Consider the following 42,296-nt stretch of genomic DNA (forward strand, 5'->3'; position numbering starts at 1 on the left):
TGACCTGTCTCAACGAAGCTGACGTGGATCTCATCTAAGTTGCACCAAATCAACTTCGTCTCAGCGAATCTGCACGTCGCGGTGATACGTCTCAGTGAATCTGCATCTAGCGTCCGCTTTGGGTGACGCAGCCCGTGAGTACGTCACCTACCTTGATGTCGGGACGCACAAAAGATTGCAGTGGGCGTGTCTCTGACCTGGGCGCTGAAATCATTTGTGCGGTGACTTGAGTCACACCCGACGCACGAATGATTTCAGTGCGCTACACGCCCTCTGGGCGCAACCCGCGCCGGGGCCACTCTCCGTAGTCCTACGCTGAGTGGCCGCTGGGCTGTCGTCACAAGGGGTCCCGGTAGCTCCCGCCGGAAGAGCAACGCTAGGGAGTGGTCCGCAGGTCAGGGCGCGGGTTCCATCGCGGCCATCTGCTCGTTGTGCTCGCGGAGTATCCGCATGGCCGGTCGCGGGCGGCAGGTCCTGACCCTTCTTCGCGCCCTTGGTGATGACGAGCCGGGCGGCGATGTCGCGCAGACTCATCTCCTGCTCACGCAGGTGGAGGCCACAGAGAGCATGTGGTCTTCGGTAAGGCCCGCGCCCCCGATGGTCTTGCCGCGCTTGCGAGCAGGTGGCCTTCCAGGGCGCGGTCGCGGACGGGTACGCAGGCCATTGCTTCCGCATGGAAGTCGCCGTGGCACCACGCTTGCCTGGCGGCCACGAGAGGCCTCCGGGGCTGAGCGACCCACCCGTACGTGGGACATCCTTGTTCGAATTTGGGCCGCTAGCATTCCATCCACGCCGGGCCATGAAATTGCATCACGGGATTTCATGGGGCTTTCACCTGTGCAGTCTCGTGGCCGCGAGGAGGAAGGTAGAAAAAATGGGATTATCGAACAGAGAGGGTGCCTCTTCGATGCAGAACTTCACGAACGGTATGGCCGCTGACCTCATCCCGGGGCAATGGGTCAAGAGCCGCATGTCCGAAGCGAACGGCATGTGCATCGAGCTCGCCGAGCTCCCCCAGGGCCGCATCGCGATCCGTAACTCGACCGATCCCGCCGGGGCAGCGCTGATCGTCTCCAGCGCGGAGATGGAAGCGTTCATCGATGGCGCCAAGAAGGGCGAGTTCGACGCCCTCTGCACCCTCAACTAGGCATCGGCGTACATAAGTTCGGCCGCCACCTTCAGCTCGGGCGTGTCATCATGTGAATACGACTGCCCGTTGAAGGAGAAGGCGTGTCCCCGGATCCGATTCCGATCATCCGTCTGGCCCGGCGCACTGCCGGGCCAGACGCAACAAAGACAGCGGCCCACATCATGCTTGGACTTGCCGTCAAGGATTTGCGTGATAAGGCCGGCCTCACGCAGACAGCCCTGGCGAAAGCGATCCTCGTTTCGAACTCAACAATCAGCCGCCTGGAGAATGCGGAAACCACGCCCGAGCGGCGGACGGTCGAAGCGGTGATGAATCAACTGAAGCTCGACAGCCCGGCGCGGGACGAGCTGACGATGCTGCTCTCCCGCGCCGAGGAGCCGGAGTGGTTTCAGAGCAGGTTCGGTGACTTCACAGCCGAGTACCTGCGCCGGCTCCTCGGCCTTGAGTCCATGGCCATCGTGCTCACCACATATGACGTGCGCCTGGTGTCGGGCCTGTTGCAGACACCGGAGTACGCGAACTGCATCATCCGCACCGGCTTGCACATCAGCGAGTGGGACAGCCCGGAGATGGCAATGCGCGTCGCTCTGCGCCGGGAGCGCCAAGAGCGGGTTTTCGGCCAGGCCGACCCGCCACGCTGCGTATTCCTGATGGACGAGTCCGTCCTGCTCCGACGGGTCGGCCCCAACGAGGTGATGCTCGAGCAGATGCTCCACTTGCTTGAGATAGCTGACCTCCCTCACCTCACCCTCCGGTTCGTGCTCCTCGACCGCATGATCGCGGGCAACGAGGCATCGATGGCGGGCGGCATGGCCCACCTCCAGTTCGGCCGCGGCGGACTGCCCGACCTCGTCTACGTCGAGGGCTACGGCAAGGCCGACTACTACAACAAGCCCGCACGGAGCGCCGAGGAACGCACGAAGCCGTGGCCGACCAAGGACAACGAGTTCGAGCGGCACCTTCAGTTGCTCCTGCGCATCCAGGGTGAGGCGTGCGCTTCACCGGCGGACAGCCGGCGCATGCTGGAGGCAGCCGTCAAGCGGTACTCCTAGCCGGCGCCCCCGGGCCTACTCCCGGACGGCACCTTCCCCAGCCCGCCGAACTCCGTCCACTCGACGCTGCGTTGGCGCTGCTGGATCTCGGAGTCAGGTCGCCAGTCGGTCACATCGACGAGACCTGGCTCCTCTACGAGGAGCTTCTCGAAGATCTCCTCCACGTCCGCCTTCTCGCGAACCCTTCCCCAGTTGCCCCCGGTCTGGGTCCGCATGAGTTCGGTGACCTCGTCGCGGACCTTCGGGTCGTCGCTCACCAGCTGACACACAACGACGAAACTGCCCGGGACGAGCCTGTCGGCCACCCGCTCCACCAGAGCCTTGGGACCGGCACTGTCAGGCAGGCAGTGCAGCACGGAGACGAACAGGGCGGCCACCGGCTGGGTGAAGTCGATGAGCCGCGTGAAGTCCGGGTGACCGAAGATAGTGTCGGTGTCCGTCATGTCGACCGGCAGTAGCGCGGTGTTGTCGTTCTCATCCAGCAGAGACTGGCCCAGCGCCAGGACGACCGGATCGGTGTCGATATAGACGACCCGTGACTCGCGGTGGGCCTCCTGCGCGATCTGATGCACGTTCCGCTGGGTCGGGAGGCCGGAACCGAAGTCGATGAACTGCTTGATCCCGTGCTCCTCGGCCAGCACCCGGACCACACGCTGAAGGAACCACCGGTTGTTCAGAGCGATCTCACGCGACGTGGGCGCCACCTCCAGCAATAACTGGCAGGCAACCCGGTCTACTTCGAAATTATTGCTGCCACCCAGCAGCCAGTCGTACATCCGCGCCGCACTCGGCACCGACAAATCGACATGCTTTCTCTCCACCAACGGCCCGTCCCCTAACCGATTCCGCCCCGATCGGAGTGAAGTTGCCCATCCTAGAAGGGCAGCACGCAACTGCACCACCGCCGGTACGGGTGAAGGGTGGCACAAGCTGGCAGAAAGTGGCGCATCCGAGCGAGCGTGGCCAGAGAGCGAATATGCCGGAGGAATTCACAGGTGAGTCAGAGGCGCCTCCCCTCGACGAGATACGGCAGCGCGCGCTGCGCGACAGTGAGGGCCGCTTCGATCGTGGGCGATTCGGCACCCATCAGCTCGGCCGCCTCGTCGACGTCAAAGCCAAGTCGGCAGCACAGCACCACGCTGTCGGCGCACCCGTCCGGAAGCTGTCCGTACAACGCGGTCAGGGCCGGATCGTGCGGCGCGGTGCGGTCGGCCTGCCAGCCCACCCGAAGGCGAAGTTCCTGCCAGACCTCGGCCGCGGGGCAGGGCTGGCTCAACAACCAGCCCCAGCGCTCCCGGGCGGATATCAGCGTGGTGCTTACAACGGCCGAAGAACCCACCTCAGCAGGCAGGCGAGCTCCGGCGTAGCGCATGTAGCGCGGCCGGTTCCGTTCGACGAAGGCCGCGAACCCCAGGTCCGCGGCCACCGCAGCAACCGTCGTCGGCACGGGGTAGCGAATGGGGAGACCGCTCTGCGGCACAGCGGAACGAGGGGAGAAGAGAATGAGGGCTCCTCAAGGGCGCGGGACCGCTGCGCCGGCCCCTGTGCTCAATGCCGCATGTACAGGCGGCAAAGGGAATGGGCCTCGCGCTCAATGGGAACGCGAGGCCGAAATGCCCAGGGCTACTCGCCCAGGCCCCAGCTGAAGTGGACACCGGCATGCCAGGCGAAGCCGAGCATGGTGACGATGAAGGCGGACTGGACCGTGTCAACTGCGGTGCCGGAGACCACGGTCCACGTGAGGACGAAGGCGGCGAGAACAGCACTCAGCCGCACCGCTACATGGCCTCCCGGGTCGGCGTGAATCCCCACGGGGACAATATTGAAACTGGTACCGTTAAATTGCCCGGAGGGCAGCTGCAGGCGCCCTCGGCGAATCGGTTCGATCATTTGTTTGTTTCCTTGTCGATCTGTTCGTCCCCGGGGACGTGGATGCACACTTCCCGGGCGGGCCCTCGAGCGGGCCTGAAAGGAAACTACCGCGCCGAACAGGGGGGCTGGCCCCTCAAGCCCCTCTATGCAAAGTCATTTTTGCGCACATAGCATTGCGATCATCAGGGGTCGATTTCCGTCATGCTTCGATCCTCACTGGCGGCGAAGAGACAATTCAATGCATCCTCGATCACATTCGATCAGCGCGCCGTCGGGGTATTTCGTACCGCTTCCCGAGCTGCCGAGCCCCGTCGCCTCCCGGGTGAGCCCGGGAGGCGCGTCGGCCCGCTTCCGGTCGGCCTTCAGGTAGAGGCTCATTCTTCGGCGGCACAGGGTGTGGATCTAGGGTGCGTTTTGAAAGTGCTGGTCACAGCCACTCGTTGATGGCTGCGATCGGCACGGTCGCTTCGTAGCGGACGGCGAGCTTGTCGTATCTCGTGGCGACCGCGCGGTGGCGTTTGAGGCGATTGATTCCGCATTCCACCGCGTGGCGCTCCTTGTAGTCGGCCTTGTCGAACGTGGGTGGCCGGCCACCCTGGGAGCCGCGTTTCTTGCGGTTGGCGATCTGGTCGCGCTTCTCCGGGATGGTGCATCGGATACCGCGCTTGCGCAGGTAGGCGCGGTTCGCGCGGGACCCGTACGCCTTGTCGGCGCGGACCTTGTCCGGCCGGGTGCGCGGGCGGCCCGGCCCGAGCCTGGGCACCCGGATACGCCCCAGGACCACCTCGAACTGCGGGGAGTCGCCGCGATGTCCGGCCGTGATGACCAGCGACATCGGTTTCTGGGCCTGCTCGACCGCCAGGTGGAGCTTGGTGGTCAGCCCGCCCCGGGAGCGTCCGAGCCCGTGGTCCTCGGGCTCGGTGAAGACACCACCCGGCGGCTCGATCTGCAGATTGCGAGCACCAGCCGCATGCTGGTGGGCGCGGGCGATGGTCGAGTCCACCGAGACGTCCCAGGTGATCAGTCCTTCGGCGTCGGCCTGAGCCTGCAGTTGCTCGAAGATACGGTGCCAGGTGCCATCCCGCTGCCAGCGCCGGAACAGGCCGTAGACCGTTTCCCACGGGCCGTACCGCTCGGGCACGTCCCGCCAGGGAGCACCGGCGCGGGTGCGCCAGCGTATGCCGTCTATCAACTGCCGCTTGGTGTGCACCGGCGGCCGGCCAGGCTTCTTGCCGACCGGGAGCAAGGGCTCCAGCTTCGTCCACTGCGCATTCGTCAGATCGTGCCGCCCCATGAAGTGGATCTTGACACATCAAGATCCACTTCTGAAACGCACCCTAGTACTGCAACGGTCTTTGCTCTGATGGTTTGTTGGCTTCTGGTGGTGTGTGGCCGCGTCGTTTGTAGTGGCTGATGCGGGCTTGGTGTTGTCGTCTGCGGCGCCAGTGTGACCAGTGCAGGACGTGGTCGGTGCTTGGGCGGGGTCGAGTGAGGCGGGTGATCAGGCGTCTGAGTTCGGGGAGGGTCAGGGGTATGAGCTGGGAGGATCCGTTTCTGCTTTCCCGGTGTCGAGTTCACGGGCCCGCAGGACGGTGAGGCAGGCGTGTGCGGCCATGGCCAGGGTGATGTGGCGGTGCCAGCCGTCGTAGCGGCGGACCTGGTAGTCGTCCAGGCCGCACTCCTGCTTCGCGGTCTGGAAGCACTCCTCGACCGCCCACCGGCTGCCCGCGATGCGGATCAGCTCGTCGAGTGTGGTGTCGGCCGGGCAGTAGGCGATGTAGTAGGAGATCTCCTCGGGCCGGCGGACACTTCGGCGGGCGATCACCCAGTGACGACGGTCCTCGCGGTGCCAGGGACGGACCTCGACCCTCGCCCAGTCGTAGACCCTCGGGCCGTGGGCGCCGTTGCCGCAGGAACGGCGCTTCCACTTCTGCCGGGACAGCCCGGGAAACAGATCGTGAACGGGGTGGTCCATGGCCCAGCGGGTGACGACGGTGTCATGCCGGGTGGTGGCCATCACGTGGAAGACATCCGCCCGCTCCAGCTCAGAACGCCAGCCCTTGGAGAAGCCGTAGGCGGCGTCGGCGGTCACCCACCGGAACGGGATCCGGTCCGTGATCGCCCGGCGGACCATGGCCTTGGCCATCACCACTTTCGTCTCGAAGGCGACCGTGTCGTCGATGCCCGCGGCCCGGCACCGGTCGCGGTCATCGGTCCATGAGGTGGGCAGATAGAGGCGGCGGTCGATCAATGTGCGGCCGCGTCCGCCGGCATAGGCGAGGAAGACCCCGATCTGGGAGTTCTCCGTCCGGCCGGCGGTTCCGGAGTATTGGCGCTGGACCCCGGCCGAGCGGATGCCCTTCTTCAGGAACCCGGTGTCGTCCACGATCAGCACCGCATCCGGATCGCCGAGGTGCTCGACGACGTAGTCCCGCACGTCGTCCAGGACTTCGTCCGCGCTCCAGTCGATCCGGTTCAGCAGCCGGTGGATCCGGTCCGGGCCGCCATGCCCGGCCTCCTCGGCAAGCGTCCAGCCGTTCTTCCGCTCCAGCGGAGCTATCAGCCCCCGCATATAGGCGAGAGCCGACTCCCGCGGCTCCGACCTGGAGAAACGGTGCACGAACCGCTCGTGCAAGGCCTTCAGTTCACCGGCCCACGACCGGGCATCAGCAAGTTCCCCACCCATGACCTGATAAACGACCGACCTGCCCAACCGTCACGGCAAGCACCGTTGCAGTACTAGGGCCTGTATCTGGTTGTGATCAGAGGGTGGTTCGCGTGAGGTCCTTGATCCAGATCATGGAGGCACGAAGATGCAGGCCGGCGAGGTAGCTTTCGGGCCTCTTGTCGTAGCGGGTCGCGATGCCCCGCCAGGCTTTCAGCTTGTTGATCAGGCGCTCGACGGTGTTCCTCTCCTTGTAGAGGTCGATGTCGTGGCCGACGGGCCGACCACCCCGGCTGCCCTTCTTCTCCGGGATGACCGCCTTGATCTGGCGTCTTCGCAGGTAGGCGCGGTTGCCGCGGGACGAGTACGCCTTGTCCCCGGCCACCGCGTCGCGCCGGGTGCGGGGACGACCGACGGGTCCGCGGACCCTTACCTTCTTCAGGACGGGGATGAACTGCGGGCTGTCGGCGGCCTGTCCAGCGGTCAGGATGAGCGCGAGCGGACGGCACTTGCGGTCGGAAGCGAGGTGGACCTTGCTGGTCTGTCCGCCGCGCGAGCGCCCGAGCAGAGCGGCCCTCAGCCGGAGTCGGTGTCGCCTTCGCAGGCGGCGTCGCTCCTCCCGGGCGGGGTCACTGTCGGCGGATCGCCCGTCTTGTCCTTGCTCATCGCCCCCTTTGACTGGGTCTTCTCCTCCTCGGCGGCCTTCTCCAGGGCGGTGAGCACCTCCTCGTCGAGCTGCACCCCGGCGGCGTCGTGGTGGGCGCGGGTAGTGGTGGAGTCCACGCTGACCAGCGACAAGTCCACCTCGCCGCGCTTGGCGGCCTCGGCTGTCAGACCCTCCAGCAGGGCCTCGAAGACACCGGCGTCCCGCCACTGCCTGAAGCGGTTGTGCACGGTGGACCAGGCGCCGAACTCGGTCGGCATCTCCCGCCACTGCCCGCCCGTCTTGAAGCGCCAGATCACGCCCTCGAACTGCTGCCGCAGCCGCTCGGGATACGGGCCAAACCTGCCGATCGGCAAGTACGGCTCGATGAACTCCCATGCTTCGTCGGTGAGTTGCGCCCGCGTCATGCACGACGATCTACCAGATCGCGGCACAGGACGCAGGCGTCCCCACAGATTGATCACAACCAGATACAGGCCCTAGCTGGCTTCGGCTTGCCCGTCTTCTTCGTCGGGGTTCTGGGTGTCGCCAGGAGGTGGCGGGGTGGGGTCGGTGTGACCCCAGTCGGTCTCGTAGGTGCTCTGGGCGTGCTCGTTGATCGTGATGCTGGCCAGGAGGTTCCGGTCGATGCGCTCGGCTCCGGTCAGGACCGCGTCGGCTGCCGCTTCGCGGATGAGTTCCGCGAGAGAGCTGATGTTGCCTCCGGTGCGGCGGTACAGGTACTCCCACTGGCCGACGAGGGTGCCGGGCCGGTGTTTGTACAGGACGAGGGCGTCTTCCATCGCGGTGATGACGGAGACCCAGTCGGCCTTCTCGTCCCTGGTCCCGATGCGGTAGGGGGTCATGTGGAGCAGGGTGTTGCGGCCAGCGGTCTGGGTGACGCGCGCGTCGCCGGTGCCTTCGAGGAAGAGGCCCGAGTACTTCAGGTCGACACCGGTGTAGATAAAGGTGGCGGCGGTGTGGTTTGCGATGAACTTCAGGTGGTCGTTGACGACCTTCCCCTCCTTGAGGGAGAGGTCCATGAAGTGCGCGTCGTCGATGATCACGAGCTCGACGCCCGTGCGGCGCATGTTGTCCAGGACGAGGCGGGTGATGTCGCTCTTGGTGGCGCCGGACCGGTAGGGCTGGGCGAGGTACTGCGCCAGTGCGACCGACAGGTCCTTCGGGGTGGCCTGGGAGGGGATGTTGATGTAGACGACGGGCGTGTAGTCGATCAGCCGCCCGTCGACGATGTACCGCTTCTCGAAGCGTTCGGGGTGGTTGCGCCGCAGTTCGTGCTCGAAGTCGTACGCGAACGTCTTGACCAAGGTGGATTTGCCGAGGGTGGCGGGACCGTCGAGGACGATGCTGCGCCGTGCCCCGGCGGGCTGGAAGGCGTTGGTCATCATCCGGCGGCGGATCTGGTGGTGGATGGTCTTCATCTGGCTGGTGCGGACGATGACCAGGGCACTGTGGTGGGCGAAGCGGGCCATGTTGTGCCGGTGCCGTTCCTCGGCGTCAAGCTGCTCGTAGTCCGCGAGGGGCAGCAGGACCGGCTGCAGGGGGAGGATGTAGTCGAGGTATTCGCGCCATTCCTCCTTGGTGCGCGGCTCGGACAGGCCGGGGTGCCTGAAGTCGCCCGGCCCGTACGGCTCTTCGGGCAGGTCGTCGGAGGGGAAGGGGGTGGGCACTGCGGTCAGCCTTCCTGACTGGTGTGGGGGTTCCAGACCTCGGCGGGCTGGACGGCGAACGGGTCGAAGTCGTCCTCGCCGGGCAAGTCGGGGACGGCGTGGAGCGCGGGGACGGTCGGCTCGACGACTTCCGGCACCGGCGGCGGGACGGTGGCGGGGACCGCGGGGGTGGAGCGTGCTTCGTCCTGGGCCTGGGCTTCACCGCGGTGCCGGTCGCGGGTGTGACGCGTGCGGTCGGTCTTGGTCCACATCTCGGGGGCGTCGGTGCGGTTCTGCAGGTCCCACAGGGCCTTGGCGATCTGCTCCTGGAAGTCCTTGTCCTTCGGGTCGCCGCCGCGCTGTTCCACCAGACGCCTGGCCTCGCGCAGGGTGATGTCGGTGAAGGGCTGCAGGTCGCTGAGCGCCTTGGTCCAGCGCAGCGTGTACCAGGTGTCGTTGCGGGGGTTGTGGAAGTAGGTGTGCAGCAGGTTGCGGGGGTCGTAGCGGATGGGCCAGCGTCCGTTGTCGTAGGGGGACTTGGCACGGCGGAACTTGTAGAGGACGTCCTCGTTGTAGACCAGGTAGTCGAGCTCGACGCCGTAGGAGTTGATAGCGCGGCCGCCATCCGCGATGGGCAGCAGTTCGTAGTACATCTTGGGGTCGCGGGGGCAGTCGACGTAGCCGGCCGCTCCGAGCGCCATGGCGTACGCCTCGTTGGGCGAGACGTTCAGGTCGGGAAAGCCCTGCAGGGTCAGGCCTCGGTGGTGCTGGTTCTGGTAGACCGCGATGACGTACTCGGCGAAGAACTCGGCGATCTCGTCCAGGGTCCAGCGGGCCTGTTCTTCGACGTGCTTGCCGCGGTGGGCGACGTTGAAGCCCTTGTAACCGGCGATGTGCATGGAGAACTGTTCCCGGATTGTCCCGAACAGGCGTTCCACGTGGGGTTTGTCGGTGGGCTTCAGCTTGCGGGCGTCCTGCAGGTCGATCCTCCATTTGCGGCAGGCGCGCTTGACGACGTCGGACTTGTAGGGCTTGCCGTGGTCGTAGAGCAGGGTCTCGGGGTAGACGACGGGCCTCGCTGCGGCTTCGGCGAGGCGTTCGTCGACGCTGAGGTGACGCTCGAAGGGGACGCGCAGCATCTGGTAGCGCAGGGCGTCGGCCCACTCGGGGCGCATCGGCTCGGGCGTCATGACGTCCGCCAGCAGCAGGCCGATGTCGATGGCCTTGGTGCCCAGCGGGGTGAGGCGCCAGGCGAGGATGGAGCGGGTGGTGACGTCGATGGCGACGGTGAGTTCGACGTTGTAGGTGTCGTTCATCGCGGGGTCGTAGGCCAGGACGTCGAGCGGGGTGGTGTCGAGCATGACGACCTGGCCGGGCCGGTGGGCGATGACGTTGCCGAAGGTGCGGTCGGGCTGGTTGGCGTCCGAGATCCGCTGGTAGGCGGGGTCGGAGGGACTACGGTGGAGGAGGAGTTTGACCACCCGGCGGAAGGTGTCCGGCTTGGGCAGTTCGACGGTCCCGGGGCCGTAGTCCGCGTCGAGCCGGTTCTGGGTGCGGCGCCGGAAGCGGGTGGAGACGCTGGAGGAACTGTCGCGTTGTTCGGCGGCGGCCTGCTCGCGGATCGCGGTGATCACCCGCTCGTCGATGTTGCGCAGCGGGTTCTTCAACCGGGCTTTGCGGCCGTCGACCAGCGCCCACAGGCCCTTCTCTTCCCACTCCTCGAGCAGCTGCCAGATGCGGCGCTCGGTCAGTCCAAGCTCGGCCGCCTTGGTCACGACTCGCTCGGAGAGCAGGAGGTCGGGGTGGTACTGGGGGCGGGGCTCGCCGGGCTCCTTGTCGAAGGAGGAGCCGGAGCGGAAGCCGGTGGTGGCCTCGTACAGGTGGGCTTCGAGTTCCAGGGCGTCGTCGCGGGCCTGCTTGTTCGTCAGCGATGCCAGAACGCCGCCGGGGTCCAGGCCCGCGGTGCCGTTGTCGGAGGTGGCCGGCGGCGCGGTCAGGGTGCGGAAGGTGGGGTCGGTCAGCAGGATGCTGAGCATGATCGTCTGGTGGCGTCCGGAGATCGAGCGCAGGCGGACCAGGGCGCCGGTGATGCCGGTGACCTGGTGCTGTTCTTCCTCGAAATCGATCCAGTCTTCGACGGCGATGCGGTGGCGCTGGTCCATCAGGTGTGCTCCGGTTCGGGTGCGGCCCACACCTGGGTGTGGTCGCGCAGCGGGCGGGTGAGGTCGAACAGCAGGCGGTCGTGCCACATGAGGTGGTAGGTGACGGCCCGTTCGATATCCGGATCAGGCCAGATGGAGAGCAGCTCGGCGATGGTGACCGGGTGCTGGGCGCGGAAGAGCAGGATGTCCACGAGGGGGGCGGCGGCGTTCAGCGGTCTGCGGTAGCCGGCGAGCCATTCGACGGTGGCCCACAGCTGCTCGTCCGGTTCGCCGACCATCTGGTAGTCCCAGCCGAGTTGTTGGCATGCGGTGGCGCTACGGCGGGCCTGGAGCTGGACTTTGGACTTGTCGAGCTGTTCGGGGTTCTTGACGTCCAGCAGCAGCACGGAGCCGTCACTGCGGCGGACGAACAGGTCCGGGTAGTGGGTCCAGGAGCCGTCGGCGTCGATGCCCTCGAAGATGAAGGGCTGGGCCGCGAAGCAGGCGATCTTCGCGTCGAAGTCGAGGAGCTTCATCCAGCGGGCTTCCAGGAAGCTCTCGTAGTCCAGGACCGTGTCGCTGCTGGCCGCCCAGTAGGAGCCGGGGGTGTGTTCCTGTCCTTCGTAGGTGGGAAAGTCGCGGGCCGGCATGCAGGTCTCGAAGCGCACCTCGCGGGCCTGGTCGGCGGGCAGGAGCCGTTCGGTGCAGTCGGCGTCGTAGTAGTGGATGTACAGGGGGTGGGCCGCGCTGCGTACGGGCCGCAGTGTGTTGGGTCGTTTCGGACTCATGCCCCTCGCTTTCCTTCGGTGGCGCCGTCGAGGAGCGCCTGTCCGTGTGCGGTGAGTTCACAGGCGACGGATGCGGGGAGCCAGGCTGCGAAGCGCCTGGCGCCTTCGCGGACGGAAGTCATGCCGGTCGGGGCCCACAGGTGGGGGGCGTATGCGGGGGCGTCGCGGACGTCTCCGCCGGTGAAGTGCTGCCAGATCCAGGCGGCGGCGTGGCGGCGGCGCTGCTCGGTGACGTCGTACCCCAGGGGGTGGCACACCGCGAACAGCACCAGGTGCGGAACCTCAGTCAGGCCGGACAGGGCCCAGCGCCGGGCGGCATAGTCGATCAGGCCGTGCTCGACGAGGCGGGCGCCGAGGCGTTCGATGTCCTGCCAGAACGCGCCCGCGTCGCCGATCCGCTGCACCAGCGTGTTCGCTGCGCGGGCGGCTTTGAGGGGGTCCATGGCCAGCGCGGCCGCGGCCCGCTGCCAGCTGGTGGCGCCTGCGAGGCGGGCCAGCGCCATAGCGGCCAGGCGCCGGCCGCTGATCTCGGCGGTGCCGGGCAGATGCCGGGCGATCAGTTCGCGGTAGTCGCCCGGATCCGCGAGGTGGCACACGTGGTGGGCGGTGAACGGCGCCTGGCTCTGGGAGCGGCTGGCCAGCACGCCAGCGACGCGGGATGCGGGCCGGATAGCGGCGCGCACCAACGGCTCCAGAGCGGCAGGCCGCGGTATCGGGCGCAGCGGATCGCTCTTGCCGGGCCTGCGGCGCAGCGCGACGGCCCGGTCCATCCAGGCCGCCAGGGCGCCCTGGCAGGCGGCGCGGTCCTCGGCGAAGAGCACCGGGGCGCTCAGTGCGAGGACAGCGGCGGCGTGCGCGGCACTGGGCGGGCTGGCCTGGAGCTGGCTGCGCCCGCCGCCCAGGCTGGCGAGCTGCCGCTGATGCAGGTCGGCGGTGAACGCCTCGACTGCCGCACCGGGCAGCGCGCTGCAGGCGCTGATCTCCTCGGCGGTGGTGACCAGCCGGACCACGGCCGCGGTGAACCGCACCACGGCGAAGAACTCCGCCCCGGTCACCTCGCTGCCTGCCACCTGCGCGGGGCCGCCGTCGGCGACATCAAGGAGGCGCTGCTGCAGGTCGGCGAGTTCGGCCGGGACCGGCACGGTGGGGTGTGTGGCCAGCCTCCGGCTGCACAACCCGGCCTTGCGCCTCCTGCTCGCAGAACGCCGGTTGTTGCAAAGATCCAGGTCGAGCATCTGGCGGCGGGTGGTCAAGCCGCGGGGGTGGCCGGCGTATCCGGAACCGAGACGCGCATCGCACTGCCGGCAGGTATCCACCAGCAGGACACGATGCTCAGGGCACACGGCGGCCATGCCCAGACGCCACCACAGCGGCCACACCGGAGCGGAGGCCAGGCATTTCGGGCACGCGCGGCTGGATGTGAACAGCGCCCACTCGCGGTTGCGGAGCCTGGCCAGGCTCTCCTCCTGCTGTGCCGGCTGGTCGGGCCCGGTGAAGTCCAGCACGGTATCCGCATACCGCGACAGCTGCATCGCCTGAATCACCGGCGCGTCCAGGCCGGTGGCCGCCCTGATGCCCTGAAGGCTTCGCTGTGTGAGCGCGGTGCCGAACCACAAAGGCCTCACCCCCGAGTAGCTCGGGTGGCATGCCAGGCCCAGCACCTGCGCGGCCTGGCCCGGGGCGATCTGCCAGTCGGCCGCCGCGCGGCTGAGCCAGGACGGGAACGACTCACCGTCGACGGGAACCGGTACCGACGGAAGCCGACGCGGCAGTCCTCGGTGGTCCACCGGCTCCTCCTCCCGATTCGATCTTGTAGGAGATCTCCTACAATCGTGGGACCGTACTACGGTTCCGTCTGTGGCGAACAGTGATTCCGGTGCGGGCGTCCCGGCTCAGCGGCTGGTCTTCGGGCGGCGTCTGCGGGCTCTGCGTACGCGTGCGGGGATGACCCAGACCGCGGTGGCGGCCGCTGCGGGGATGGACCGGTCCTTCTACGCGGAGGTCGAGGCCTCCGTCCACAGCATCTCCGTCGACCGCATCCCGGCCCTGGCAAAGGCCCTGGGCGTGACGCCCTCCGAGCTGTTCCAGGACATGGGTGCGGACCACCAGTAACGGCCCGTGTTCATGCTGGATCCAGGCGTCTGCCCGCCTGCCCCACAGGTCGGGGTGCCGCGTCGGCTGCCGGCTGTTCCCCTGCCCGGTGCACGGGAGTCACTGCCCAGCTGGATCAACCGGATCGGTCTCCTCTACGGGATCCACCAGCCGGACATCCTCGCCTGTCTGGGGCTCGCGGTCCGAGGGGAGATGCGCCCGACGACGGCGGGCCTGGCTCTTGCGCCCTCGTCCCTGGACACACTCTCCGCGGCGACGGGCGTACCCGCTGAAACGATCGGCGGCATGCTGCTGTCGCGGTTCGCCGCCACCGCCTTGCCCAACCTCCCGTCCCCACCCTTTCAGCATCGAGGGGACCTGACCGCGTGGGTTGTCGGAGCGTGGGTTCTTCGGCGCCACTCCAACTTCTGCCCCAAGTGCCTCGCCCGGGACGGACAGTGGCGGCTGGAGTGGAAGCTGCCGTGGAGCTTCGTCTGCCTGGATCACCGGGTGTATCTGCGCAACTGCTGCCCGCGGTGCAAGCGAGTACAGAGCGGGCTGTCCTGGGGCTGGGACAGCCGCGTGTGCCGGCTGCGGTGGCGAGCCTCCGCCCCCTCGCTCACCAGCCGCATCCCGCATCCCGCATCCGGAAGGTGACAATGCCACCGTGTGCCGTGGGCGCCTGGACCAGGGCGCGACGGTCCCGCTCGCCGACAGACACGCCTTTGAGGGGCAGAAGCGGCTGCTGCGCTGGCTGTACGGAACACCGGAAGAGTCCCGCCCGGGAGACGGAGTTCGCCTCGCTGACCGCCATCGCCGCCCAGCGCCTCGCCCCCGACATGCTGTCCAGGGCCCAGGCGGAACTCCGGCCTGTGCTCCATTTCACCGACACCGATACCGGCTGGCCCCAGGGCGAGCCGGAGCTGTCGCCGCTGTGGGCTGACCCGCTGCGGATGGCCGGCGCCGCACACGTAGCCCAGCGGCTGTCGACGCATGAGTTCCGCCCGCAACGGTCGGTGCAGTGGCTGAAGCTCAAACAGCCGCGCTTCGGAGATCCGTTCACTCATCTCATGGACCACGGGCACCAGTTGTACGGAACCTCCCTGGTGTTCGGGCCGTTCCACCACGACACCGCGCACATGCGCGAGGCCCTGCGAGTCGACCTGGTGTCCTTGCCCTACCAGGGCCCCGCCTACATCAACTCCCGGTCCCCGTACCGCCTGCACCCCACTGCCGGGAGCGTAGACAGGCCGAACTCCCAAGGGCAGTCCCGATGAAGCCGGACAGCCTCGACACCGAGGTGGACAGCATCGTCCCGCCCAGCGAAGCAACGGAGCGCCTCCGGCGAGGACTTCAAGATACTCGGACCGGGCCTGACGAGCACCAGTCGCGCCGCTTGCCGGTCGTGCCGCTGCCACAACCTGGCGAATCCCTGTTCAGCTGGGTCGACCACCTCGCCTCCTGCTACGAGGTGGACCGTACGCAGATCATGGACCGGCTCGGTCTGGAGCCGCCACCCGCGCACGCCGCCCGGCTCGCCCGCCACACCGCCGAACTCCCGCTTCCTTCAGCCAGGTCGCTGCTTGCTGCAACAGGCCTGGACCCGACACAGCTACGCGACATGACCTTGTTCGGCGTCGTCGAGGAGAGCAGCGGCAGGCTGGACCGGCACGATGAGTTCCGCTGGGCTCCCGAAGAAACCTGGGCGTTCTGTCCGCAGTGCCTGAGACCTCCCGCGCGCTGGCCGCTGTGGTGGTACCGGTCCTGGGCGGTGATGTGCCCGAAGCACGGCTGCTACACCGCCTCCTTCTGCCCGGACTGCGGCTCGCCCTTCTCCCCGTCCATCCTGCGCGGAGACGCGGCCGGGCGATGCCCCGGCTTCCTCTCCCGCCCCGACGATCGGCTCCCCGAATCTCCTGACAGGCGTCGGTCCAAGCGCAAGCGGTGCGGCCTCCCGCTGTGGGAGATCGTCACTGCGCCCGTCGCCGATACGGTGGTACGCGAAGTGCACCAGAACCTGATCGCACACCTCGCCGCGGTCCGCTCCGGCCGGCCGGCCTCCACGCAGCAGTGGTTCGACGACTTCCGGACGCTCCGCATCCTTCTCAGGGATCCCGAACCGCTCCATGTCCAGGCCTTCACCAGCCCCGACCCGGCGTTGAAGGAGCGCTACACCGACCAACCGGCTGACGACGGCTGGGGGATTGACGGCGACGTCATCCAGTGGCAGCCGTCCGAGTCCGGTTTCCTCCACCCGTGGCGGCACGGCGCGTTCGGATCGCGCAGCAAGGAACGTGACCCGGTCACCACGGCCGCCGAGTTCAGCGTCATCGGGCGCATCCTCGGCAGCGGCGACATGGCCGCCGCCGCCCGGGAAACCTTCGATGTCCCCCACCGCGCCGATCTCAGATCATTCGGCGACCAGCTGCCGTCCTACCTGTCCCGGACCAGCCCCCAGCTCCACGGGCTTCTCCGCCAGGCCCTGGACACGGTAGCCGTCGACCAGGTCCTCGGCCCCGCCCGTTGAGGTGACGTCCGGGTGCGGTGCGGCAGCCCTCAGAGGGTCATCACGCCGCCGCTGTTGTCGTGGACGATGGCCTGCCACTCCAGCACCGGGCAGGCCGCGACCAACAACGTGTCCAGCCCGTCCACGCCGCCTGCGGCGACGCGGCTCATCGCCTACGGCGAGTGGAAGAACGCGCACCCGGACCGCGGCCCTCTGCCGGAACCACCATCCTGCACAAGGACCTCGACCTCGCTGCCGGACGCCTGACCGTCCGGCGCGGGAGCCGGCCAGCCGACGAATCACCGGCCCACACCCGACACGTGTGTCTGCCCGCTAGGCACACCGGCCCCTGGCTCCTATTCGCTCCGTTGTGGTCTTTTCGTAAACGACCTGCCAGTGATACCTCTAGTGGGTCCATCGGCGGGAAGTGGCGGCGGCATTCAGGGGGAGATGTTGGATCCGAGTCAGGTCCCGCAGGGGGCAGGAAGCCGGGCAGGTGCTCCGTCGCTCATCCTTAACTATCCAACGGCCATGCAGTTCCCGGCTATGCCGTCGCCTGAGAAGATCGTCTTCACCTACGATCCAGGGCCCCGGCGTTTGCCCGGCTCGTCCGGTTTGATCATGTGATGCCGTAGAGAGCGAGGACGCGGGGGCGGTCGGTGTGAGCTCGGCGTCCGGCGGTGGTGTTGACGTAGCCGGCGAGCTTGAGTGCGCTGCGGATCAGGTCACGGAGGGCAGCGAGGACGGCGGGCGCGTTGTGGGTTCTGACCTGGGACTTATCCTCTCCGAAGGCCACATCTCGGACCCAGTGGACGGTGTTTTCCACCGTCCAGTGCCCGCGGGCCCAAGACGCGATCTCGGCCGCGCTCGCTTCTTCGGCGGTCAGGTCGGTGATGGCATAGACGGTCTCGCTGGACCATTTCTTGGCTCCGTAGAGGCGGCGTCGGCGCTGGATCCTCAGGGCCTGGGCCGCGTAGGGAAAGAGAAGGCCCGCGACGGTGACGACCTGGACGATCCGTTGCTCGTGGCGGCCGTGCCCTCGCGCGTCGTCGCGGTGGATCACGGGGATGTCCTTCCAGGGCAGGGCATGGAGTTGGCGGGCCTGGCCCCGCTGGTTGTTCTTGATGGTCAGCAGGTAGTGGGCGCCACGTTCGTGCAGGTAGGTGGCGTGGTCGCGTTGGGCGTGGAGGGCGTCGGCGGTGACGACGGTCCCCGCGAGGTCTGTGTCGTCGATGTGGTCGAGCAGGGGTGCGAACTCGGGGATCTCGTTTGTCTTCGCGCCGATCTCGCGCGAGGCGAGAGTGACACCGTCGCCGTGGCGGACCGCGGACAGTAGGAAGACCCGGCTGCCGTCCGGTCGCTTCGCGCCGCGCAGGCACTTGCCGTCCACCGCGATCGCCCGGCGCCTTGACCGCGCCGGCGCGGCACTGGCGGCTGTCCGATGGGCCCGGCGTTGTTCGCGCTCGGTCCCACCGTCGGGCATCACTGGATCCGGCCGGCAGGGCTGCGCGGACAGCAAGGGCCGGAGGCAGTCGTAGCCGGCCGCGCTGATCTCACCGGGATCCAAACGACCCAGAACGCTGCGCAGAGTCTTCTCGCTCGGGACGCGGTAGCGGCCCAGCAACGGGTGGTAGGGCAGGCCGAAGGCGGCCAGCTCCTCCGGCGTCGCACGCCGGCACCACTCCGCCGCCGCGGTGATCGAATCATGGCCAGCCGCAGTCATCGCGCAGATCACCAGGGCCAGCAGCGAGGAGATCCGGTAACGCACCCCGCAAGCCCCTCGGGGGTCGGTGACCGACTCCAACTCGGCAACGAGACGACGGACTTGAACCCGTGCGACAGCCTCACCAAGGACCTCCAGGCAAGGTGCGTGAGGCGCGGGAGCAGCGACAGAGGATGATGGAGGGATGAACACGGCACCTTCGTGGATCTTGAAGCCTAGAGAACTCCATGATCCCCAGGTGCCGTGTTCACCTGCTTCCGGGGCCCGCTGTCGCGATCAACCACTCCAAGTCAGGACGAACCAGGCACACGCCGGGGCCCTGACCTACGATCCCGACGAGTTCGAGAAGTTCGTCGAGGAGTGGGTGCCCGCGCTGGACAGCCTGTACGTGCGGGTGGTGCGCCAGGGAGGCACTGGCGACCACGGCATCGACGTAGCCGCGTTCCTTACTCACCAGAGCCTGGAAGGTTCCTGGCACAACTACCAGTGCAAGCGCTACAAGGGAACGCTGGCCTGGAGCACCGCCGCGGGTGAGATTCGGAAGATGTTCGCGGGCGTGGTCACCGGTGAGTTCATCGTGCCCGAGCAATACACCTTCGTCGCCCCGTCCATCGGCCCCAGCCTGCAGCAGGCCCTGCAACGCCCGGTCGGTACTCGCAAGGCCTTCGTGGAGGCGCTTCGCGAGACCACGGACAAGGTCATCACAGACTTGGGCCCGCGGTTGAGGCGCGAGGTCGAGGAGTTGGCGGCGGGTACGTCTTTCGAGATGTTTCAGACCGTCAACATGAAGCAGATGCTTGAACAGCACAAAACCACTGACTACTGGGTGAAGCGATTCCCGCCGGAGTCCCCGCCGCGCCCGGCCGTCATGGAACCGCCCGAGAAGCCGGAGCCGCGCGAGGCCCGCTACGTGCAGCAGCTCGTCCAGGTCTACGCTGAGCGCTGGCCCAGTGATGCCAGCACGGTTACCCAGATTGCGCAGCATCGCACGGCCGGCCCGCACTTGCGCCACCAGCGTGAAGCGTTCTTCAGCGCCGAGTCTCTGCGCCGCTTCGGGGAGGAGGCCTACCCTGCGGGTCATTTCGAGGCCATTGTCAAGGACATATACGACGCCGTGATCGATGTGGCGAGGGATGACCACCCCACGGGGTGGAAGCGTCTGCAGGCCGTCACCTCGCAGGCGATCAATGCCGGGCTGACGCAGACGGTTTTCGCTCAGCACGTGAGAACTCTGGACCGTACCGGGGTATGTCATCACCTGGCGAACGAGGACGAGCTCACGTGGTGTGAGGGAGAAGGGACATGAAACCGCTTAACAGCCCGCTGGAGATCGGCGTGCGGGCACTGGTGCTGCTCTCGGAGAGCCATCCCGATGCTCTGGACCTGGCCCAGCTCGCGCTCTTGGACCATGCCGTGCTCCACAGCGGAGAGTTCGACGGGCCGCCCAGCCTGCACCCGGACCTGCCCGCTCGCTCGGGAGAGCTCGGCCTGAAGCGCACAGTCCTCGAACAGGCACTTCTGGTGCTCATCCGCGCTGGCCTGGCCGAACTCGAAGCTGACGGGAGTGGCCTGGTCTACCGGGCCACTGAACGTGGCCCGGCCTTCGTGGACGTTCTCGAAGCCCCGTACGTTCTGCGGCTCCGCGAGCGCGCCGAGTGGGCCGTCCACCAATGGGCCCCGGACACCGACGTACGCGCCACCACCCGGTCCCTGCTGACGGCTCCCCCGGCCCCCGTGACCATCCGCCCGTTCGAGGGCCATCGTGGGTAGTCTCCAGCTGGTCCACCTCACTTACGCCGGCTCGGGCAAGCCTTCAGCGCAAATCGTCTTCGGCCCCGAGCTGACCACGATCTACGGCGCCTCCGACACCGGGAAGACCTTCATCGTCAGGTCTGTCGAGTACATGCTCGGTGGCGCCCAGCTGACCATGGTCCCGGAGGCCGAGGGATACACCCAGATCCTCCTCGGGCTGCTGCTGCCCGACGGTAGCCCGCTGACCCTCGTCCGGCGCCCCAGCACCAACTCCACGCACCTGCACCGCGAGGACCTCCGCGACCTGGTCCACCGACCGGCGGACACCATCGTGAACTCGGTGCACAACGCCCGCAGCAAGAACAGCCTCTCGGTCCACCTGATGCACGCCATGGGATTAGACGAGGTCCTCATCCGCAAAAACGAAGCCGGTGGCACCCGCTCCCTGACGCTGACCGATCTGGTGCACCTGTCCGTGGTTACAGAGGACCGCATGATCGCCATGCCCTCCCCGGTCCTACGCACCGGCACCGCCACCACCCGCACCCCGGAGACGTCGGTCATGCGGTTCCTCCTGACCGGGGAGGGAGACCCTTCCGTCGACACCGGGCCCAACGCGGGACAGCGGCGTGTGAACAGGGGACAGATCAACCTTTTGGACCAGCTCGTGATCGACTTGTACGCGAAGCTTGAGTCGGACGAGACTGAGCGCGACCTCAAGGACCGCCTGGCGCGGGTCAAAACCGCGATCGACGCGCAGAGCACTGCCCTGCGCGCGGCCGACGAAGGTCACCGCGAAGCGGTACGCGAGCGCATGACGCACGCCCGCCGACTTGCTGGGCTAGACGCAATACCGGTGACTTTGGTGTTTTCGGATCGTTGGGTGAGGTGTGCCAAGGCCCGGACAGGTGAAGTCGTCAGCAGGCGAGCGGTTGTCGGATCGGATTGCGGTCGGGGTGCTGACCCGCGCGTTTCCGCCGGAGTTGGTGGACGAGGTGATCGCGGAGTGCGGTCGGGCCGAGCAGCGGCACAGGCTGCTGCCGGCTCGGGTGGTGGTCTATTTCGTGCTGGCGATGTGTCTGTTCTCCGGTCAGGGATATGAAGAGGTCGGGCGGCTCCTCACCCATGGGCTGGAGCGGATGGGGCGGTGGAAAGGGCCGTGGCGGGTGCCGACCACCGCGGCAATCGGCCGGGCCCGTCTGCGGCTGGGCCCGGAGCCGCTCAGGGGCCTGTTCACCAGGGTGTGCCGTCCGGTAGCGACCGAGAACACGAGCGGGTCCTGGTACCGCCGGTGGCGGCTGGTCGCGGTGGACGGCACCACCTTCGACCTGCCCGACACCGAGGCCAACGCCGCCTTCTTCGGGCGCCCCGGCGTCAGCCGCGGGCAGGAGAAGAGCGCCTACCCACAGGCGAGGGTGGCCGCGCTGGTCGAGTGCGGCACCCACGCGGTCTTCGCGGCTGAGACCGGGCCGCTGGCCGTCCATGAAACGGTGCTGGCCCAGCGCCTGTTCAGCTCGCTGACGCCGGGGATGATGCTGCTGGCGGACCGGGGCTTTCACGGCTTCGACCTGTGGCGGGCCGCCGCAGCGACCGGCGCCGACCTGCTGTGGCGGGTCAAGAATGATGCTGTCCTGCCCATCCGGGCCTTGCTGGTGGACGGCTCCTACCTCTCGGAGATCGTCGCCGCCAGGGACAAGAACCGCCGCGCGGACCCGGTCAGGGTCCGCGTTATCGAGTACACCCTCGGCCGCGACGGCAGCGGCACGGTCTACCGGCTGATCACCACCGTCCTGGACCCACGGGCCGCGTCGGCCACATCGCTGGCCGCGCTGTACGCCCAGCGGTGGGAGATCGAGAGCACGCTGGACGAGATCAAGACCCACCAGGGCGGGCCCCGCCTCGTCCTGCGCTCCCAGCACCCTCGCGGGGTCGAGCAGGAGATCTTCGCCTTCCTGCTGGTGCACCACGCACTGCGGGACCTGATGCACCAGGCCGCACGGCAATCGGACCAGGATCCCGACCGGATGTCCTTCACCCGCACCCTGCGCATCATCCGCCGCCACGTCACCGACCAGGCGGCGTTTTCCCCCCTCCCGGCTGGCCCGCGCACTCACAGCGGCCCTGCGTGAGATCCGAGAACGCCCCCTGCCCCCACGCCGATTGCGCTCCAGCCCCCGCGTCATCAAACGCAAGATGTCCAACTGGAAACTCAAACGCACCGAGCACCGCAACCCGCCCCGGCAGGACACCCCCACAGTGACGCTGGTCGGACCGACCAAGACCAGACCGACCCGCCGAGAAAAAGCCTAAATCACCGGTATTGGGGCTAGACGAGCGGCTGGCCGAGGTCAGCGATCTGCTGGGACGGTTTAGCCTGCTGGAGGACCAGTACCGCTCCGATCTGGAGCGTTTGGTCATGGTCAACGAGGCTGGCAGCATCCTCGGCTACTTCCGCGTCGGAACCTGCGTCTTTTGCGGAGCGGATCCAGAGCACCAGCACCCCGGCCACAGCCAGCAGGAGGCCACTCAGCTCCACGTTGCGGTGCAGGCGGAGGCCGCGAAGACGACTGCTCTGCTCACCGATCTCCTGCCGACTATCGCCGACCTCGCCCGCGAACAGGAAGAAAGCGCCCGGACGTGGCAGGCCGTCAAGGACAACCTGGAGGCGCTGGACGAACTCATCGCCGAAGCCGAGGGTCAGCTCGTACCGCTCAGGGCGGGCCTTCAAGAGCTGCTGGACGCACGATCTGCAGTCGAGCGGGGGCTGGAATTGCACGCGCGGATCGCGGAACTTGAGGACAAGCGCTCTCGCCTCGACGGGGAGGGAGCGGTGCCCGCTACCCGGCCTGCGGAGTACATCGCCGCCCGGGTCGTCAACGACTTCGACTCGGTCCTCCAACGCACCCTGGGCAGCTGGGAAGTACCGGCAGTCGACAACTCTGGGTACGACCAGTACAACGCCGAGATCCGGGCCGGGGGCCGAACGCGCGCTGGTCGTGGCAAGGGCGTGCGATCCGTACTGCATTCGGCCTTCACTACCTCCCTGGCCCGCTTCTGCATCGAACGAGACCTCCCCCATCTCGGCTTCGTCGTCCTGGACTCCCCTGTGGTCACCTACCGCCAGCCGGTGAAGTCCACCCCAGAGGACCCCGACGTACCCGACGTGCGCATCACATCCACCGTCGTGGACCGCTTCTACGAAGACATGCTCGCCTTCCCTGGCCAGGCTGTGATCATCTAAAACGGCGATCCGCCCCTCGGCGTCCTCTCCGAGGCCACCACCTATAATTTCACCGCTGCCGACGGTCGCCCTGGCTTCCTCCCGTGAACCCCGTCGATTCCATGGTCTGCAGGGCCTGCGCTGCAGCAACGATGCCTCTGTTGCCCTAATAGAACCTCAATGCCAGCGGGTGCGAGCGAATCACGCACTGGGTCGCGTGCGAGCTGGCTGGCTTTTCACGGTGCGCTCAGTTGGGAGATGGACCGACGGTCACCCGGAAAGCGTTGCGGCACATCGACATGGCGTTCACGCTGTGGGACGTGCGCTCGGCCACCACCTGGACACTGGACCTGAGCATCCTCACCGACGCGGGGATCACCCTCAAACGGCCGCCCAGCGCGGCCGCGCGCCCTGGGGTCGCAGCAGCGACGCTCGCTGCCGAACGCGGTGCCCCGCGGCCTGCCCGCGCCAGTGCCGATGCAGCGCTTGTTCCGCAGGGCGAAGCGGTAGCCGCCTCAGCAGGGGACATGAGCAGCACGGCTGACGTTTCCTCGCGTCGAGGGAGCGGGCACCCGCACTGTACTGACAATCCGCGCCATTCGCGGCGTCGTATCCCTCGGGGGCCGCTTGAGCCATGCCCGGTGCAAGGGCTTCACCGACGGGTTCATCGGCCTGGCGGCGAAGTCCACCAGGTCCATGGCGGACTTCCACGGATCGGCGCTGAACACGATCTGGGAGGCAATGCGCAGGCAAGCAGTCCGCACCAGGGGGTTGTAGGCCGCCCGGTCCTTCCGACCCGCGTTCCTGCCGGACGCGGCCGGGTACCTGCGCGAGAACACGGCGAAGCGCTCCATGACCACGGCATCGGCACCGGTCAGGAAATCCGGCGTGGCCAAGAACCACGCGAACTCGGCTGCTGCCGCAAGATCCGCGAAGACACCACGAGCAGAGACCATCTCCTGCCCACGGGCCTGAAGGTGCTCGTACAACAGCTCCTGCAGGTCCTCCAGCAGGACATCCGAAAGGGGAGGAGCCACCATATTCCGGAACTCGGTGCTGCATCGCCGCGGCTTCCCGTCCGAGGCATCGCGGACGAAGCCCCGGCACCTGTCATGCCCCAGCCTCACCTCTCCGGCGCGAACCGACTCCCTGCAGGTGGAGCAGGCAGCGAGCAGATAGCACCCGTGGCGGAGGCACGCGAACGCCCACGGGGTGGACCAGTCCAAAGACCAGCGCCCGCCTCGCTCATCGACGCAGCCTGGACAAAACCTCAGCTCCACGGGGTCGATCCAACTCGACTTCACCAGAGGGAACTTCTCTTCGGAGGCAACTCCCGCTGCCTGTGCGGGCAACGCGGTCCCGGCAAAGCGCATCCAGGTCATGGCCTGGATCTCGTCCGCCAGCAGACCGGTCGCCGCCGACACCCGTTGAGCAGCCGCGCCACTCAATCCGAACACGGCAGACCGCCGCCCAGCCGCCGAGACCCGTGCCGCCCCCTCGCCCGCACCGAGAAACCCACAGGCCCCAGCCATGCTCACACGATCGACTTCGTACTCCGCAGCAAAGTGGTCCAGCCAGCTCAGCAACGCCTCACCCGGGAGCGGCACCGGCACAACGGGCAACCGCCGCACCGTCCGTGCGGCCGGAGTATCTACTTCAACCACACTGCACTGTACGTACCTAGGACGTGGCGAGGGCCACGGCTGCCGCATGGCCGGCGTCGACGGGTACGTCGGCCAGCGTCCAGCCGGGAAGTGGCGCTGGAGTGGGGCCGGTGCCGACGTACACCGTGTCAAGCCCGGCGGCCAAACCATGGCCAGTGCCCTTGCAATACGCCTCTTTGCGTGTCCAGCAGCGGGCGAGGGCAACGGGCCGGTCGTCGTGCGGGAGGGTGGCGAGCTCTGCGCGCTCCCGCGGGTGGAGCTCGGGGGCAATCGCGTTCACCGCGCCGATGTCCCGAACGGTCTCGACGTCCGTACCGACGAGGGTGTCGGCGACGGCGATCAGGGCCAGATCGCCGCTGTGCGAGAGAGAGAATTGAGGGCCGCCGTCCTTGGTGACCGGTCGCCCGTGTGGGCCGCCGCAGCCCCGGCAGGGGGCGCGGCCGATGGTGACGGCCGCCGGGTCCGCTTCACCGAGATACGCTCCCAGCAACCGCCGCAGAGCGATGTGCGAGGCCCTGAACCGGTCCCGGTCGGCCTGCCGGCGGAAGGCGCCGAGCCTGGCGCGCTCGGTGCCATCCAGGAGCTGGAGATCCTCCTGCCCTGCGGTGGCGGTGTGCTCGGGCACCCGCACGAGCCATATCTCCGGGACACGGGAAGCCAGGCGAGGCAGGGGGCCGGTCAGCGGACCAGCCGCGAGAACTCGTGGTACCATCCTTCTCACCGGCCCATCCCCCAGTCGGTTGCTCAGCCATGCGGTCACAGATCGAACGCCGGTGTTCTGGTGGCAGCTCTCCCCGGCGTGGTCCGCGGCCGGCGCGAGGTCATAGGAGTTGCCAGGCATCACTCAGTTGATCCTGGGAAGAGCGGGTGGGCAGACCGGCGATGACCCAGGCGAGCGCCTCGTAGAGGGCAAGCGTGCCGCTGAGCGGCGTACCGCCCTTCGCCAGGGTCTTCTGCAGTCGGTACAGGTGGGTGAAAGCTTGTTTGGTGTCCTTCCGCTGGAGGAGGGTCTTGATCTGGCCGGCGGCCTTCGTCGTAGCGGCGTCGGCGTCACCCTCTGGGATGTGGTCCAGTTCGGTGAGGGTGGTGTGCGCGGCCAGAAAGCGCTGGGCGGTCTCGAGCTGCTGAGTCTTGACAGGCAAGGTCTCCTGGGGTGCGGCGGCCGTCAGCAGGGCGAGTTCGAGGACGTCCTGTCCGACGCCGTCTGACTTCCCTGTGACCGTGCCGACGAGCAGGACGTCGGGGGCACGCTCGGGTGTCGGCCCGAGGCCCGGCTCTGCAAGCAGCAGTCTCAGTGCCAGCAGATCGGACTCGATCGCCGACGACGGCGCCACCACGCTGAGCTCCGCTTCCCGTGTCGCCGGATCGAGGACGGCAAGAACCGCTGCGGGACTCACCTGCGCGGGGCTGCCGGAGCTTTCCTGACCGGCGGCCGTAACGGTGCGACGCTCCTGGTCCCAGTGAATCTTGTCCGGACCGTCCGCGGTGAAGGCAGCCACCGTGAAGGACCCCGCGCCGAAGTCCACGTATTCACGGGCCAGTTCACGGTCCACCAGGATGCGGAAGTACTCCGTTTGTGCTGCTGTGAAATCGAGCCCGTCGGTGGCTCCGGTCCGGATGGCTTTGCCGGTCTTCACGACGGGGGGCGCCAGCCAGTTCTTCGGGCTGTCATCGTGCCCGGCCGGCGCAAGAGCGAAGCGCACGGGCAGTCCGATCTCTCGGCCGAAGGCCAAGTCCGCTGCATCGTGGCCCGGGTTGACGAGGACGGCACCGGTGCCAAATTCCGGCTTGACCCAGGCTGCGGTCCAGATCGGCAGGAGGTCGCCGGTGAGCGGGTGCCGACAGTACCGGCCGGTGAAGGCGGAACCGCGTCCAGGCTCCAGGCCGGAACTCAGCGGGTGCCCGGGATGCACGGCCACTGCGCATGCCGCGGGGCTGGGCGACCAGTCGGTGGTGAAGACCTCGAGCGTGACGTCGGCCGGTGTGGGATCCTCCAGCGGAAAGGTGAACAAGGCGCCGGGGGTGCGGCGGATGGTCTTGCGCTGACGAGACGCCAGAGACTGCGGCCATACGCCATCGTGCTCAGCCCCGACGCGCTCCCGGGCCGCGGGTGTGGGGACGTACCGGACCTCTCCTGTGCGCGGAGGCTCGCCTTGGCTGGCCAGTCCCGCCGCAGCGGCGAGTCCGGTCAGCGCCGTGGCCGCATCGGCGCTGCCGTCGACGGCAGCGGACACTCGGCCTTCGACGGCGGAAAGCCGGTTGACGAATCCGGCGTAGCTGCGGCAGCGCAGGGTCACCATGGGCGCCTGAGGGTCCGTAAGGGACAGTACGATGTGGTTCACACGTCTCTCCAATGTGGCGGTCGTGCGTGCAGGGGCCGAGCGTCGCCGTCCGCCAACGGGCTGGACAGGGCGACCAGTTGCCGCCGGTGGCCGAGACCCGGCTCTTCTGCGAGAGATCAGGCCTGATGCTTGGCAATGTACTCGACAGCGTCGCCGACGGTCTTGAGGTTCTTGACGTCGTCGTCGGGGATCTTGACGTCGAAGCGCTCTTCGGCGGCAACGACGACCTCGACCATGGACAGCGAGTCGACGTCCAGGTCGTCGGTGAAGGACTTGTCCGGCTGGACGTCCTCGCCCGGGATACCCGCGATCTCGTTGACGATCTCGGCGAGACCGGAGACGATCTCCTCCTGCGTGGCGGGCATAGTGGTGCTCCTTCAGTGAATTGAGAGGGTGCGGCGTTTGCCGGGGAAAATTACAGGCTGCGCACGAGACCGCCGTCGCAACGCAGCGCCGTCCCCGTGATGTACGACGCCGGCGCGCTGCAGAGGAACGCGGCGGCCGCGGCGAATTCCGCGGGGCGGCCGTAACGGCGGGCGGGAATCGAGGCGATCGACGCCTGCTCCACCTCGGCAACGGTACGGCCGGAGTGTGCGGCGTTCGCGGCGTCGACCGCAGCAGTGCGGTCGGTCTCGATACGGCCGGGCAGCAAGAGGTTGACGGTCACACCGTCTGCAGCGACCTCTGCGGCCAGCGTCTTCAGGTACGCGGCCAGTGCGGCGCGGCCGAGGTTCGACAGCGCCAGGTTCGGCAGGGGCGCGGCGATTCCGCTGGATCCCACCGCCAGAATTCGGCCCCAGCCGCGTTCTCGCATGGCCGGCAGGGCCTGCGTGACCAGCCGGATGTGCTGGCGCAGCAGCGCCTCCAGCGCGACGTCGACGTCGGTGACACCGACATCGGCCGCCGGAGCGGGCTTGGGGCCGGGGCCGTTGAGTACGAGAACGTCGGGCGGCCCGAATGCCGCGACCGTCGCCTCGAACAACTCGGCCGGGCCGTCCTCAGCGAGAAGGTCCACCTCGATGCCGACGGCTCTGGGCAGCCCCGCGGCGATCTCCTTCGCCCGATGCCCCCGTCTGCCGCAGACCACGGTGTCGGCCCCTTCCGCGGCCAGTGTCCGGGCGATAGCCTCGCCGATACCGCCCGTAGACGAGCAGACGAGAGCGGTACGGCCCGAAAGTCCGAGATCCATCAGTCGACCTCCGCGTTCCTGTAAGGGGTCCGTTGGGGGGTCGGGCCGGGGGCTGCGCGCCTGTGGAGCAGCCTGTTCCCGAGGACGGCGAAGAGTGCCCCGCCCAGCATGATCAATGTGCCGAGCACCTGCACGCCCGTAAACGACTCACCGAGGAAAACGGTCGAGAAGAAGGAACCGAAAACCGGCACGGTGAACATCATGATCGTCGCTGTGGACGGACTCACGCTGCGCAACCCCCGGTAGTAGAAGAGATAGGCGATCGCCGTCGGCCCGACGGCGAGGAAGACGACGTTCGCCCACGCCGAGCCCGGGACCGCCTGCCACGACACCTCACCCGCCGCCGGTATGGCGAGCACGATGAGTCCCAACCCGCCGACGCCGGTTCCCCATGCGGTTGCCCGCAGCGGGTCCACTCCTGCCAGGAGCGACTTTGACAGGATGCTGTAGGCAGCCCAACACGCGGCTCCCGCCACGAAGATGAGGTCGCCGACCAGCCGGGTGGATCCGGCCGCCTCCCCTCCGATCCCGAGGAAGAAGACCAGCGCTCCGGCCACACCGACCGCCAGCCCGGCGATTCTCGCCCAGGCCGCCGTCTCCCGGCCGAGCACGAGCAGGGTGGCGGTGGTGAGAATCGGGCTCAGCACCGGCACGATGATGCTGCCGTCGAGCGAGGGGGCCAGGGACAGTCCCCAAAAGAAGAAGACGTTGTAGGCCAGTACACCGAGCAGGCCCGCCAGCCCCGCGCGTACGGCCGCGGCGCGTCCGATCGGTTGCGAGCGGCCGCGGAGCACCATGGCAAGGATGATCAGCAGCAGTCCGCCGCCTCCGAACCGGAGGGCTGCGGCGACCTCGTGCGGCATCTCGCCGACGACCACCTTGGAGCTCGCGAACGCGCTGCCGAACATGACCATGGTGACGAGGAGGTTCAGGTAGGGAGCGGCGGCGGAGCTCGCCCCGGCCGGACGCGACACCTCTGTTGTCATCGGTACCTCACCGCTCCCTTAACCATCGTGCCGCTTCGGCCTCGTGCTGTTCGTTTTCCATAGATCCAGAGCCTACTGTCGCGTGATCACATTGATGTCGAAGGGTGTACGTGGCTGCTGCTTGCCGCCCATCGGCCGGGCCGACGGGCGGCAGGACACGTGCTAGCGGCCGGCGACCCTGTCGAGAACCTCTTCGCCCTCGGGGTTGCGCTTCGCTTTGATGATCTTCTTGTGCGGGTCGCTGTCCATGACCAGCGGAAGGACCCCCGCCTGAGTGGCCATGCCCGCGAACGGCGACCACAGTGGCCCGTCGTGGAGAGCCCGCAGATCGGTCAAGCTCAGTCCGCTGATCCGCTCCAGCCGGGCGGCGAGCGCACCGTGGTCTTCCTTCCCGGCCAGTAGTGCGCGGATCCGGTCTTCGTCCGGGAGGAGCTCGGGGAGCTCTCCGGCGAGGTAGTCGTGCAGGTTCGCCGCGCCTCCCGCGAAGGGGGAGTAGACCATGCAGACCAGCTGCCTAGTGTCCACCCCGAACGCGTCCTCGCCGTACCGGGTCGCCGCCGTACGCATCGACTCGACGCCGGCTTCGGTGCGGTAGCGGTTCGCAATCTCCTCGACGAGGTGCTCCGGGAAATGCTTGCGGCGCATCAGCTCCAGCGCGAAGTCCACGTACTGGGCTATGCCCTCTTGGTAGGTGCGCTGGTAGACGCGCTCGGTCCGCAGGCCTCGCAGGTGGGCCATGAGCGCGGGGTTCGCGCAGTCGGACTCGGTGAAGTTGAAAGCGATCTCGTCGAAGACGAAGCCGAGGAAGTCCGTCAGGAGCTTCCAGTGCGCCCCCGAGGCGTAGCTCGTGTAGTCGTAGATCGAGAAGAACTCCAGCGCGGGGATGTCCGAGGTCACCCCGCGTTCCTTGACCCGTTCGGCGTTCTCCGAGCCGTGGATCTCCTGGAAGTAGGCCTGTGCCAGCCCGTCGAGCGTCTCCAGTGTGCCCTTGAACCCCTTCTTGGCATCGGCGGGCTTCTGGCCGGCCCCACGCGCCAACTGGCGGATCCACAGAGCGTAATCCCGCTGCTCCTGCGGGGAGTCGCCGGTGATGATCAGGTCCACGCCCCCGCCGTGGCGGGCCGCGACGCCGAAGGAGTTCGCCACATTCAGATTGCAGGCATTGCAGAACGTGGCCCTGCCATCGCCGTAGCTGCGGTGCCCGGACATGAGCATGTCGGTCCGGTTGAACGCGATCAGCCGGTGAGGCATGCTGCGGTCCCGGTCGAAGGGCACCACTTGGCCGCCCTCCACGAGCAGCAGCTCAACGTCCGGGTCGTCATAGAGGCCCAGCGCGCGGTAGGTGCGGTCGATGTTCAGCATCACCTGGTACGGCATGCCGCCGTGCCGCATGGTCACCACACGCAGCTTGAAGGTCGCGCCGCACCGTTCGGCGAGAGCCAGGTGGACCGCGCGCACGAACGCCACCGCATAGGCGCTGTCCTTGCCGCCGCCATACGCGACCATTACCGTGTTTTGCTCAATTTCGTCCTGCCGTGGCAGGGCGTTGTACAACGTGGTGGCGCACTCCTCGACGGCCGGCACGTCGTGCTCCGGGAGTGCCCCCATCAAGTTGTTCAGCACTGCAGTGCGCATCGGCATCCTTCCTGGCCGCTCCGCCCCGAAGGGCGCAGCCAACATCGGTCGTCAAAGCCCCGGGTGTCGAGGTTTGTCGTCATGAACAGACGTATCGGACAAGGCTCCATGGGGCCGACGGCGCGCGGGCGCCTCTCGTCATACGTCCGGTACGGGGACGGTCCTGCCGGTTCTCTGTGTCTGCTGCCGGCTCGCGAGCCGACAGAACCTGGCGTGTCGAGCTGCATACGGACCGCCCTCACAGAATGCGGGTGGTTCGAGATTAAAGAAATCCATCGACTCGAGCCGTTCGATGCCCGGACACAGGCTTTGGCCTAAGCCTCAGGGCGCAGAGAACCCAACTTCGCAGGTGTGCCCGCGCAGTCGGGCTGGCGGAATCCGGGATGCTGGAATCCGCATGAAACTGACGGTGGTCGTGGGCGACTTCGAAGTCATCTCAACAACATCAATGAGTCCATGTCAATAAGGACTTGAGGTGCCTGGAATGGAATGTGTGAGCTATGCCACTGCACGAGACCGCGACACGCCGACGGGGCTGTTTTGGGCACCGCGATTTGTCACAACATGTCCGATCGTAGAACCTGAACGAGGTGTCCGGATATTGAGACAGGGGTTCCGGTAAACGATCTTGTGCTCGTAACGTCAAGGTCAGCGCAGGCAACCGGTGTTGATTGACCGTCACATCGAGGGAGGGGCACTACTGAGGTTCACGGTTCCTTGCGGCCGCCCACTGCCTGGCCGGGTAGGCCTGGATTACATGGGAACTCCGCTCTGAACTCCTCCACAGAATCCTCCGTGAAGGGCGCGCCGTCGCGTCGCTCTCTGATGAGTCCGTGCGCTATGTGTTGCCATGCCGCACCGGACGCGGCGGAATACAGGCGTCGCCCTGGAGTACCGGTGCGCACTGCGTCGATGTGAAGTCCGCGGATTCCATAACGGTTTCGCGGAATCAGGGGTCAATCTCCTGCTCTACTCCTGGTTCTTGTGCTGTCGGCGCTCAATTCGCGACGGTAGACCAAGTCCATGTCCACACTTCCGAGCTCCGGAGGAAACATATGTCTGCAGTACATACCCCGCCGTTCCAGCCGCGGAAGGCGGAAATTCTTGACGCGACACTGCGTGATGGTTCCTACGCAGTCGACTTCCAGCTCGACGAGAAGTTCGTCGGTGAGCTCCTCGGCCGGCTCAATGAGACGCCGATCGGCAAGGTCGAGATCGGACACGGCCTCGGCTTCGAGGCGGAGCGGTCCGGCATCAAGGCCTGCAACATCGATCTCGCGCGCTGGTGCGCGATCGCGCGGGAGGAGCTGACGGCCACCTCGTGGGGCATGTTCGCGCAGCCAGAGTTCAGCCGGCTCTCCACGCTCCGCGAACTTTGTGACGAGGGAATGTCGTTCGTCCGCATCGGCATGGAGCCCGAGCGGGTCCCGGACCACCTCGAGTACATCGAGCGCGCCACCGAGATCTGTGGCGAGGTCTACCTCAACCTGATGAAGACGAGCGGCACGCCCGCTGAGGAGATTCCCGGCCTGCTGAGTGGCGTCACTCCCGCCATCGCCGGTGTGTACGTGGTGGACTCGTACGGCTCCATGCTTCCCAGCGACGTCCACCGCTACGTGGCCGTCGCGAAGGAGAGCTTCTCCGTCATCGGATTCCACGGCCATGACAACCTGGGCATGGCAAACGCGAACAGCATCGCCGCGATCGAGGCGGGCGCCGCGATCGTCGACGGAACGCTCGACGGAATAGGCCGCGGCGCCGGCAACGCGGAGACCGAGTCGCTGGCCGGGATCATCAGCACTCTCGGTGAAGATCGGTTCGACTACAAGCAGCTGGCCAGGCTCGCGCACTTCTGCCGGACCAGCCTGGACCTCCTGCCCGAAGACCGGAACATGCAGGTGCTCGGCGGCGTGATCGGCATGCACTCCGGATTCTTCCCGCTCATCGAGCAGTTGTGCTCCGAGCTCATCGTCGACCCGGCTTCCTTGATGGAGGCCGCCGTCGAGCTGGCCCCGCGGAGCGCGGGCAAGAACGACATCCGTGCCGCGGCTCAGCGAATTTCCCAGCGCACGGCCGTGGCCTGACCCCTTCAAACCACGCGAATAGGGAGCAACAAAGTGCGACTGGCACGGTTCAACACCGAAGACGGGCACCAGATTCTGGCGAGCCACCGCGGCGGCTGGATTTCACTGTCCGGCATCGAAGGCTACAAAGCCCCGCACCGCCTGGCCGACCTGCTGGACGCGTCCCGCAGGAGCGAGCTCGCCGGGCTGCTCGAGTCCCGGCCGGACGCCGAGCCGGCCGACGTCCGCCTGGAGGAGGCCGCGACCATCATCGACGCCGGCGACATCTGGGGGGCCGGCCTCAACTACAAGGGGCACTCCCAGGACCTGAGCGCACAGCAGCCCTCGTCCGGGCCCGGCTCGTATCTGCGGCCGGCCAACTGCCTCATCGGAAACGGCGGGGTGATCGAGCTTCCGTCGCAGAGCAAGCGGGTGACCGCGGAAGCGGAACTGGGCCTCGTCGTCGGGACGGAATGCAAGAACGTGCGGCGCGACGAGTGGAGGTCGGTCATCGCGGGTGTCACGGCCGTCCTCGACATGACTGCGGAAGACGTCATCCGAGAGAACCCCCGCTACATTCCGTGGGCCAAGGGATTCGACACGTTCTGCAGCGTGGGCCCGCAGCTGGTGACCCTCGACGAGTTCGAAGACGCGGACCTTCAGTCGATCCGGGTCTCGACCGTGCGCAACGGTGAGGTCGTCGCCTCCGCACAGGTCTCCGACATGAAGTACGACCTCGGCTACCTGGTCGAGTACTTCACGGCCGGCCGCACCCTCGTGCCCGGAACCGTCATCTGCACGGGAACTCCGGGAGCCGCAGTGATCAACTCCGGCGATTCCATCACCTCTGTCGTAGAGGGCATCGGCACCCTCTCCCACTCCGTGAAGGGCTGAAGGCGTGCCCGTACAGCAGATATCAGTGGCAGACGCGATCGAGCACACCATCCAGGAGCGTCCCGAATGCACTGCCCTGGAGACCGCGGACGGGGTGCTCAGCTACCGGGAATTCGGCGAGCAAGTGCGGGAGTTCATCGGGCAGCTCGAAGCACTGACCGCGCCCGGTGAGTTCATCGGGATCGAGGCCATACGTACCTCGGGCTCCATTGTCGCCATGGTGGGCGCATTGCGGGCCGGACGCCCGTTCGTGTTCATCGACCCCCGTGACAGCGGGTCCTCGAACAGGACCAAGGTGTCCTCGCTCGGTATCAACAGGGTCGCCAAGAGCCCTGCCTTGTCGCACCCGCCAGAGCTCGTCGACACGCCGGCCGAGTGGCGCGGGGACGCGGGAGAGCGGCAGCTGCGGGCACCTGCGGAGCTTGCGCCGTACCAGGGCAGTGTGGGTTACGCGATCCACACCTCGGGATCGACGGGGGAGCCCAAGTGTGTGCTGGTGCGCACCGGACCGCTGGCCCGGATGGTCCAGGACCATGTGCGCTCTCTGGAGTTGGGCACAAAGAGCCGTACGCTGCAGTTCGCCCGACTGACCTTCGACGGATGCATCACGGAGATCCTGTGGACCCTGACCGCAGGCGCGTGCCTGGTGGTTCTCGGTGAGGAGCAGCTCAGCCCAGGAACGGTGCTCCAGGCCACTCTGGAGAAGTTCCGCATCACTCATCTGAAGACGACTCCGTTCGCGCTGACGGCGACCGAGCCGTCGAGCGCGATGAGCCTGGAGCACGTCATCAACGGCGGCGGAGCCTGCCGCCAGGCGGTGGTACAGAAGTGGTCGTCGGAGGCGGCGCTCCACAACGCGTACGGGACCACGGAGACCACCGTCTGCAACTTCCTCAGCGACCCGCTGGACCCGGACGACTGCACCGAGTCCGTGCCGCTCGGCGCGGTGGTGGGCGATTGCAGTTACGACATCCTCCCCCTGCCGACGGCGGGCGGGGACGGGCCCACCGGATCGCAAGTCACCCGTGGTGAGCTGGTCATCACCGGCGAGAGCGTCGCGATCGGCTATCTGACCGCGCAGGGCCTGCGGCCCTTCACCGACGGCGCGGCGAGCCGGGTCTACCGGACCGGCGACATCGTCGAACGCCGCGGCGGGCAGGTCTTCTTCGTCGAACGGCTGGACCGGCAGCTGAAGATCCGGGGCTACCGGCTCGATCCCGGCGAGATCGAGAGCGCGGCATGCCGGCTCGACGGAGTCGTGGAGGCGGTGGTGACCGCAGAGTCGCATGAGGGCGCGGACGACTACGCCGCTGAGGCTCTGGTCTGCTACTACCAGGGCACCGTCACCCCCCGGGCGCTGCGTGCGCACCTGGAGACGGTCCTCGACTCCTACAAGGTCCCCTCGGTGATCCAGCAGATCGAGTCGCTTCCCTACACGCGTAACGGCAAGGTCGATCGCGACGCTCTCAAGGCCAGCCGTCATTCCGCGCCGGAAGTTGGTGAGACCGGCGGCAAAACCGTCCCGCCGGAGGAGCAGATCCTCGATCTGGTGCGCCACCTCACCGGTGTGAACGACGCCGCCCTCAACGACAACTTCTATGACATCGGTGGCGATTCGGCCTCCACGGTGATCCTCGTCAACAAGCTGAAGGAACTCGGCTGGATGGATGCCGGTGTCCGGGACGTACTCCGGGCGGAGAACTTGAAGGTCCTTGCCGACGAACTTCGTGACCGGGGTGTGTGAAAGCGATGTGTGGCGTATGCGGGACTTTTTCCCCGAACGGTGGGGTTGATCGCAGCATTGCCGCTGCCATGCACTCCCGGCTCATCCACCGTGGGCCCGACGAGACCTACTCGCTGAACACCGAGACGATCTCCGCGAAGCTCGGCCGCCTCGGCTTCACCGGCCTGACCGACGGGTGGCAGCCGGCCGAGGACCGCAGCGGCCGCTACGTGGCCATGACGAACGGCGAAGTGTTCAACGCTCGGGATCTGCGCGCCAGAGTGGGCGCCGACCGGCAGAACAACGGCGTCGACGTATCCGTCATCCCAGAGCTAGTCGCACAGTACGGGATCGAGGGACTCCGACTGGTGGACGGACAGTTCGCCACGGTCGTTCTCGACCGCGCCGAGAATGCGATGTTCCTGGCCAGGGACCGGTTCGGCATCTGCCCGATGTACTACACCGCTACGGGTCCGGACGTGCACTTCGCCTCGGAGATCAAGCCGCTGGTTCAGTGCGTCAGCCGGTCCTGGAAGGTGGATATGGGGGCGGTCGACCAGTATTTCTCGATGGGCAACATCGTCGCGCCGCGCACTCTCGTGAAAGAGGTGCAGGCCGTTCCCCCCGGCTGCGCCGTCCGGTTCGACGCCAGTGGCCGGGAGACCCTGCGTTACTGGCGCTACGGCGACTTCGCACCGGCCGCGGAACCCGTATCCGGCGAGGCGCTGCGCGAGGGACTGCAGCGGTCGGTCCGGGACCGCCTGCATGCCGACGTGGAGATCGGCGCCTATCTGAGCGGAGGATTCGACTCCACCGCGATTCTGACGGAAGCGGTGGCTCTCACTGCCCGGCCTGTCCGGACGTTCTCGGTAGTCTTCGACGATCCGGGCCTCGACGAGGGACGTTTCCAGCGGGAAGTGGCGCAGGCAGTCGGAAGCAAACACGAGCAGATCCTGTGCCGGCAGACCGACATCGCCTCGAAGTTCGAGCAGATGGTCCGGCACTGCTGCTATCCGCAGCGTGAGACGTACAACGTGGCCGCCATGATGCTGGCCGATAGCGTGCGCTTCTCCGGAATCAAGGGAGTGGTGTCCGGCGAAGGCGCGGACGAGCTGTTCTTCGGCTATGACTCCTACGCCTTCGACAGTGCGACCCGCTCGAGCCGGACTTCCCGCGCGGAGAACGAGCGGGCGTGGGGCAGGGCGGACTTCAGCTGGGAGGTCGACTGGCGCAAGGTGGGCCAGCGGCGGGACGACTACCTCGCCCCTGTGGCGCAAGAAGCGCTGGAAGGCGACGAGTTCTGGCGTACGAGGCTCATCCCGTTCTCCGAGGACGAGGTGAAGTCGCTTTCACCGATGCAGTTGCGCTCCATCGCCGACGTGTACGTCCAGCTGTCGGGCCACCTGCTCGGCGATCACGGCGACTCGATGCTCATGGGAAATTCCATTGAGGGGCGCTACCCGTTCCTCGGCAATGCGGTCGTCTCACTCGCCCTGCAAGTCGAAGACAGCGCGAAGGTGGTCGACTTCGAGGGGAAGGCCTGCCTGAAATCGGCGTACGAGGGAATCGTCCCGGACTCGGTTCTCCGCCGTGGGAAGCACGGATTCACCGCATACGATCTGCGCTCGGTCACGGATGCGCGGACCTGGGACGAGTGGCGCGGCCTCGTCGAGGCCAGTGGCATCTTCACTCCCGGCTGTCTCGGCACACGCGCCGGTCAGGGCGCGGAGAAGTGGGACTTCAGGCTCAGCGCGATCAGCATCGCCATGGTCATGGACGAGCTCGGCCTTGGACTCTGACTCCCGTGGCCCCGATACGCGCGCACTCGTGTCTGAGGATTGGAGAATTCAGTGAGTCCCGAGAGCCCAGGCATCATCGTCTTCCCGGGTGCCGGTTCGTTCGGCAGTGAGCTCCGTCCACTGCTGCGTGAGCTGGAACCCTCCGCGTGGCTCGCCCGGTATCCAGGCCGTTTCGGTAGGGATTTCGGCAAGGCGGCGGCATCGTTCCAGAAGGTCGTGGAGTCGTGCGTCACCCAGGTGGGGCGGCTTCAGCCGTATCGCCCGGTTCTCGTCGGGCACAGCTTCGGCGCCTACGTCGCCTATGCCACGGCAAGGGAACTGGAGGACCGCGGGACGGAGGTCTCCGCACTGGTGGTCGCCGGAGCCACCGCGCCGGCCCTGCTCACGGTGCCAGAGCAGGCGTGTCGGAGCCGGTCGGACACTGCGGCCTACCTGGACGGTATCGACCCTGGCCTGCTGCCGGACGAGTCCGATGAGTGGCGGGACATCGTTGTGGACACCGCGGGGGAGGACCTCCGGGTACTCAGGGAATTCACCGCCTCGGCCCATCCGGAAGTGCGGTGTCCGGTCTTCGCCGTGCGTGGTGAAGAGGACCCGCTCACGTCCGCAGGCGGAATCGGCGCATGGGCCGGTGTCACTGCCAAGGGGTGTATCCACCGGGAATTCCCAGGCGGTCACTCGGCCCTGCTGAACTCGCCCGAATTCGCCGCATGGCTGCGTGAGATACGTGTACGCGGCTGAGCAAACGCCGTCCCTGGCGGGAAAGGAGATCTGTCCTGTGAACAGCCGTCCCCTCACCGCGGGCGGGCACCTGGTGGTTATCGGCGGTGGTGCCGCCGCGACGGCGGTGCTGCACCAACTGACGGAGCACGCCGGGTTCCGGCCCGGATCGGTGACGGTGGTGGACCCGCGGCCGGCCGGGTTCGGCGTGGCCTTCGGCACCACCGACCCAAAGCTGCGCTGCAACACCTCGGTCGATGTCACCTCGCTGTACCGCGCTGACCGCTCTGACCTCCAGCGCTACCTGGCGGCACGGGGCTGGCCGGTGGGCCGCGCCGACTTCGTCCCGCGTGCGCTGGTCGGGCAGTACTGCCGGGAACGGTTCGGGCAGCTGAGCCGGGAGCTTCAGGCGCGGGGGGCCCAGGTGCGCCAGGTGACCACGCGGGCCCGTACGGTACTCCCGGCAGAACGCGCGGGCGAGGGATACCGGGTCACCCTGGACGACGGCAGCACGCTGGAGGCCACCGATGTGGTGGTGGCGGCCGGTGGCGACCAGCCGCACCTGCCCGAGCTGCTGCGCGCGTATGCGGACCATCCGGATCTACTTGCCGGCCCCTACCCCACGGACCGGCTCCGGGCACTGCCCACCGACGCCAGAGTGCTGGTCGTCGGCAGCAAGCTGTCCGCGGTGGATGCCGCTCTGGTGCTGTGCGGGGCTGACCGGCAGGTCACCTTGTGCTCGCCTTCCGGCGAACTGCCAGCCGTCCGCAACCGGCTGTGCCGTACGGCCCGGCCGACCGGGCTGTTGGCCGACTTGCGCGAACTGAACCCCGGCACCCCGGATTTCGACCGGACGCTCACCCGGGTCCTGGCGCGCGCCGTCCGGAGCGCCAGGGCCGGCTGGGGGCACCCGGCGGCCGCGCTGCGTCGGCAATTCGGCACCGAACCCAAGGCGCTGGAGCGGCTCACCACAGAACTGCGGCAGACCGAGGCGGGCGACAATGCCTGGCAAGACGTGATCGCCGAACTCATCGAGGCGGTGAACGACTGGACCGAGGGCTGGCCCTCCGCCGAGCGAGACCGTCTGCTCACGCGCTTCCGCCCGCTGATCGCCCGCCACATCTCGGCCATCCCGGTGTCCAGCGCCCGCGCCCTGGCCGGGCACGGCCTGGCCGGACGGCTCGCCGTGCGCCGCGGCACCCCTGCGGCGCTCACACCGGACCCGGACGGCGGCTGGCAGGTGCGCTGGACGGCCGCCGGCCCGGCCGAGCACCACACTCATGTGCTGTCGGCCTCCGGATACCTCAGGCCTGCCGTGTGCACGCACGGCCCCGCGCTGCTCGCCCTCGGTCCCGCCGCCTGCTCCCCGCACTGCGCTCCACCGCTCACCGGCCCGGACCTACGGCTGCTGCGTCCCGGCGGAGCCGACCCGGAACGCATCTGGATGGTCGGAGCCATGGGGGCCGCCCGCACCGCCATCGTCAACTACCTGTGGACCGCGGCTGGCCAGGCGGGCACCGTCGCCCAGGCCCTCGCCGTCTCCACCCGTTGAATCCTGTCGAAAGGACGCCGCCCATGTACGTGCTCGTCGATCCCGTCTCCACCGGCCGTGAGCTGGCCGCCGCCTTCCGCGAGGAGGGTGCGGACTGCCTGCATCTCTACGAGGCCGCCCTGCACGCCGAGCACGCGAGCGACCCGGCCCCGCACACCGGCCTGCTGACTGCCACCGGACCGCAAGCCGTTGCCGAGGCCGCAGAGCTGCTGCGCGACAAGCAGATCACCGCGGTGATCGCGGCCAGCGAACGCGGGGTGCTGCTGGCCGACGCCCTCGCTCACGCACTCGGACTGCCGCACCACGACGTCCAGCTGGCCGCCGCCCGCCGTGACAAGGAACTCATGGTGCGCGCCCTCGAGGCCGAGAGCGTGCCGGCCGCCCGCACCCGGGCAATCAGCTCGCTCACGGAGCTCGACGAGACCCTCGACGCCTGGGGCGCTGCCCCCGGCACCCCGCTGGTGGTCAAGCCGCGCAACAGCGCGGGCAGCGACGGCTGCACCGTGGTCGCCAGCCGCGCCGAAGCCCGCGCAGCGGCCGAGGCCACCCTGCTCCAGCCCAATCTGATGGGCGAGACCAATACCGACGTGCTGCTTCAGGAGTACCTGGAGGGGACCCAGTACATCGTCAACACCGTCAGCATGGACGGCCGCCACCTGCTCTCGGAGGTGTACCGGGAGCGCATCGACACCATCGCCGGGGCGCCGGTCCTGCGCCACATCGTCTCCCGACCCCAACTCGACGACCGCGAGCAGGACCTCGTCGCGTACGTGCTGCGCTGTCTGGACGCCCTCGGCATCCGGGAAGGCGCCGCGCACACCGAGGTGATGCTCACCACGGCCGGACCACGCCTGGTGGAGGTCAACTCCCGGGTGATGGGGCCGTCCCTGGCACCCGACCCGTACCACGCCGCCTTCGGCTACAGCCACCAGCACCTGGTCGCCGAGCGTTTTCTGCGCCCGGACGACTTCGCCCAGCGCTTCGAGCTGCCCTACGGGGGAGGCCGTACCCTCGCCAAGATCTTCCTGCGCACCTTCCGGGAGGGGGTACTGGCCGCCGTGGACGGAGCGCGCATCCTGCGCCGACTGCCCGGCTTCCACTCCATCGACCGGCTGCCCGCGACCGGCGTGCCGATCCCGGACCCGACGCTGACCACCGGCGCCTCCGGCATCGCCTACCTCGTCCACGATGACGAGGAACTTCTTTACAGCTCCCTGGGGTTCATCCACCACCTGGAGGACGACGGCGCCTTCTACCGCATGGCCGACCCCGGCCAACGGCACGACGCCAGCGAGCCGCTGCAGCGGACGGCGGCCTGATGGCAGGGGCACCCGCACTCATCGCCCTCTCGGTGCTGCTTCAGGCCGCCGCTGAGGCGTTCCTGTCCGGCCGCATCAGTAGCGGCGACAGCCTGCGCTTCTCTCTGGTGGCCTTCTTCGGCTGCACGCTGCTGTTCCTGGCTGTGAGCCGGATACGCCGCACACCGGCTCGCCGGGCGGCAGAGCCGCATGCCGGGCCGGGGAAACTGCGCCTGTTCGCGGCCCTCAACGTAGCCAGCGCGGTGACGTTCCTGGGCCTGTACCTGGCGCTGGTGTGGGTGCCAGCTGCGTTCGCCGCCAGCCTGATGGCGGGGGTCGGCCCGACCGCCGCGACGGTGCTCGCCACCCTGTCAGGCCGACGCCACACGGCGGCGAGCTGGCTGCGCTCCGCAGGTCTGTTCGCCGCCTCCGTGATCACCGCTGCGGCCGTCCAGCCCTCCCTCCTGGACACCTCCACTTGGCAGTCCGGGCCAGCCGCCAGCGCGGTCGGCGCCGGGCTCGCGGTACTGGCCGGGGTGGGCGCCGCGGCCATCGCCCACCTGTCCCTGCAGCTCGGTGCACACGGAATCGCACCAGCCGTCGTGATGGCTCACCGCTTTCACCTGACCTACCTGCTCGCCGCCCTCGCCCTGACCAGCGACGGCCTGACCCAACCCCCTCGCCTCAGCTGGACGGTGACCGCGCTGATCGCCCTCGTCGGCGTGGTCCTGCCTCTGTACATCCTGCAGATCGGTGTCCAACGGACTCCGGCCGCCGTCACCATGGCTCTCCTCGCCACCCAACCCGGCCTCGCTTACCTCGTGCAAGGCGTACTCGGCTACCCACTTACCTGGACCGGCACCATTGCCGTCCTCTTCCTGATCGTGGCGGCCATCGTCGTCGCCCGAACCGAACACCGCGCCAGCTCCAGCGGCCCGCCCGCGGGAAAGGACACGGGTGGGGTCAAGGGAAAGGTGGGCAGCAGCCCCTAACCACGCTGCACCGTACGACAGCTTGCGCCCGTCACGCACCCGAGCTGCGGCAAGGGCGCACCAGTCACCGTCACCCTTGGTGGTCGCACTGAAATCTTTCGTGCGCTACTGAAATCTCTACTGAAATGAATCTTGCGCTACTGAAATCTTCAGAGCCACCCGACAC

36 protein-coding genes and 1 pseudogene are annotated in these 42,296 nt (G+C 67.6%); 18 read left to right on the forward strand and 19 right to left on the reverse strand.

Features of this window, described 5'->3' with window-relative positions; all coding sequences use genetic code 11:
* The first annotated feature begins 907 nt into the window (after positions 1 to 907).
* Positions 908 to 1,147, forward strand: coding sequence for a DUF397 domain-containing protein (locus OG883_RS45930; RefSeq protein WP_266533135.1), 240 nt, complete (start codon positions 908 to 910; stop codon positions 1,145 to 1,147).
* Between the two features lie 164 nt (positions 1,148 to 1,311).
* Positions 1,312 to 2,202: a helix-turn-helix transcriptional regulator gene (locus tag OG883_RS45935; RefSeq protein WP_266533132.1), complete on the forward strand. Its 891-nt coding sequence runs from the start codon at positions 1,312 to 1,314 to the stop codon at positions 2,200 to 2,202.
* Here OG883_RS45935 and OG883_RS45940 read toward each other — a convergent pair.
* The 11 genes and pseudogenes from OG883_RS45940 to OG883_RS45990 form a co-directional block, all read right to left on the reverse strand.
* Positions 2,199 to 3,023: an SAM-dependent methyltransferase gene (locus OG883_RS45940; protein ID WP_266541112.1), complete on the reverse strand. Its 825-nt coding sequence runs from the start codon at positions 3,021 to 3,023 to the stop codon at positions 2,199 to 2,201. The genes OG883_RS45935 and OG883_RS45940 overlap by 4 nt on opposite strands.
* Before the next feature lie 179 nt (positions 3,024 to 3,202).
* The gene (locus OG883_RS45945) at positions 3,203 to 3,628 is read right to left on the reverse strand and encodes a hypothetical protein (protein WP_266533129.1); all 426 of its coding nucleotides are present in this window, start codon (positions 3,626 to 3,628) and stop codon (positions 3,203 to 3,205) included.
* Between the two features lie 197 nt (positions 3,629 to 3,825).
* Positions 3,826 to 4,014, reverse strand: a complete 189-nt coding sequence (locus OG883_RS45950) for a hypothetical protein (RefSeq protein ID WP_266533127.1) — start codon at positions 4,012 to 4,014, stop codon at positions 3,826 to 3,828.
* A gap of 273 nt (positions 4,015 to 4,287) precedes the next feature.
* Positions 4,288 to 4,452, reverse strand: coding sequence for a hypothetical protein (locus OG883_RS45955; RefSeq protein ID WP_266533125.1), 165 nt, complete (start codon positions 4,450 to 4,452; stop codon positions 4,288 to 4,290).
* Between the two features lie 49 nt (positions 4,453 to 4,501).
* Positions 4,502 to 5,368, reverse strand: a complete 867-nt coding sequence (locus tag OG883_RS45960; RefSeq protein ID WP_266533123.1) for an IS5 family transposase — start codon at positions 5,366 to 5,368, stop codon at positions 4,502 to 4,504.
* 231 nt (positions 5,369 to 5,599) lie between these two features.
* The gene (locus OG883_RS45965; protein ID WP_266533120.1) at positions 5,600 to 6,760 is read right to left on the reverse strand and encodes an IS701 family transposase; all 1,161 of its coding nucleotides are present in this window, start codon (positions 6,758 to 6,760) and stop codon (positions 5,600 to 5,602) included.
* 76 nt (positions 6,761 to 6,836) lie between these two features.
* Positions 6,837 to 7,810: pseudogene (locus tag OG883_RS45970) on the reverse strand (IS5 family transposase).
* A 72-nt stretch (positions 7,811 to 7,882) separates the two neighbouring features.
* A complete protein-coding gene (locus OG883_RS45975) occupies positions 7,883 to 9,073 on the reverse strand; it encodes a TniB family NTP-binding protein (RefSeq protein ID WP_266549812.1) in 1,191 nt (396 codons plus the stop codon).
* A 5-nt stretch (positions 9,074 to 9,078) separates the two neighbouring features.
* The gene (locus tag OG883_RS45980) at positions 9,079 to 11,214 is read right to left on the reverse strand and encodes a transposase (RefSeq protein WP_266549809.1); all 2,136 of its coding nucleotides are present in this window, start codon (positions 11,212 to 11,214) and stop codon (positions 9,079 to 9,081) included.
* Entirely contained in the window at positions 11,214 to 11,981 is a 768-nt protein-coding gene (locus tag OG883_RS45985; protein WP_266549806.1) for a TnsA-like heteromeric transposase endonuclease subunit, read from the reverse strand. Before OG883_RS45985 ends, OG883_RS45980 begins: the two co-directional genes overlap by 1 nt.
* Complete coding sequence (locus tag OG883_RS45990; RefSeq protein ID WP_266549804.1) at positions 11,978 to 13,768, reverse strand: TniQ family protein; 1,791 nt, start codon at positions 13,766 to 13,768, stop codon at positions 11,978 to 11,980. Before OG883_RS45990 ends, OG883_RS45985 begins: the two co-directional genes overlap by 4 nt.
* 70 nt (positions 13,769 to 13,838) lie before the next feature.
* On the opposite strand from OG883_RS45990, the gene OG883_RS45995 reads away from it, so the two are divergent.
* The 4 genes from OG883_RS45995 (at position 13,839) to OG883_RS46010 (ending at position 16,599) form a co-directional block, all read left to right on the forward strand.
* Positions 13,839 to 14,093 (forward strand): helix-turn-helix domain-containing protein, encoded by a 255-nt coding sequence (locus OG883_RS45995; protein WP_266549802.1) that lies wholly within the window; start codon positions 13,839 to 13,841, stop codon positions 14,091 to 14,093.
* Positions 14,094 to 14,105: 12 nt separating this feature from the next.
* On the forward strand, positions 14,106 to 14,729 hold the full coding sequence (locus OG883_RS46000) for a TniQ family protein (RefSeq protein WP_266549799.1): 624 nt from the start codon (positions 14,106 to 14,108) through the stop codon (positions 14,727 to 14,729).
* A 68-nt stretch (positions 14,730 to 14,797) separates the two neighbouring features.
* The gene (locus OG883_RS46005) at positions 14,798 to 15,349 is read left to right on the forward strand and encodes a hypothetical protein (RefSeq protein WP_266549796.1); all 552 of its coding nucleotides are present in this window, start codon (positions 14,798 to 14,800) and stop codon (positions 15,347 to 15,349) included.
* Between the two features lie 128 nt (positions 15,350 to 15,477).
* Positions 15,478 to 16,599: a TniQ family protein gene (locus tag OG883_RS46010; protein ID WP_266554805.1), complete on the forward strand. Its 1,122-nt coding sequence runs from the start codon at positions 15,478 to 15,480 to the stop codon at positions 16,597 to 16,599.
* 598 nt (positions 16,600 to 17,197) lie between these two features.
* Here OG883_RS46010 and OG883_RS46015 read toward each other — a convergent pair.
* On the reverse strand, positions 17,198 to 18,493 hold the full coding sequence (locus OG883_RS46015; RefSeq protein ID WP_266554806.1) for an ISAs1 family transposase: 1,296 nt from the start codon (positions 18,491 to 18,493) through the stop codon (positions 17,198 to 17,200).
* Between OG883_RS46015 and OG883_RS46020 the strand changes: the two genes are divergently transcribed.
* The 4 genes from OG883_RS46020 to OG883_RS46035 all read left to right on the forward strand — a co-directional run bounded on the left by OG883_RS46020 (position 18,486) and on the right by OG883_RS46035 (position 23,294).
* Positions 18,486 to 19,607, forward strand: coding sequence for an ABC-three component system protein (locus tag OG883_RS46020; protein WP_266554807.1), 1,122 nt, complete (start codon positions 18,486 to 18,488; stop codon positions 19,605 to 19,607). The two genes, OG883_RS46015 and OG883_RS46020, sit on opposite strands and share 8 nt — an antisense overlap.
* Entirely contained in the window at positions 19,604 to 20,071 is a 468-nt protein-coding gene (locus OG883_RS46025; RefSeq protein WP_266554808.1) for an ABC-three component system middle component 2, read from the forward strand. The genes OG883_RS46020 and OG883_RS46025 overlap by 4 nt, the downstream gene beginning before the upstream one ends.
* A gap of 872 nt (positions 20,072 to 20,943) precedes the next feature.
* The gene (locus OG883_RS46030; RefSeq protein ID WP_266533290.1) at positions 20,944 to 22,182 is read left to right on the forward strand and encodes an IS4 family transposase; all 1,239 of its coding nucleotides are present in this window, start codon (positions 20,944 to 20,946) and stop codon (positions 22,180 to 22,182) included.
* Between the two features lie 191 nt (positions 22,183 to 22,373).
* On the forward strand, positions 22,374 to 23,294 hold the full coding sequence (locus tag OG883_RS46035; RefSeq protein ID WP_266554809.1) for a hypothetical protein: 921 nt from the start codon (positions 22,374 to 22,376) through the stop codon (positions 23,292 to 23,294).
* Between the two features lie 494 nt (positions 23,295 to 23,788).
* Here OG883_RS46035 and OG883_RS46040 read toward each other — a convergent pair whose 3' ends face one another.
* The 7 genes from OG883_RS46040 to OG883_RS46070 all read right to left on the reverse strand — a co-directional run bounded on the left by OG883_RS46040 (position 23,789) and on the right by OG883_RS46070 (position 31,089).
* Positions 23,789 to 24,886, reverse strand: a complete 1,098-nt coding sequence (locus OG883_RS46040) for a TniQ family protein (RefSeq protein WP_266554816.1) — start codon at positions 24,884 to 24,886, stop codon at positions 23,789 to 23,791.
* Positions 24,887 to 24,953: 67 nt separating this feature from the next.
* Positions 24,954 to 25,562 (reverse strand): 4'-phosphopantetheinyl transferase superfamily protein, encoded by a 609-nt coding sequence (locus OG883_RS46045; RefSeq protein ID WP_266554810.1) that lies wholly within the window; start codon positions 25,560 to 25,562, stop codon positions 24,954 to 24,956.
* 196 nt (positions 25,563 to 25,758) lie between these two features.
* Positions 25,759 to 27,279 carry a class I tRNA ligase family protein gene (locus OG883_RS46050; protein ID WP_266554811.1) on the reverse strand — a complete coding sequence of 507 codons (1,521 nt, stop codon included), beginning with the start codon at positions 27,277 to 27,279 and terminating at the stop codon, positions 25,759 to 25,761.
* A 116-nt stretch (positions 27,280 to 27,395) separates the two neighbouring features.
* A complete protein-coding gene (locus OG883_RS46055; protein WP_266554812.1) occupies positions 27,396 to 27,644 on the reverse strand; it encodes an acyl carrier protein in 249 nt (82 codons plus the stop codon).
* 50 nt (positions 27,645 to 27,694) lie between these two features.
* Positions 27,695 to 28,468, reverse strand: a complete 774-nt coding sequence (locus tag OG883_RS46060; protein ID WP_266554813.1) for an SDR family oxidoreductase — start codon at positions 28,466 to 28,468, stop codon at positions 27,695 to 27,697.
* Positions 28,468 to 29,454: a DMT family transporter gene (locus OG883_RS46065; protein WP_266554814.1), complete on the reverse strand. Its 987-nt coding sequence runs from the start codon at positions 29,452 to 29,454 to the stop codon at positions 28,468 to 28,470. Before OG883_RS46065 ends, OG883_RS46060 begins: the two co-directional genes overlap by 1 nt.
* A 162-nt stretch (positions 29,455 to 29,616) precedes the next feature.
* Positions 29,617 to 31,089 (reverse strand): PqqD family protein, encoded by a 1,473-nt coding sequence (locus tag OG883_RS46070; protein WP_266554815.1) that lies wholly within the window; start codon positions 31,087 to 31,089, stop codon positions 29,617 to 29,619.
* Between the two features lie 1,055 nt (positions 31,090 to 32,144).
* Here OG883_RS46070 and OG883_RS46075 point away from each other — a divergent pair.
* The 8 genes from OG883_RS46075 to OG883_RS46110 are packed head-to-tail and all read left to right on the forward strand — an operon-like array spanning position 32,145 to position 42,130.
* A complete protein-coding gene (locus OG883_RS46075) occupies positions 32,145 to 33,173 on the forward strand; it encodes a hypothetical protein (RefSeq protein WP_266549122.1) in 1,029 nt (342 codons plus the stop codon).
* Positions 33,174 to 33,206: 33 nt separating this feature from the next.
* A complete protein-coding gene (locus tag OG883_RS46080; RefSeq protein ID WP_266549119.1) occupies positions 33,207 to 34,046 on the forward strand; it encodes a fumarylacetoacetate hydrolase family protein in 840 nt (279 codons plus the stop codon).
* Positions 34,047 to 34,071: 25 nt separating this feature from the next.
* Positions 34,072 to 35,790 (forward strand): non-ribosomal peptide synthetase, encoded by a 1,719-nt coding sequence (locus OG883_RS46085; protein ID WP_266549116.1) that lies wholly within the window; start codon positions 34,072 to 34,074, stop codon positions 35,788 to 35,790.
* Between the two features lie 5 nt (positions 35,791 to 35,795).
* Positions 35,796 to 37,568 carry an asparagine synthase (glutamine-hydrolyzing) gene (asnB, locus tag OG883_RS46090; protein ID WP_266549114.1) on the forward strand — a complete coding sequence of 591 codons (1,773 nt, stop codon included), beginning with the start codon at positions 35,796 to 35,798 and terminating at the stop codon, positions 37,566 to 37,568.
* A 51-nt stretch (positions 37,569 to 37,619) separates the two neighbouring features.
* Positions 37,620 to 38,309, forward strand: a complete 690-nt coding sequence (locus tag OG883_RS46095) for a thioesterase II family protein (protein ID WP_266549111.1) — start codon at positions 37,620 to 37,622, stop codon at positions 38,307 to 38,309.
* A 37-nt stretch (positions 38,310 to 38,346) separates the two neighbouring features.
* Positions 38,347 to 39,840: an FAD/NAD(P)-binding protein gene (locus OG883_RS46100; RefSeq protein ID WP_266549109.1), complete on the forward strand. Its 1,494-nt coding sequence runs from the start codon at positions 38,347 to 38,349 to the stop codon at positions 39,838 to 39,840.
* Positions 39,841 to 39,863: 23 nt separating this feature from the next.
* The gene (locus tag OG883_RS46105; protein ID WP_266549107.1) at positions 39,864 to 41,159 is read left to right on the forward strand and encodes an ATP-grasp domain-containing protein; all 1,296 of its coding nucleotides are present in this window, start codon (positions 39,864 to 39,866) and stop codon (positions 41,157 to 41,159) included.
* Positions 41,159 to 42,130, forward strand: coding sequence for a hypothetical protein (locus tag OG883_RS46110; RefSeq protein ID WP_266549105.1), 972 nt, complete (start codon positions 41,159 to 41,161; stop codon positions 42,128 to 42,130). Before OG883_RS46105 ends, OG883_RS46110 begins: the two co-directional genes overlap by 1 nt.
* Positions 42,131 to 42,296: the final 166 nt, after the last annotated feature.

This window comes from Streptomyces sp. NBC_01142, assembly GCF_026341125.1.
In the GTDB taxonomy this organism is placed as follows: Bacteria; Actinomycetota; Actinomycetes; order Streptomycetales; family Streptomycetaceae; genus Streptomyces.

Coding starts and splice junctions, on each gene's coding strand:
- OG883_RS46065 (WP_266554814.1), bottom strand. CDS start 29,454: ATGACAACAGAGGTGTCGCGTCCGGCCGGGGCGAGCTCCGCCGCCGCT.
- OG883_RS45930 (WP_266533135.1), top strand. CDS start 908: ATGCAGAACTTCACGAACGGTATGGCCGCTGACCTCATCCCGGGGCAA.
- OG883_RS45960 (WP_266533123.1), bottom strand. CDS start 5,368: ATGGGGCGGCACGATCTGACGAATGCGCAGTGGACGAAGCTGGAGCCC.
- OG883_RS46075 (WP_266549122.1), top strand. CDS start 32,145: ATGTCTGCAGTACATACCCCGCCGTTCCAGCCGCGGAAGGCGGAAATT.
- OG883_RS45955 (WP_266533125.1), bottom strand. CDS start 4,452: ATGAGCCTCTACCTGAAGGCCGACCGGAAGCGGGCCGACGCGCCTCCC.
- OG883_RS46105 (WP_266549107.1), top strand. CDS start 39,864: ATGTACGTGCTCGTCGATCCCGTCTCCACCGGCCGTGAGCTGGCCGCC.
- OG883_RS46110 (WP_266549105.1), top strand. CDS start 41,159: ATGGCAGGGGCACCCGCACTCATCGCCCTCTCGGTGCTGCTTCAGGCC.
- asnB (WP_266549114.1), top strand. CDS start 35,796: ATGTGTGGCGTATGCGGGACTTTTTCCCCGAACGGTGGGGTTGATCGC.
- OG883_RS45980 (WP_266549809.1), bottom strand. CDS start 11,214: ATGGACCAGCGCCACCGCATCGCCGTCGAAGACTGGATCGATTTCGAG.
- OG883_RS46060 (WP_266554813.1), bottom strand. CDS start 28,468: ATGGATCTCGGACTTTCGGGCCGTACCGCTCTCGTCTGCTCGTCTACG.
- OG883_RS46070 (WP_266554815.1), bottom strand. CDS start 31,089: ATGCGCACTGCAGTGCTGAACAACTTGATGGGGGCACTCCCGGAGCAC.
- OG883_RS45965 (WP_266533120.1), bottom strand. CDS start 6,760: ATGGGTGGGGAACTTGCTGATGCCCGGTCGTGGGCCGGTGAACTGAAG.
- OG883_RS46025 (WP_266554808.1), top strand. CDS start 19,604: ATGAAACCGCTTAACAGCCCGCTGGAGATCGGCGTGCGGGCACTGGTG.
- OG883_RS46020 (WP_266554807.1), top strand. CDS start 18,486: ATGAACACGGCACCTTCGTGGATCTTGAAGCCTAGAGAACTCCATGAT.
- OG883_RS45935 (WP_266533132.1), top strand. CDS start 1,312: ATGCTTGGACTTGCCGTCAAGGATTTGCGTGATAAGGCCGGCCTCACG.
- OG883_RS46055 (WP_266554812.1), bottom strand. CDS start 27,644: ATGCCCGCCACGCAGGAGGAGATCGTCTCCGGTCTCGCCGAGATCGTC.
- OG883_RS46000 (WP_266549799.1), top strand. CDS start 14,106: ATGCTGGATCCAGGCGTCTGCCCGCCTGCCCCACAGGTCGGGGTGCCG.
- OG883_RS45985 (WP_266549806.1), bottom strand. CDS start 11,981: ATGAGTCCGAAACGACCCAACACACTGCGGCCCGTACGCAGCGCGGCC.